Source organism: Chloroflexota bacterium, assembly GCA_034717495.1.
Classification (GTDB): Bacteria; Chloroflexota; Anaerolineae; order JAAEKA01; family JAAEKA01; genus JAYELL01.
The window spans coordinates 7,596-65,266 of sequence record JAYELL010000068.1; the positions used below are offsets into that span (position 1 = coordinate 7,596).

50 protein-coding genes (1 of these 50 only partly in view) are annotated in these 57,671 nt (G+C 57.4%); 33 read left to right on the forward strand and 17 right to left on the reverse strand.

The genetic code is table 11. The features are described from left to right. Positions 1-320: 320 nt before the first annotated feature. The 7 genes from U9R25_12930 to U9R25_12960 form a co-directional block, all read right to left on the reverse strand. On the reverse strand, positions 321-1,796 hold the full coding sequence (locus tag U9R25_12930; protein MEA3336810.1) for a pyridoxal-phosphate dependent enzyme: 1,476 nt from the start codon (positions 1,794-1,796) through the stop codon (positions 321-323). Positions 1,797-1,848: 52 nt separating this feature from the next. After that, on the reverse strand, positions 1,849-3,216 hold the full coding sequence (gene thrC, locus U9R25_12935; GenBank protein MEA3336811.1) for a threonine synthase: 1,368 nt from the start codon (positions 3,214-3,216) through the stop codon (positions 1,849-1,851). A gap of 3 nt (positions 3,217-3,219) precedes the next feature. Continuing rightward, complete coding sequence (gene arcC / locus U9R25_12940; protein MEA3336812.1) at positions 3,220-4,173, reverse strand: carbamate kinase; 954 nt, start codon at positions 4,171-4,173, stop codon at positions 3,220-3,222. Between the two features lie 67 nt (positions 4,174-4,240). Next, entirely contained in the window at positions 4,241-4,717 is a 477-nt protein-coding gene (locus tag U9R25_12945; protein ID MEA3336813.1) for a four helix bundle protein, read from the reverse strand. A 166-nt stretch (positions 4,718-4,883) separates the two neighbouring features. Next, entirely contained in the window at positions 4,884-5,864 is a 981-nt protein-coding gene (locus U9R25_12950; GenBank protein MEA3336814.1) for an ornithine carbamoyltransferase, read from the reverse strand. 79 nt (positions 5,865-5,943) lie between these two features. Next, a complete protein-coding gene (pyrB, locus tag U9R25_12955; GenBank protein MEA3336815.1) occupies positions 5,944-6,897 on the reverse strand; it encodes an aspartate carbamoyltransferase in 954 nt (317 codons plus the stop codon). Positions 6,898-6,951: 54 nt separating this feature from the next. Beyond that, positions 6,952-7,683, reverse strand: coding sequence for a GntR family transcriptional regulator (locus U9R25_12960; GenBank protein ID MEA3336816.1), 732 nt, complete (start codon positions 7,681-7,683; stop codon positions 6,952-6,954). A 242-nt stretch (positions 7,684-7,925) separates the two neighbouring features. Here U9R25_12960 and U9R25_12965 point away from each other — a divergent pair, with 242 nt between their 5' ends. From U9R25_12965 to U9R25_12985, 5 genes are all read left to right on the forward strand, one after another. After that, positions 7,926-8,576: an ArsR family transcriptional regulator gene (locus tag U9R25_12965; protein ID MEA3336817.1), complete on the forward strand. Its 651-nt coding sequence runs from the start codon at positions 7,926-7,928 to the stop codon at positions 8,574-8,576. Positions 8,577-8,601: 25 nt separating this feature from the next. After that, positions 8,602-9,672, forward strand: coding sequence for a GTP 3',8-cyclase MoaA (moaA, locus tag U9R25_12970; GenBank protein MEA3336818.1), 1,071 nt, complete (start codon positions 8,602-8,604; stop codon positions 9,670-9,672). 31 nt (positions 9,673-9,703) lie between these two features. Beyond that, complete coding sequence (locus tag U9R25_12975; GenBank protein MEA3336819.1) at positions 9,704-10,126, forward strand: iron-sulfur cluster assembly accessory protein; 423 nt, start codon at positions 9,704-9,706, stop codon at positions 10,124-10,126. After that, entirely contained in the window at positions 10,126-10,509 is a 384-nt protein-coding gene (locus tag U9R25_12980) for a DUF2203 domain-containing protein (GenBank protein MEA3336820.1), read from the forward strand. The genes U9R25_12975 and U9R25_12980 overlap by 1 nt, the downstream gene beginning before the upstream one ends. A gap of 498 nt (positions 10,510-11,007) precedes the next feature. Further along, on the forward strand, positions 11,008-12,462 hold the full coding sequence (locus U9R25_12985; protein ID MEA3336821.1) for an RtcB family protein: 1,455 nt from the start codon (positions 11,008-11,010) through the stop codon (positions 12,460-12,462). A gap of 60 nt (positions 12,463-12,522) precedes the next feature. Here the strand turns inward: U9R25_12985 and U9R25_12990 are convergent, their stop codons facing one another. Together U9R25_12990 and U9R25_12995 are read right to left on the reverse strand one after the other, a co-directional pair. Then, entirely contained in the window at positions 12,523-12,942 is a 420-nt protein-coding gene (locus U9R25_12990; protein ID MEA3336822.1) for a type II toxin-antitoxin system VapC family toxin, read from the reverse strand. After that, entirely contained in the window at positions 12,943-13,182 is a 240-nt protein-coding gene (locus U9R25_12995; protein MEA3336823.1) for a type II toxin-antitoxin system prevent-host-death family antitoxin, read from the reverse strand. A gap of 820 nt (positions 13,183-14,002) precedes the next feature. On the opposite strand from U9R25_12995, the gene U9R25_13000 reads away from it, so the two are divergent. From U9R25_13000 to U9R25_13055, 12 genes are all read left to right on the forward strand, one after another. Next, positions 14,003-15,451, forward strand: a complete 1,449-nt coding sequence (locus U9R25_13000) for a radical SAM protein (protein ID MEA3336824.1) — start codon at positions 14,003-14,005, stop codon at positions 15,449-15,451. A gap of 109 nt (positions 15,452-15,560) precedes the next feature. Continuing rightward, the gene (locus tag U9R25_13005) at positions 15,561-16,001 is read left to right on the forward strand and encodes an SHOCT domain-containing protein (protein MEA3336825.1); all 441 of its coding nucleotides are present in this window, start codon (positions 15,561-15,563) and stop codon (positions 15,999-16,001) included. A 91-nt stretch (positions 16,002-16,092) separates the two neighbouring features. After that, a complete protein-coding gene (locus tag U9R25_13010; GenBank protein MEA3336826.1) occupies positions 16,093-16,980 on the forward strand; it encodes a methyltransferase domain-containing protein in 888 nt (295 codons plus the stop codon). Positions 16,981-17,017: 37 nt separating this feature from the next. After that, positions 17,018-18,520, forward strand: a complete 1,503-nt coding sequence (locus tag U9R25_13015; GenBank protein ID MEA3336827.1) for a radical SAM protein — start codon at positions 17,018-17,020, stop codon at positions 18,518-18,520. Positions 18,521-18,556: 36 nt separating this feature from the next. Beyond that, the gene (locus U9R25_13020; GenBank protein MEA3336828.1) at positions 18,557-20,026 is read left to right on the forward strand and encodes a radical SAM protein; all 1,470 of its coding nucleotides are present in this window, start codon (positions 18,557-18,559) and stop codon (positions 20,024-20,026) included. 11 nt (positions 20,027-20,037) lie between these two features. Next, entirely contained in the window at positions 20,038-21,249 is a 1,212-nt protein-coding gene (locus U9R25_13025; protein MEA3336829.1) for a radical SAM protein, read from the forward strand. Positions 21,250-21,273: 24 nt separating this feature from the next. Next, entirely contained in the window at positions 21,274-22,686 is a 1,413-nt protein-coding gene (locus tag U9R25_13030) for a radical SAM protein (GenBank protein ID MEA3336830.1), read from the forward strand. A gap of 15 nt (positions 22,687-22,701) precedes the next feature. Continuing rightward, positions 22,702-24,153, forward strand: a complete 1,452-nt coding sequence (locus tag U9R25_13035; GenBank protein MEA3336831.1) for a radical SAM protein — start codon at positions 22,702-22,704, stop codon at positions 24,151-24,153. Positions 24,154-24,175: 22 nt separating this feature from the next. Next, the gene (locus U9R25_13040) at positions 24,176-25,576 is read left to right on the forward strand and encodes a radical SAM protein (GenBank protein MEA3336832.1); all 1,401 of its coding nucleotides are present in this window, start codon (positions 24,176-24,178) and stop codon (positions 25,574-25,576) included. Beyond that, positions 25,573-25,779 (forward strand): hypothetical protein, encoded by a 207-nt coding sequence (locus U9R25_13045; GenBank protein ID MEA3336833.1) that lies wholly within the window; start codon positions 25,573-25,575, stop codon positions 25,777-25,779. The genes U9R25_13040 and U9R25_13045 overlap by 4 nt, the downstream gene beginning before the upstream one ends. 15 nt (positions 25,780-25,794) lie before the next feature. After that, positions 25,795-26,871: a radical SAM protein gene (locus tag U9R25_13050; GenBank protein MEA3336834.1), complete on the forward strand. Its 1,077-nt coding sequence runs from the start codon at positions 25,795-25,797 to the stop codon at positions 26,869-26,871. A gap of 313 nt (positions 26,872-27,184) precedes the next feature. Next, positions 27,185-27,748: a hypothetical protein gene (locus tag U9R25_13055; GenBank protein ID MEA3336835.1), complete on the forward strand. Its 564-nt coding sequence runs from the start codon at positions 27,185-27,187 to the stop codon at positions 27,746-27,748. 108 nt (positions 27,749-27,856) lie between these two features. Here the strand turns inward: U9R25_13055 and U9R25_13060 are convergent, their stop codons facing one another. From U9R25_13060 to U9R25_13075, 4 genes are all read right to left on the reverse strand, one after another. After that, positions 27,857-29,368 (reverse strand): hypothetical protein, encoded by a 1,512-nt coding sequence (locus U9R25_13060; GenBank protein ID MEA3336836.1) that lies wholly within the window; start codon positions 29,366-29,368, stop codon positions 27,857-27,859. A 312-nt stretch (positions 29,369-29,680) separates the two neighbouring features. Further along, positions 29,681-30,841, reverse strand: a complete 1,161-nt coding sequence (locus U9R25_13065) for a carboxypeptidase-like regulatory domain-containing protein (protein ID MEA3336837.1) — start codon at positions 30,839-30,841, stop codon at positions 29,681-29,683. Then, positions 30,838-33,930: a carboxypeptidase regulatory-like domain-containing protein gene (locus tag U9R25_13070; protein ID MEA3336838.1), complete on the reverse strand. Its 3,093-nt coding sequence runs from the start codon at positions 33,928-33,930 to the stop codon at positions 30,838-30,840. Before U9R25_13070 ends, U9R25_13065 begins: the two co-directional genes overlap by 4 nt. A 143-nt stretch (positions 33,931-34,073) precedes the next feature. Next, entirely contained in the window at positions 34,074-34,775 is a 702-nt protein-coding gene (locus U9R25_13075; GenBank protein ID MEA3336839.1) for a DUF4956 domain-containing protein, read from the reverse strand. Between the two features lie 715 nt (positions 34,776-35,490). Here U9R25_13075 and U9R25_13080 point away from each other — a divergent pair. The 13 genes from U9R25_13080 to U9R25_13140 all read left to right on the forward strand — a co-directional run bounded on the left by U9R25_13080 (position 35,491) and on the right by U9R25_13140 (position 50,115). Further along, on the forward strand, positions 35,491-36,201 hold the full coding sequence (locus U9R25_13080) for a glycosyltransferase family 2 protein (protein MEA3336840.1): 711 nt from the start codon (positions 35,491-35,493) through the stop codon (positions 36,199-36,201). Between the two features lie 82 nt (positions 36,202-36,283). Then, positions 36,284-37,567, forward strand: a complete 1,284-nt coding sequence (locus tag U9R25_13085) for a glycosyltransferase family 4 protein (protein MEA3336841.1) — start codon at positions 36,284-36,286, stop codon at positions 37,565-37,567. 76 nt (positions 37,568-37,643) lie between these two features. Continuing rightward, positions 37,644-38,864, forward strand: a complete 1,221-nt coding sequence (locus tag U9R25_13090; GenBank protein MEA3336842.1) for a Wzz/FepE/Etk N-terminal domain-containing protein — start codon at positions 37,644-37,646, stop codon at positions 38,862-38,864. Positions 38,865-38,879: 15 nt separating this feature from the next. Then, positions 38,880-40,718, forward strand: coding sequence for a DUF2142 domain-containing protein (locus tag U9R25_13095; protein ID MEA3336843.1), 1,839 nt, complete (start codon positions 38,880-38,882; stop codon positions 40,716-40,718). Between the two features lie 121 nt (positions 40,719-40,839). Next, positions 40,840-41,019, forward strand: a complete 180-nt coding sequence (locus U9R25_13100) for a hypothetical protein (GenBank protein MEA3336844.1) — start codon at positions 40,840-40,842, stop codon at positions 41,017-41,019. After that, complete coding sequence (locus U9R25_13105) at positions 41,016-42,716, forward strand: flippase (GenBank protein ID MEA3336845.1); 1,701 nt, start codon at positions 41,016-41,018, stop codon at positions 42,714-42,716. The genes U9R25_13100 and U9R25_13105 overlap by 4 nt, the downstream gene beginning before the upstream one ends. Beyond that, on the forward strand, positions 42,713-44,365 hold the full coding sequence (locus U9R25_13110) for an alkaline phosphatase family protein (protein ID MEA3336846.1): 1,653 nt from the start codon (positions 42,713-42,715) through the stop codon (positions 44,363-44,365). The genes U9R25_13105 and U9R25_13110 overlap by 4 nt, the downstream gene beginning before the upstream one ends. A gap of 97 nt (positions 44,366-44,462) precedes the next feature. Continuing rightward, the gene (locus U9R25_13115) at positions 44,463-44,918 is read left to right on the forward strand and encodes a GNAT family N-acetyltransferase (GenBank protein MEA3336847.1); all 456 of its coding nucleotides are present in this window, start codon (positions 44,463-44,465) and stop codon (positions 44,916-44,918) included. Further along, on the forward strand, positions 44,899-45,762 hold the full coding sequence (locus U9R25_13120; protein MEA3336848.1) for a class I SAM-dependent methyltransferase: 864 nt from the start codon (positions 44,899-44,901) through the stop codon (positions 45,760-45,762). Before U9R25_13115 ends, U9R25_13120 begins: the two co-directional genes overlap by 20 nt. 14 nt (positions 45,763-45,776) lie before the next feature. Beyond that, complete coding sequence (locus U9R25_13125; protein MEA3336849.1) at positions 45,777-47,492, forward strand: alkaline phosphatase family protein; 1,716 nt, start codon at positions 45,777-45,779, stop codon at positions 47,490-47,492. 12 nt (positions 47,493-47,504) lie between these two features. Next, entirely contained in the window at positions 47,505-47,810 is a 306-nt protein-coding gene (locus U9R25_13130; GenBank protein ID MEA3336850.1) for a hypothetical protein, read from the forward strand. Then, positions 47,807-49,261, forward strand: a complete 1,455-nt coding sequence (locus U9R25_13135; protein MEA3336851.1) for a bifunctional UDP-sugar hydrolase/5'-nucleotidase — start codon at positions 47,807-47,809, stop codon at positions 49,259-49,261. The genes U9R25_13130 and U9R25_13135 overlap by 4 nt, the downstream gene beginning before the upstream one ends. Continuing rightward, positions 49,258-50,115 carry a hypothetical protein gene (locus tag U9R25_13140; protein ID MEA3336852.1) on the forward strand — a complete coding sequence of 286 codons (858 nt, stop codon included), beginning with the start codon at positions 49,258-49,260 and terminating at the stop codon, positions 50,113-50,115. The genes U9R25_13135 and U9R25_13140 overlap by 4 nt, the downstream gene beginning before the upstream one ends. A 42-nt stretch (positions 50,116-50,157) precedes the next feature. Here U9R25_13140 and U9R25_13145 read toward each other — a convergent pair whose 3' ends face one another. Both U9R25_13145 and U9R25_13150 read right to left on the reverse strand, forming a co-directional pair. After that, positions 50,158-51,285, reverse strand: coding sequence for a glycosyltransferase (locus U9R25_13145; protein ID MEA3336853.1), 1,128 nt, complete (start codon positions 51,283-51,285; stop codon positions 50,158-50,160). Positions 51,286-51,394: 109 nt separating this feature from the next. Further along, positions 51,395-52,582 carry an ArsA family ATPase gene (locus U9R25_13150; GenBank protein MEA3336854.1) on the reverse strand — a complete coding sequence of 396 codons (1,188 nt, stop codon included), beginning with the start codon at positions 52,580-52,582 and terminating at the stop codon, positions 51,395-51,397. Between the two features lie 263 nt (positions 52,583-52,845). On the opposite strand from U9R25_13150, the gene U9R25_13155 reads away from it, so the two are divergent. Both U9R25_13155 and rimO read left to right on the forward strand, forming a co-directional pair. Continuing rightward, complete coding sequence (locus U9R25_13155; protein ID MEA3336855.1) at positions 52,846-53,856, forward strand: DUF4115 domain-containing protein; 1,011 nt, start codon at positions 52,846-52,848, stop codon at positions 53,854-53,856. A gap of 137 nt (positions 53,857-53,993) precedes the next feature. After that, positions 53,994-55,454, forward strand: coding sequence for a 30S ribosomal protein S12 methylthiotransferase RimO (rimO, locus tag U9R25_13160; GenBank protein ID MEA3336856.1), 1,461 nt, complete (start codon positions 53,994-53,996; stop codon positions 55,452-55,454). A gap of 31 nt (positions 55,455-55,485) precedes the next feature. Here rimO and U9R25_13165 read toward each other — a convergent pair whose 3' ends face one another. Beyond that, entirely contained in the window at positions 55,486-56,337 is an 852-nt protein-coding gene (locus U9R25_13165) for a MerR family transcriptional regulator (protein ID MEA3336857.1), read from the reverse strand. A gap of 7 nt (positions 56,338-56,344) precedes the next feature. Next, the gene (locus U9R25_13170) at positions 56,345-56,728 is read right to left on the reverse strand and encodes a DUF1232 domain-containing protein (protein MEA3336858.1); all 384 of its coding nucleotides are present in this window, start codon (positions 56,726-56,728) and stop codon (positions 56,345-56,347) included. A 183-nt stretch (positions 56,729-56,911) separates the two neighbouring features. On the opposite strand from U9R25_13170, the gene U9R25_13175 reads away from it, so the two are divergent. Next, positions 56,912-57,671, forward strand: the start of a protein-coding gene (locus U9R25_13175) for a hypothetical protein (protein MEA3336859.1). It continues 839 nt past the right edge of the window; only the first 760 of its 1,599 coding nucleotides appear in the window; it begins with the start codon at positions 56,912-56,914; the stop codon falls past the right edge of the window.

Sequence of the window (57,671 nt, forward strand, 5' to 3'; positions counted from 1 at the left end):
TTCCTTGTCTACTTGTTTCCTTGTCTACTTGTTTCCTTGTCTACTTGTTTCCTTGTCTACTTGTTTCCTTGTCTACTTGTTTCCTTGTCTACTTGTTTCCTTGTCTACTTGTTTCCTTGTCTACTTGTTTCCTTGTCTACTTGCTTCCTTGTCTACTTGTTTCCTTGTCTACTTGTTTCCTTGTCTACTTGTTTCCTTGTTTCCTTGTCTACTTGTTTCCTTGTCTACTTGTTTCCTTGTCTACTTGTCTACTTGTTTCCTTGTCTACTTGTTTCCTTGTCTACTTGTCTACTTGCTTCCTTGTCTACTTCCCCACTCCCCTACTGATTCCCATTCAACAACCCCGTGCGTGCATTGAACGCCTCGATCAGCTCATCGATCTGGTCCACAGAGCCAGGGATGCTGGTCCAGTAATCGTCGTCGTACCACTGAGCCTGAATCTCCTCGTAGGTTTTGCCCTGTTGCTCAACCCAGGTGAAGTACTTGAGATTGTGGATGCGCCTGCGGTCTACGTAGGACAGTTCCTGGAGATGATCGACCTCCGCACCCAGCACGTAGCGATGCCAGCGAGCCGCTGCATCCAGTTCGGAGAACTGGCCCTCGCTCTCCCGATACTCGTCGATACGGCTTTCATACATCTCCATGGAGTCGGTAGCGACGGTCAGGATCACGTCGTTCGGCCCCATCTCGTAGTACTTGGCCATCTTGATTGCAGCCTGCATGTTGGCAATGCTGGAGATGCCCAAGAGGGGCAGTTGTTCGACAACATCGGCCGGCACACCCTGGTCCACCAGGTACTCCTGTCCCGTTGGCTCATTGAACAGACGCATAATGCCGATGCTGGCGGCGTCATCGATGCCTACAACCATATCGGTGTTTTTGACATTGTGGATCCAGGGCACGTGCTTATCACCAATGCCCTCGATGCGATGCGCACCAAAGCCGTTGTAAAGCAAGGTGGGGCACTGAAGGGCTTCGCTGGCAGCGACCTTGCTGGTGGGGAACTGGGCCTTCATGTAGTCGCCACAGGCCAGTGTGCCGCCGGAGCCGGTGTTCAGAGCAACACCCCGGTAGCGGTCGTCGGGTCCCAGTTGCTGCTCAAGCACCTCGACCATGGCCGGTCCGGTGATCTCATAGTGCCACAGGTAATTCCCGAACTCGTCGAACTGGTTGAAAATGACCACATCTTCGCCCGACTGGCGCAGCTCCCAGCACTTGTCGAAGATCTCTTTGACGTTGCTCTCCGAACCCGGCGTTTTGATGGTCTCACCAGCCACGCTGGCCAGCCAGTCGAAGCGCTCCTGGCTCATCTCTTCGGGCAGGATGGCGATCGATTCACAGGCCAGCAGGTTCGAGTCATAGGCCCCGCCCCGACAATAGTTGCCGGTGGAGGGCCAGACAGCCTTCTGGCTCGTCGGATCGAACTGTCCCGTCACCAGGCGGGGCACCAGACAGCCAAAGGCAGCACCGACTTTGTGGGCACCGGTTGGGAACCATTTGCCGATCAGCGCGATGATGCGGGCGTCGACGCCGGTCAGTTCCGGGGGAAACTCCAGAAAGTTGACGCCGCCAAAGCCGCCGCCGCTGGGCTCGGGCTCATTGTGCCAGGTGATGCGAAAGAGGTTAAGCGGATTCAGGTCCCACAGTCCAACATCGGACAGCTGCTTCTGAATAGTCGCCGGCACAGATTGCGGGTTACGCATCTGCTTGAAAGTGGGGATGATGATGTTGCGCTCGCGGGCGCGCTCAACCGCTCTCGCCAGGGCTTCTTCGTTACGTGTTGCTAGATCAATCATGGTATTTGTCCGTTCATAGCTTAGGTGACTTTCAGAAGACCGCAGACGGCGGTCAACGACACGGCGACTCGGCGGTCGGCGGTCCGTGGTCCGCGGTCACAAGTACCGCCTTTACTGCGTCCATGGTAGCCTCAACGCGATGCGGCTCTGTACCGACCATTTCCACCGACTTCATAGCGCTCTTGATATCCTTCAGCCCATTTCCTGTATTGACGACAACAATGCGGTCATTGGGTTGGACCATATCCTGGCCAACAGCCTTGACCAAACCCGCGTACGCTGCAGCTCCGGCCGGCTCGGCGAAGACGCCAACGCCCCGTGCCAGGGTGGGAATGGCAGTCAGGATCTCATCGTCGCTTACAGTGATGTAGGCGCCACCGGTCTCGCACACAGCGGCCATGGCCTTGATGCGGTCGCGGGGCAAGCCGGCGCTGATGCTGTCGGCCACGGTGTGGGCGTCGATGGGCGGTTTGGTCAGCACATCTTCGTCGTTTTCCCACGCTTCAGCCAGGTAGTTGCTGCCGGCAGCCTGCACCCCGTAGATCCTGGGCATATGCGAGATCCAACCAAGGGCCAGTAGATCCTTCAGGCCTTTGTGAACGCCTCCGATGATACAGCCGTCGCCTACGCTGACGAAGATTGCATCAGGCGCTTCCCAGTGTAGCGGCGAGGCATTGCCCGACGCATCTTCCATCGTTAACTGCTCGCAGATTTCGTAGCTGACCGTCTTTTTTCCTTCGGTCATATACGGGTTGAAAGCAGTATTTCTGTTGTACCATCCGTAGGCATCGGCGGCCTGCAAACAGAGCTCGAAGGCATCGTCATAGGTGCCATCGACCAGCATAACCGTGGAGCCGAAGGCCAGCAATTGGGCGATCTTGGCCGGCGGTGCACTCTCAGGCACAAAGATGACGTTCGCCTGCGCGACACTGGCGCAAAGACCACTGAGCGCAGCAGCCGCGTTGCCTGTGCTGGCCGTAGTGATGATCTCGGCGCCCTTTTCCTGCGCCTTGACGACAGCGACCGCGCTGGCCCGGTCCTTGAACGAGGCTGTGGGCTGGCGACCATCGTCCTTGATCCAGAGGTGCCGCAAGCCCAGCGAGTCGGCCAGCCGGGGAGCAGTATACAGGGGAGTCCAGCCAACCGCCAGGGGTGGCACCGGCGCATCTGGCTGAACCGGCAGCAGTGGCTTGTACCGCCAGATGGTGGTATCAGGATTCTGGCCCAGGGTTTCAGGGCCAATGCGTGTCGCGATCAGGCCATAATCGTAACAGACGTCGACGATACCCTCGTTTCCGTGATCGGGACAAACGTAGTCGACCTCATCTGGCGCGTATTGTTTTGCGCAGATGAGGCATTGCAGGTGTTTGATGTGGTCCATATTCGGTGGTCCGTGGTCGGCCGTCAGCGGGTCAGCCACTGTTCACTCCAGGGTAATAACCGTCCCCGTCTCGCCGGCCAGGGCGCGGGCGATGTTCGATGGATCGGTAACGATGGCCTTCTGACCGCCATTCTCCAGGTAGTGAATGATGGCCTCGACCTTGGGCTTCATACTGCCGGGGGCAAAATGCCCTTCCGCCAGGTACTGTTTAACCTCCGCCACCGTCATGTGGTCAAGCCACTGCTCATCGGGTGTATTGAAGTTAATAGCCACCTTTTCCACACCGGTTGAGATCACGAACAGCTCCGCTCCGGCCTCGATGGCCAGCAGCGCGCTGGCATGGTCCTTGTCGATGACCGAGGGGGGGGCGGCTCTTAACTCACCCTTGGAATTGGAAACCACCGGGATTCCACCACCACCGACAGCGATCACGATCCAGCCGATGTCCGCCATCTGTTTTATGGCATCGACCTCGATGATCTCCAATGGTTTCGGACTGGCAATCACGCGGCGATAACCGCGGCCGGCATCCTCGACCACCTGCCAGCCCATATCCTCAAACCCGGCGGCCTCCTCCTGGGTCATGAAACCGCCAATGGGCTTGCTGGCATTCTGAAAGGCAGGATCATCGGCATCCACCAGCACCTGGGTAACGATTGTGATTGCCCGGCGGTAGAGGCCGCGACGATGGAACTCGTTGTCCAGGGCCTGTTGGATCATGTACCCGATGGAGCCCTGAGTGTCGGCGCCAATAATATCCAATGTCACCGGGTGCACTTCCGGCAGCGCCAGCTCGACCCGACGAAGGATGAAGCCTACCTGAGGGCCGTTGCCGTGCGTAACGATTGTATTCCAGCCATGTTCGGCCAGCTCGGCGATATGGCTGCAGGTCTCGCGAACCGCGTCCCACTGATGTTCCATCTGGGGATGGGTCTTATCGGGGATCAGTGAGTTGCCGCCGACAGCGACGACCGCTGTTGGAGATTTCTTTATCATTGCAGTGCTTCCTTTGAGTGCTTGTTAAGAGTAGACAGGTACACAAGTAGACAAGTAAACAAGGGCTTCAGGAGGTTATCTCGTCCTCTGACAGGGATTCGGCGAGGATGGCATGGTCATTGACCTGTCGATTTCCGTATTCCGATCGTCCTCGCTGCTGTCTGCGAACGTAACGGATGTAGCCGTTGAGGGTTTGCTCAGCCTCGCGGCCCAGGACGTTCAACTCCTGAAATCGGGACTCGGTGATATATTGCAGGTCATGCGCAGTGATGATGTGGTTGATGGTCTCGCAAATCGACCCGCGTGCAACGTAGTAGAAGCGCAGACAATCGAGGTAATGATAGCGGCCATAACCTTCACTGATATTCGCCATGCTACTCTTTGACGATCTGCGAACCTGTGACGCCAGGTCATAGCGCTCAATCTGGGGCAGTGTCCTGGCCATCTTATGGCACTCGATCATCAACCGCCGCGCCAATTGCCAACACTTCAAATCCTCAAAGCCTCTTCCAACTCGCTGGCCACCCACGGACTGCTTCTTCACCGATCACCTGCCATGCCTTCCTGTTCCCTTCTTCCCTTGTGTACTTGTTTCCTTCTTCCCTTGTTTCCTTGTTTCCCTGTTTCCCTTGTTTCCCTGTTTCCCTGTGTACTTGTGTACTTGTTTCCTTCTTCCCTTCTTCCCTTCTTCCCTTCTTCCCTTGCCCACTTCAATTCATCGTCAGCGCCATGACCGCCTTTTGGGCGTGCAAACGATTCTCTGCCTCGTCGAAGACCACACTATGTGGCCCGTCCATGACAGAACTAGTGACTTCGACATCCCGATCGGCCGGCAGAGGGTGCATGTAGATAACATCATCCTTGCCCAGCGCCATTTTGGCGTCGTCGGCAATCCAGTCCTTGTACCGATCCTGAATGCGCTTGCCCTCGTCCGGATCATGGGTCGTCAGGAGAGGGCCCCACGATTTGGCATAGATGATATCGGCATCTTTACAGGCCTCATCCATGTCATGAACAACCTCGAAACCGGTCTGGAATCTGCGGGCCTGGTCCCGGGCCTGGTCCATGATATCGGGCATGAGCTGAAACTCCGGCGGATGGGCCAGTACGACGTCGAGGCCGAAGCGGGGCATCTGCAGAATCAATGACTGGGGCACCGAGATCGGCTTGAGATAAGACGAGGCGTAAGCCCACGAGACAACCATCTTTTTGCCCCGCAGATCGCGGCCCTTCTTCTCGATGATGGTCATCAGATCCGCCAGGCACTGATGGGGATGGTAGATCTCGCACTGCATGTTGAGAACAGGTACCCGCGAGGCCTCTGCCACCAGGTTGAGATAGCGATTGCCGACTCCCCAGTCGACATGGCGGATCGCAATGCCGTCGAAGTAGCGACCGAAGATCTCGCCCATCTCCCGCTCCGTATCGCCGTGGGAGATCTGGGTCGTGCGGCTTTCAATGAAAGCCGCGTGGCCGCCCAACTGCGCCATGCCAGCTTCAAAACTACCGCGGGTCCGGGTGCTGGAGAAGAAGAAAAGCATCGCCAGGACCTTGTCCCGAAGAAGGGCATGAGGTTGCCCCAGGGCGCGCTTGCGCTTCAGGTCCCATGCCACGTCCAGAATCGTTTCGACCTCTTCCTTGCTGAAGTCCAGGTCGCCAATGAAATCTCGCCCGCGCAATCCAGTTTGCATTGTGAATTCTCCTGTGAGCGTAACGAACTAAATCTTTACCCTTGTTTACTTTCTACTTGTTTCCGTGTCTACTTCCTCATTATTCCATCGCGCCCAGTACGAGGGCAATCAGGGCCATACGCATAACCACGCCGTAGAAGGCTTCCTGCCAGTAACGGGACCAGCGGGTGCCGTCGACGTCGGGCGGGATCTCGTCCATGCGCGGCAGGGAATGCAGCAGGATTGCATCTGACTTGGCCTTGGTCTCCAAAAGCTCGCGGGTGATCTTGTAGTTGGCAGGGGTGAGTCCCACGTCACCGGAGCGTTCGTCGCGTGACTTGGTGTAATCGGGCTGCACCACCGGCTCAACCAGAATCACGTCTGCCTCCCCGATCACGTCGGCCACATGGTCAGCTTCCTTGAAATCGAGGCTGCGCTGTTTCCAGGCTTCCTTGTACTCCTCGGGCAGAGCCATGTTGGGCGGTGAAACAAAGGTGATCGGGCAATCGAATTGGGTCAGAGCATCGCCCAGCGAGTGCATCGTGCGCATGCGCATATCACCAACGGCAACCCAGCGCAGCCCGTCGATGCGACCCTTTTCCCGAACCACCGTCAACAGGTCGGTCAGAATCTGCGTCGGGTGCTGGCCCCAGCCATCGCCACCATTGATGATGGGAATGGATGCCCACTTGGCAGCCTCCTGGGGCGCGCCCTGCTGAAAATGGCGCATAACAATCACGTCGCCGTAGTATTCGAGCATCTTTACGGTGTCCTTGATGGACTCCTGGTAGAAGTCGCCCGCTCTTGTCATTTTGGCGTCAGAGAAACCGGTCACATGACCGCCAAGGCGGTGCATCGCTGCCTCGTGCGCAAGACGAGTACGAGTGGACGGCTGGTAGAAGGCGGTAACCAGGGTCTTGTGGGCCAGCATATCGCTGTTGCGGCGGCTGCGAGCAATCGGCTCTAACTGTCGAGCCACATCAAACACCTGCTCAAATTCGTTGCGCTCGAAATCTGCCAGCGACAGGATGTCGCGTCCGGCGAAACTTTTCATGGGGATACTCCTTGAGATGTGGGGTAAAGCATTGGGTTTTTGTGCAAATTGAAATTATTCCCACGCCTGCACCAGGCGCAGGGGAATTAATCTGTCTTGAAAGTGGCCCAGTGAATGGAAAACTGGTTGGCCGGTCTTGTCGAAAAACACCTGGGCCAAACGAAGTACGGGGGTCGTCCTATCGATATCCAGGATGGTTGAAACCTTCTCATCTGGCATGGTGGCTTCGATATCGAAAATGGTATAGGAAATCTCCCGGGTAAGGTAGTTAGGAACAAAATCGCCGAGCGGCAATTCAGCATTGCACTGCTCGGCAGGTTCTCTCAGTAAGGTTAACGGCACAGCGCTGCGTGCGAGAATAACCGGGTTACCATCCGCACAGAACTCGCGCTCCAGGGAAAGGACCTCTTCGCCCGCTGCCAGGCGCAAGGCCTCGGCTTCCCGGGCAGAAGCTGGCCTCACCGACTGATCAAGGACCTGGATCGACGCCTGGTAGCCACTATTGCTAATCAGGCGCAGGAAGTCCCAGAATCCCCCGAGGCGAGTTGGAATGTCGTCGATGTGGGCATTGACGTAGGTGCCATCCCCCTGTTTGCGGATCACCAGGCCATCCCCCGCCAGGCGCCCCAGGGCGCTGCGAACAGTAGCCCGACTGACTCCCAGTTCCGAAGCAAGTTCGCTTTCCGAGGGAAGCCGGCTCCCGGACGCATACTGCTCGCTCATGATGCGCTCCGAAAGAATGCTGTTTACCTGGCTGACAATCGACTTGCGACGTTCAATGCGCATGGCAGGCCTGGGAATGGATAGCGGATACTCGAACCAAGGGTTAAGGTAGGACGGCAATCGTCTGACCTTTCATAGTTTAGCACAGATTTTCACGATTGTCAATCCCAAAATAAGCGGCCGTTCCTCTGAATTTCTATGAATTCGATCATAAGAATTGACACACGGCGGATGGATATGCTAGAATACCCGGCAACGGCCTTTTTGGGGCTTTTGTATCATTAAGTATTCGTTGAGGTCAGATCGTGCAACCTACCCGCTATCGCATCCTGGAGATAATCAAAGAAAACGGCGATGTTACCGTTGCCGAGCTTGCCCGCCAATTGGGCATGGCGCCAGTATCAGTGCGCCACCACCTGGACGTCCTGCAGGGGGAAAATCTGATCTGGACGCCCCGGGTGCGACGTCCTGGAACGGTTGGGCGCCCCCGGCAGGTGTATGCCCTGACTGAAGCTGCAAACAGTCATTTTCCCAACAACCACGGCCTGCTTGCGGATTCCATGCTTGTTGAACTGAAACAGCTTCTGACCCACGAACAGTTGACTGCCATGCTTGAACGCATGGCAGATACCATGGTCGACGCCGGCGGCGTTCCAGCGAAAGATGCCGATATCGGGATTCGCATCGACCAGGCTGTCGATTACCTGAACGATCGAGGGTATCTGGCTCGACGGGAGGAACGGGAAGGGGAGATTTACATCAACACGCTCAACTGCCCGTATAGCGAGGTAGCCAAAAACCACCCCGAGCTTTGCCTTATGGATCTGCGTTTGGTGGAAAACCTGATTGGTGGTAAACTCACCGCCGTCACGCGGCTGTCACAGGGTGATTGCCGCTGCGCATACAGGATCGATTGCACTGCGGCCCAAACCATCCAGGCGGATCCGCTGAAATGACTCAACGTGCGGCATGGATACTGGCATGAGCGGTCAAATCCAACACCTTGTCCCATCCGAGGAGCCGGGAAAGGGCGCAAACGGGCTGTCGCCGCAAGCATCCGGGGGCCAGGAACGGTTGTATGATAGCTTCGGCCGGGGAATCGACTATCTCAGAATCTCGCTGACCGACGCGTGTAACCTGCGCTGCGTTTACTGCATGCCTGAGGATATGCGTTTCAGGCATCGCTGCGAGCTCCTGCAGGACGACGAGATCCTCACGATCGTTCAAACCGCTGCCGCCCTTGGAGTTCGAAAGATCCGGCTCACCGGTGGTGAACCTACGGTCAGGCCGGGCGTTATCGATTTGGTGCAGGCCATTTCCTCGGTGCCGGGCATCCAGCAGGTGGCGATGACCACCAACGGTGTGCTCCTGGCCGAATTGGCTGAGCCACTGGCCAGGGCAGGCCTGCGCGGTCTCAATGTCAGTATCGATACCCTGGATCCAGCCAGGTTTCGTCGCATCACCCGGTGGGGTGAGTTGCCCCGCGTGTGGGATGGCATTGCCGCGGCAGAGGCTGCCCGGCTGGCTCCCATCAAGCTCAACTGCGTGGTCACCCGTGGTTTCAACGACGACGAGGTTGTCTCGCTGGCGCGGCTTAGCATTCGAAAAAACTGGCATATCCGTTTTATTGAACTGATGCCGATGGGTAGCGTGGCTGAGTTTCAACAGGAAGCGGTCGTTCCCAGCAGCGAAAGCCGAGCCAGGATCGAGGCGGAGCTGGGTCCATTGCACCCTGCCTCCGCTGGCGACAGCCGAGACCCTGCCCGCACATTCCGGCTGCCAGGCGCCAGCGGATTGATTGGCTTTATCAGCACTGTAACAGAACCCTTCTGCGCAGGCTGTAATCGGATTCGTTTGACGGCGGACGGCAAGCTGCGATTATGCCTTCTGCGAGATCGGGAAGTGGACTTACTAACACCGATGCGAGAAGGGTGTACAGTAGAGGAACTGACGGAATTGATACGCACGGCGGTTTGGCACAAACCCTGGGGACATGGCCTTCCCGAAGGTGAAGTGCCCCAAATCAGGGTGATGTCCCAAATCGGCGGGTAATTATCGCAATAGATTTTCAGGAGATTGACACATGTCAACAGCAACGCAGACGGCGGAACAGGAAACTACTACGGTTGAGGGCGTGTTCATTAGCGAGAACGCCGCCGTCAAATTGGGCGACATTCTGACTGAGAAGGGCCTGGCCGAAACCCATGGACTGCGCGTCTTTGTTCAGGGTGGTGGTTGTGGCGGCATGCAATACGGCATGAGCTTTGAGGACACCCAGCGATCTGGCGATCAGGTTTTTGATCAAAACGGCCTGAAGGTCTATATCGACCCCACCAGCCTTTTCTATATGAACGGCGCCCGCATCGATTATGTCGACAGTCTGATGGGCGGCGGATTCCATATCGACAACCCCCAGGCAACATCTTCGTGCGGTTGTGGAAGCTCCTTCCGCACCGAGAAAAGCCACACCGGACAGGAGATGCCCGACAGCTGCGGCTACAACTAATGGCTGCCAGGTTCTTCACCGTAGAACAAGCCAACAATCTACTGCCCCGGGTCATCGAACTGGTCGAGGAGATCAGGCAGGCCCGGCGGGTGATCTCAGCGGCCCGACCCGACATGATGCCGGTGTTGGAAAAATCCATCGGCAATGGTGGAAGTCGCAAGGCTGGAGAACTCCTGCCTGAGTTCGAAAGAATACAGGCTGCGACACAGTCTCTGGAAGAGCTGGGCGTTTTTCTCAAAGACCCAGACCTTGGTCTGGTTGACTTTCTCCACCGGCGTCCCGATGGTCGGGAGGTATTTCTCTGCTGGCAATACGGTGAAGACTCTGTTTTATTCTGGCATGACATCCACGCAGGCTTCGCAAGGCGCGAACGCCTGAGTTGATAACTGGAGTTAGGCAGATCGCGTATCGAGAGTGGCTCAAGGGAATTTCACTCGGGCCATCGCTCACTCAGGGTGATTTTCGACGGATGGGTTGCGAAGGAAATGCGAACAGGATTGGCGCATCCTGAGCAGATCGAAGGGTGCGGCCTGATACGAATTGCCAGGTGAGTATGACCAGGACTTGGGTATTCATCCTTCGATGTTCGGACAGTTCCTACTACACAGGCCGCACGAACAACCTGGAACGCCGTTTAGCGAAACGCCATGCTGGTGACGCAAGTGAATGGACACATTCCGCCGCCGACTACCAGTTGAACTCCTATTCGCACAGGAGTTTTCTGACAGCTTGAGTGCCTATCACGCTGAACATCAGATCAAGGGATCGTCTTCTCCCGGTCGTACCTGGGTACGACCGGGAGTTTTTTGTGAAACGGCGACAGGTTGGCGTTTCTTGTGATATAATGAGGGAAACCGGTCGGTGCTCATGGAGACACAGCGATGATTGAAGCAAGTGCCATCAGAAAGGTCGGCCCCTATCTCTTTGAAATCCCCAAGTCCTACCGGGAGGATATGCGGGTTCCGGCGCGGATTTACGCCGACGACCGCTTGCTGCAGCAGATCCTCCAGGACCGATCGCTGGAACAGTTGGTCAACACGGCTACCTTGCCGGGAATCGTAAGATATGCCCTGGCCATGCCTGATATCCACCAGGGATATGGCTTCAGCATTGGTGGCGTCGTCGCTACCGACCCCCGGCGCGGCGGCGTGGTTTCGCCGGGCGGCGTTGGCTACGATATCAACTGTGGCGTGCGTCTTCTGGCATCGGAGCTGGAGGAGGGAGAAGTGCGCCCCTATGTCGATGCCCTGGCATCGGCCATGTACCACTTTGTGCCCAGCGGGGTAGGCCAGAGTGGCTTTCTCAGGCTGCCAAATCAGGATATGAATGAGGTGCTGAGAACAGGTGCCCGCTGGGCGCTCAAGCGTAGCAAGGCCCGTCGCGAGGATCTGCAGCACACCGAGGAAGGGGGATCGATGCCCGGCGCCGACCCGGGCAAGGTCAGCAAGAAGGCCAAACTGCGAGGCAGTTCCCAGATTGGCACGCTGGGATCCGGCAATCATTTCGCCGAGTTGGATGTAGTCGACGCCATTTTCGACCACGAGGCTGCCGATGCCATGGGATTGTTCGAGAAGCAGGTGGTCGTGCAGATCCACTGTGGCAGTCGCGGCCTGGGCCACCAGGTCTGCACCGATTATGTGCAGATGTTCCAGCGCGTGCTCAAAAAATATGGTATCATATTGCCAGACCGGCAGTTAGTATGCGCGCCCGTTGACTCCCCCGAAGGCAAGAGCTACATCGGTGCCATGAATGCCGCGGCCAACTACGCCTGGTGCAATCGACAGGTGCTGGCCCACCAGATCCGTCAGGCCTTCGAGGAGGTCCTGGCCGGCAAGCTCAAGTCGTGGGATCTTCGGCAGGTATACGATATTGCCCACAACATGGCCAAACTCGAATTGCACGATGTGGATGGACATCAACTGCGCGTCTGCGTTCACCGCAAGGGGGCGACCAGAGCATTTGGGCCGGGCAGCGAAGTTCTGCCGGAAGACTATAGGGAAATCGGCCAGCCCGTATTCGTGCCAGGCAGCATGGGCACCGCTTCCTGGATTCTGGTCGGTACCGAGGGCTCCATGAGCCAGACCTTCGGCTCTACCTGCCACGGCGCAGGACGGATGATGAGCCGCAAAAAAGCCAAAAAGATGGTCTGGGGCGGCGATTTGAAGGACCGACTGGAAAGGCAGGGCATCGCCGTGCGTGCGGGCAGCATGGCAGGATTGGCAGAAGAGGCACCCATCGCCTACAAAGATGTCGACAACGTGGTCGATGTGGTGGATGGGGCGGGGATTGCGCGGAAAGTAGCTCGCCTCCGCCCGATCGCCGTCGTGAAAGGTTGATAATTGCAGGAATGCATATGGAGGGCGATAGAACCCCTGGCTCGCCTCACAGGTGATTGGCTAAACCTTAAGAATAGGAACACCGATTCTTCTGGCAGCTGCCACCAGTTTTCGATCTAGCGTTGCTATTGGAAGTCCCTGCCTCATAGCAAGATCAAGATAGGAAGCGTCGTAGCTAGACAGATCATTTGCCCTGCCTGAAGCCAACAGATCTTTCATTGATCTTTCGGGCCACGTTTGTTCAACATCTATGGGGAGTTGGGACAACAGGGAGAGGAAACGAACACTATCTAACTCGCGCATTCTCTTGCGCCGTTCTGCCACCAACAATACATTGACGACCTCGAGCGGCCAGATAGTGGGCACGACAGCTTTAGCTTGCGATAAGTTTTCTAATACTGCGTCAGCATACTGATTGGCCTCATCTATGAAGCACCAGGTCATCACAATCGAATTGTCGATCACAAAACGCTCGGCCATTTAGCTCCTGCCTTCCTCCACCATTTCACGAATCGATAACCCCGCAAGCGTATTGTTTTCCCGGAAATCGCGTAGTTGAGCAATGACATTGCCAACATCAACACCTTTCCCGGGATCATAGGGCTGTAAAACAGCCACGGGAACGCCGTGTTTTGTAATGGCTACGCGGTGTCCTTGAGCTACATGCTCAAGCAACTTCGATAGATGTGTCTTCGCCTCATAGGCGCCAACGCTTTCCATGCTGCTTTTCCTTTCGCAAGTGGAGAAGATGACATCAGGTCCAAATCATCACTTGTTAGACTGGTATAAGACTAGTCTAACAAGTGAACAGAATTTTGTCAAATATCGTCGCCACGATGGCTCCGGCACCCCACAACCCAACATGATCCCTCTTGCCCGGGCCCAAGCCAGCTTAGGCCTCTCCTCTCATCGGATCATCAGTTCAAGACAGGTGTTGCAGACTTGGAATCACCGGCAAGGCACTTTGCCGTTTTGCCTTGGCGGGCACAATCTGTTACAATGACGTGCCAAGGGTCTGTTTGAAAAGCCTTGTTCATTGGCTTTCGAAGCTTTCAAGGCACGCTTCAGGGCGTCGGAACAACGGTTTTCAGGCCGATTGCGCAGTTTCCAGGAATCCTGCGGGCTTCCCATACCTTTTCAAACAGCTACATGGTTTCGATCCGTGGTGTGAGCAATGCAGGTATCGCACCACGGATTACGCGTCATGAGTTAATTTTTATGAGAACTGTCATATAAATTTGACAAACCCATTCCCGTGGCTATAATCGAACCATGGGTGAGGTTCACAAGGTCGGCGGAATGTCGGATTTGGGGGCCTCATCTCTTGTTCCGGTGGCAGATGCCCGGAACAGTTGCGTCTTAGAACCACGGACGGCAGACCACGATCTGTGGTCGCTTACAGGCGGTCAGCGGTCCGCGGTCATCGGTCTTCCGACGGCAGACCGCTTCCAAAAAAAGGTGATCGGCGGTCGCTGGTCGGTAGAACTGCGCAATATCAGTTTTTGATTGGAAATAAAGGTAGCGGAGGCGAAACCTCAGCATGCGTGTTCTGTTTATTGAAAAGCAGATTGATTACGAACCCCAGGGAATCATGCAGCTTTCTGCTGTATTGAAGGAGGCCGGGCATGAGACCCACCTGGCGATTGGGGCCCAGGAAAATCCCGCCGATGTTGCCAAATTGATCGAGCCGGATGTTGTGGCCTACAGTGTAATGACTGGCTCTCACCAATGGTACTTCGACATGAATCGAAAAGTCAAGGCTGCCCTGGGTGACAAACAGCCATTTTCCATTTTTGGAGGCCCCCATCCAACTTTCTTCCCCGAGATGATCTCCGAACCAGGTATCGATGGTATCTGTGTGGGTGAAGGGGAAAAAGCCATCGTTGAATTGACCGACTCGCTGGCCAACGGCGGTCTGAAACCCGACTTGCCCAACTGGTGGCTTAAGCTGGAGGATGAGATCATCCGCAATCCGGTTGGCCCGTTGATCAAGGACCTTGGGGAATTGCCAAGGCCCGATCGGGACCTGGTCTATGATAAACACGAGTATAGCCGCATCACCCCCATCAAACACTTCATGGGGTCGCGGGGATGCCCTTACAATTGCACCTACTGCTTCAATCACGCCTACTACCAGATCTACAGCCGCGAGCGACGAGGCAACCAGCGCCCAGTGGACGCCATCATCGACGAGGCAAACTGGGTGCGTTCCCGCTGGCCTCTGCAGCAGGTCGTTTTCATCGATGATCTGTTCATCATCTACGACGACTGGCTGGAAGAATTCGCCGACAAGTGGCCAAAACAGGTCGGCTTACCCTTCTTCTGCAATGTGCGGGCAAACCTGATCGTCAAGGGTTCCCGCAAGGCCGACCTGCTGAAAAAGGCTGGCTGTGGCACCGTCAGCATGGGTATTGAAACTGCCAACGATCGAATCCGCTTGCAATTGCTTAAGCGTCGCATGACCCAGGAAGACATGGTCCAGGCCGGCAACATCATCCGTGACGCCGACATCCACATTACCAGCACCAACATCCTCGGCTTGCCCAGCAGTACCCTGGAAGATGATCTGAACACCATGCGACTAAACGCCGCTGCCAGGATCAGCTACGCCCATGCCTTTCTCTTCCAACCCTACCCGGGCACCGAACTTGGCCAGTTTGCCCAGGAGGAGAACTACATGGTCGGCTCCTTTGACGATATCAGCGAAATCGCCTGGGAACGCTCGATCATGGTTTATGAGGACGAAGATGAAAAACGGCAGGTTGAACATCTTCAGCGATTGTTCGCATTTGGCGTAGAATGGCCCTGGCTTGAACCGGCCATTCTACGGCTGATCAAAGCACCCCACAACTGGCTAATCGATTCAGTCTATTGGTGGGCACATAAACTGTTCAAGGGCTGGATGATCAAACGACGAATCCATCCCGTGAAGATGAGTGTCCAGGAGCTATTCACGGCAGCCCGGCAGCTGATGTCCATTCGGTCATAACGGACCCGTCTGCCTCGCAGCCACATCACAACCCATTTATGACGCAGGTCTACAGCCCGCGGCTCCGGCAACAGCAAGCCCGCAGCCTGGCAAATAAGGAGAAAAACACATGGTGCGAAGAACAGCTCGTCGGGGAGTTCGCCGAACAACCCGCCGAAGGACAGTGCGGCGTCGCAGGCGACGACGAAGACGAATATTGGTCGGCGGTGCCGTGCTGATCGGCGGCGGTGCCCTGGCCTATAAACTGACCAAAAAGGATGCCGACAAGATCGAGCAATCCACCGGCGTTCCACCGGAGGAACTCGAGGACGAAGACCTGACAAAAGCCATGCAGGAGCTGGGCATTCAAGCCCAGCCATTGACGGAGGAAGACAAGGCCGCTCTCGCCAAAGCTGACGCCACCGAGGCAGCACAGCCGGCGTCCCAGGCGTCACCAGCTGATGCGCCAGATTACATGGAACAGCTCGAACAGCTGGGCGCGTTGCATGAGCAGGGAATCATCACGGACGAGGAATTCGAGGCCAAGAAAAAGCAACTACTGGGCCTTTAGGCTCAGTCATCGACCAACCCTCCCGCCGGTGTTACCGTGTGGCTGCGGCAGTCACCGATCCGCTGGCGGGTTTGTAGCGAGTTGGACTCCTGTGAAAACCTGGACGCCTGCGGATATCCGGCAACGGGTTGCCGAGGTCCCATATTGGCACTATGCATTTGATCTGGGCGATGGCATCGTCACCGTGCCCCGGCATGGCGACGCCCGCCGCCAGTTTCAACGCCTGGACCACATCATGCCTCCCTTGCTGCATCTTTGCGGCGGCAGCTTGCACGGCCTTAGCGTACTCGATGTAGGCTGTAACCAGGGTTTCTGGAGCATGGAAGCTGCCAGGGCAGGCGCCGATGCTGTTCTTGGCATCGAGGGACGCCGCGAGCATGTGGCGACCGCTCGATTCGTCGCCGATGTGCGAAAGTTTGACAACGTCAGATTTGAAACGCAAGATGCCCTTGACGGGTCCCTTGCCCGGCACGAGCCCTTTGATGTCGTGTTGTGCCTGGGCTTGCTATACCATGTAGACCGCCCGCTGGAATTATTGGATCAGCTTTTCAGATTGACCAGGCGCTATCTGGTGGTGGATACATCGGTCATCGATGTGGCAGCACCAGTCCTGCAGCTGTTGTTCGAGGACCCTGAGGATCCCCGCAACGCCGTGGGAGATGGCCTGGTAGCGGTTCCAAGCAGGTCAGCGGTGGAGCGTATGCTCTGGCACGTGGGCTTCCCACAAGTGTGGTCCCTGCCGCAGCGGACCAATGAGTTACCACCGGCCTATCTGCAGGGACGGCGGGCGACCTGGATCGCAAGCCGGACCCAAAACGATAAGCCATCCATAGTCGATTCGTCGCTGCTGGTGGCCGTACCCGACAACGACCAGATCCGTTCCGCACCAGAGCTGTTGAATCCCCTTTCAGCAGAACCGGTCGGACGTTTCCTATATGAAAAACTTCGGCAGTTCAAGTTCAGAAATAGACAGAAGTAAAAAGCAGCCTTAACCAACTGTTGTCTGGAGATTTTCCATGCGCGTTGCCCTGATCAATCCGCTTTTTCGCCTACCAATCGATACCCGGACCACGCCTCACCTGGGATTGGCCTATCTGGGCTCAGTCTCCCAGCAACGTGGCGATACAGTTCGCATATTCGATTCCGATGTCGAGGATCAATCAATCACAGAGTTCGTTCGGGAGTTTCAGCCAGATCTGGTTGGAATCACAGCAAACACGCCTCAGGTCAAACAAGCGTGGCGAACGGCAAAGGCGATCAAAGCAGTCACCGATGTGCCCATTGTACTGGGTGGCCCTCACCCCAGCGTGACGGTCGAGGACCTTGACTTCGAGTCGGTCGAGAGACCCTATGTGGACATGGTCGTGCGAGGTGAAGGCGAAGCGACCTGGATTGCAATCTCTGAGCGTATCGAGGAATTCAAGCGCGATCAGGAAGACACTTCCTGTGCCAACCTCTTCGCGCCGGGAAAACAACTGTGGACCGACCTGCCGGGCATTTCTTACCAGACGACCGACGGCGAAATGTACCGTAACATGGATGCGACTACCATCGCCGATCTGGACAGCTTGCCCTGGCCGGCCTATGATCTCTTCAAGATGGAGAACTATACCAACCTGCAGCCCGCGACCGATGATGTCGATGGCGCGCGCAGTTTCAGTATCCTGACCAGTCGCGGTTGTCCCTACCGCTGCACATTCTGCTCCCAATCGATCATGCCCATCAAGTGGCGAGCCAGAACCCCGGAAAACGTGATCGAGGAATGGCGCCACCTGGTCCGCGACCTGGGCGCCGAGGAAATCGGCGTCCTGGACGACAGCGCCAACATTCGTCGCGATCGTCTTTACACCATCGCAGAAATGCTGATCGAGGACGAATTGAACCACGTACCATGGATCTTCGTCAACGGAATCCGCGCCAATATGGCAGAAAAACCTTTGATGGCAAAGCTCAAGCAAGCCGGCCTCAAACGCACAGCTTTCGGGGTCGAAACCGGCAACGCCGACATTCTCAAGACTATCGATAAGCGCGTCGACCACGATACAATCCGGCAAGCCTTCAAGAATTGCAAGGAAGTGGGTCTGGAGACCATCGGTTTTTTCATTATCGGTCTACCGGGAGATACCCGGGAAACCATGCAGGATACCATCGATTTTGCCATCGAACTGGACCCGCTGATCGCCAACTTCAGCATGATGACCCCCTATCCGGGCACGGTGGTCTACGAAACCGTGAAGCAGCAGGGAAACCTGCTGGTCACCGATTGGGAGGACTACGTCTTTTTCGAGCAGAAGGCCCGCTTTGAGATGGGTGATATGACGGCAGAACTGGTGGAGGAAATGTACCGCAAGGCCTACCGCCAGTACTACCTGCGCCCGGGCCCAATCTCGCGTCGGATGAAAAGCAAGGATTTCTGGGTAAACCTGCCGCGCAACCTGCGTATCGCCCGCCGAACGTTCCTGAAGAAAGACGAGAAAACGGAACTCCGTCGGGCCATCGAAGCGCAGGGATCTGTCTGATTTCACCAACTGCACCCTTTATACCGGAGAATATCGATGAGAATCTCCCTCATTGGTCCAAAATGGAATGAGATGATCAATAGCTACCCGCCGCTGGGTCTGGGCTACCTGGCAGCGGTTGCCGAGCAGGAAGGCCACGAGGTTCGGATTCACGATTTTGGGCTTTTTCCCTTTCGCCCTATCGAACAGGATGCCCAGGAGGTAATTGATTTCAGGCCCGATCTGATCGCCCTGACTTCGATGACAACCTCGTTTCATTATGTCGAGCGATTGTTGGCGCAGCTCAAAAAACAGCTGGCGATCCCGGTGATTATCGGAGGACCCCACGCAACCTCCCTGCCCGACGGCACCCTGTCGAATCCCCACATCGATTACCTGATCTACGGCGAAGGCGAATATATCTGGCAGGACTTTTTGCGCGCCCTGCATTCGGGAGACGAGCGCTGGGATCAGATCCAGGGCCTCTGGTACAAGGATGGGGACAAGATCATCCCCGGCGGCGGCCGCAAGCCGATTGAAGATCTGGATGCCCTGCCCTTTCCCTCCCGCCACCTTTTCGACCTGAACAAATATCCTCTCTACGCGCCCAACGGGGAGCCCATGCTCACCATTTTGAGCAGCCGCGGTTGTCCCTACAACTGCTCCTTTTGCTTCAAGGGTATCGTAGGCCGCTCCTACCACCAGCGAAGCCCGGAGAACATTGTGGCGGAACTGCGGGAGGTTCACGACACCTACGGAGTCCGCAACTTTTACTTCATCGACGATCTCTTCACCATCGACGTGCGCCGCCTGGAGGAAATCCTCGATCGTTTCATCGAGGAAGACCTTGATTTTCGCTGGCGCTGCCTCGCCCGGGTGGATCGGGTCAACCCTGAGCTGTTACAGAAGATGTACAGGGCTGGCTGTCGCCAGATCCACTTCGGCATCGAAAGCGGCAACGAGGATGTGCTGAAGCGGACGGCAAAACACATCAACCTGAATCAGGTGCGCGATGCCGTACGTTGGACCGAGGATGCAGGCATTCGCTCCAAAGGCTACTTCATCCTTGGCCTTCCGGGCGACAATGAAGAGACCATGCAGGAGACCATCGAGTTTGCCGCCAGCCTGGATCTGACCGAAGCCATGTTCTCCATTGCCACGCCATTCCCAGGTACCGCATTATGGAACGAGTTGGTGGAACGCAATCCGGGCACGGTCTACAACGCCGATTTCACCAAGACCTACTACTACAACAACTATACCGCCGAGATCGCGCCTTTCATGAACGTTTCGGAAGTGGGTGACATGGAACTCAGCGGACTGGCAATGCAAGCCCGCGAGCGCTTCCAGGCAGTAAAGGAACAACGAAAATTCGTCAAGTACTTTGGGCCCGATTGGGGCAAGCGAGTCTGGCGTGTTTCCAGGGTCAAGCCTGTAAACACCACGGCCAAGGTACTTCTGGATGCGGGTCTCTTCCCGCGCTTCCGAAAGCTCCAACCCAGAGAAGGATCCAAATCCTGGGCCTAGCCCGGATGCTTATGTCTTCAGAAACAAGCACCGACCAGACAGAGAGCACTGAGATCGAACTGATAGCTGATACAGAGGGCCGCAACAACGGTCGCAAACGACCGGAACAGCCACTGTTTAGTGAATCGCCGGAGCTGGATCGCTCCAACGGTGCCAGGGCGCGTCGACGCGTTCGTCACGAGATGAAACAGCTTCGGAATGCTGTTCTGGGTCCTATGAAATGGGCAGCCTATCAGACAGGCCAGACGCGCTATGTTCCTCCTCCCGACCGGATGTATATCGAGTCGACCAATTTGTGCAATCTGGGCTGCGTGATGTGTCCAACCGGGTTGAAGCAGATCACCCGACCCGGCGGCTACATGGATTTTGATCTGTTCACTGCGATCGTGGACGAGATGGCGCCCTACGTCAAGGCAACGACCCTCCATATTTGGGGTGAGCCCTTGATGCACAAACGCATCTTCGACATGATTGCCTACACCAGGAAAAAGGGGCTGCGCTCTGAGATCAGTACCAACGCCACCCTTCTCGACGAACGTCGCGCCAGGGGCCTGCTGGACGCCGGACTCAGCGGTATCTACCTGTGCCTGGATGGTTTCAGACCGGAAACCTACGAGGCAATTCGTGTCAAAGCTGACTATCAACGCACCAATGAAAACATCCTGCGTTTTCTCGACTTGAAGGCAGAGGGTGGCTACGAAAACCCATACGTGAACCTGCAGATTATCCAGATGGAACAGACCATGCCGGAAATCGAGGAATTCATAGAAGCATGGAGTCTGCCCGGCATCGACAACATCAATGTGAAGCCTTTTGACTCATGGGGCGGACAGGTTGAGGCCATCAATGATCTGCGGGCCGACGACCCTGCCCACTTCATGCCAGATGCACGCTACGCATGCCCCAACCTGTGGTATCACGTCCACATCTATTGGGATGGTCGTATCGCCATGTGTGACAGGGACTTCAACTTGAACTACGATCTGGGCAGCGTGATCAGCCCCGATGGTGAAGTCGAGGTGATGAAGAACTGGAACGGCCCCAAAATGCAGGGGTTACGCCAAATCCATGTCGACGGCGAAGCAAATTCGGTCTCACCGTGTGACTCGTGTGTCGAGTGGGCCTGGTGGCGGCCGCGTCTTTTTGGTGGGTACGGTAACTATAACGCGGTTGTCATGGAAGAGCAACAGCAACGAGACAGCGGAATCGGCAGCAGTCAGTAGCTGCCCAACACACACTCACAGTTTATGGCAATAAAAAAAGCCTATCTTGTACAACCTGGCCGCGACGGGACATTCCTGAAGCGGGGCACTATGGCACCCTACACCTTGATGCGCCTTGCCTCTCTGGTTCCCGACGAAGTTGATGTCGAGATCATCGACGAGGACCTTCGGCCCGTTCCGTTCGACCAATTAGGTCCCAACGATCTGGTTGGCATAACAGCAAAAACCCTTCAGGTCGACCGGGCTCGCTGGATCGCCGAGCGGGTTCAGGCCCGCGGCGCCAAAGTGGTCATCGGCGGTACCCACCCAACCCTGGCGCCGGACGAGGTCGCACAGTGGGCGGATAGCATCGCGGTGGGCGAAGCCTATCGCACCTGGCCCCAGATGATCACCGATTTCGACCGCGGCGATCTGAAACCTCGCTACGTTGACGAGGAGTGGGCCAACCTGGACTATCTGCCACCGTTGACCGACCGGGTCCTCCAGCAGGTGGATGAGACCCGCAATTATTGGACACCCTACCTGGAGATCACGCGGGGCTGTCCGCGCAACTGCACCTTTTGCACCGCCATCCGGGTCTCGGGGCGCGTGATGCGTTTGCGCCCGGTGGAGCAGGTGGTCGAGGAGATCCAGCGGCGCAAGATCAAACGGTTTTTCCTGACAGACGACAACTTTGGCCTCAATTTCAGGCTGCACCCGGAATATATGGAAGAGCTGTTCAAGGCGTTGCGCAAGCTTCCGCTGCAGGGATGGACCAGCCAGGCGGAGCAGTTGGTTGCCGATTATCCCGACCTGCTCAAGCTGGCCAGGGAAGCCCATCTTGACAAGTTCTTCATCGGCTTTGAGAGCACCAATCCGGACAATCGCGGGGAGTTGGGCGGCAAGGCCAAGGGCAACATCGAACGTTACCGCCAGGTCATCGACCGAATCCACCAGGCCGGTATCGGCGTCGTCGGGCTTTTCGTATTCGGATTCGATGGCGATCCGCCGGCCATTTTCCAGGATACCTACGATTTCATGCGCACCAGCGAGCTGGACGGTATCAGCATCACGATCCTGACACCCTATGTGGGCACACCTCAGAGGGACACCTGGATCGAGGAAAATCGTTTGATCCCTGGCGTCCCCTGGTCGTTATATGATACCAACCATGTTACCTATTACCCCGCCCAGATGGGCCCGGAGCAGCTTGCCCAGGGCTACGACTGGTTGGCAGCCAGGCTCTACGGCTGGCGTGGTATCGCATCGAGAGGGACACACCAGCTGTTGCGCCAACCGCTGCGTGACTGGCCCCGTCGGGCATTCAGCAGCTTCAGCACCGACTTCGGATACCGGTTGGAATGCAGCCACCGCAACTGGGTACATTCCGATGACGGCATCGGCTACCCGGTGCGGGACGCGGCACGACGCGGTATTGTGCCCGCCCTGCAATACTGAGAGAAGGAACTACCCATGCGAGTCATTCTTGCCAGCCCAGAGGCAAAAACCTGGTCCTCCAGGAAACACATCCCGTTGGGATTGGGCTATCTGGCGGCCACGCTGCGGGAAGGCGGTCACGAACCGCTGATCTACGATGCTGCCATCGAGCAGTTCCCGGTTGAGCACTACATAGAACGGGCGGAATCGCAGGGCCGGCCCTTTAAGGCCATCGGCATTAGCGCCACAACGCCCCTGATTGCCGACGCCTGGGAGATGGCCAGGACCACCAAAAAGCTCGGCCTGACCACCATACTGGGCGGCCCGCATTTGACCATCATGCCCAGGGAAAGCCTGACGGACGAGCATCCCTGCGTTGATTATGTCTTCAAAGGGGAGGCAGAACATTCCTTCCTGGAACTGATCGATACCCTGGATGCCGGACGGCAGCCCGACTTACTGCCGGGCATGCATACGCGGCGCAACGGTGAAATCGTATCCGACTTCAGCTCGCCCATGATCGAAGATCTGGATGGCCTGCCCTTTCCGGCCCATGATCTGTTCAAGATCGACCAATATACGAACCTTCAGCCGCTGACCGATGGGCTTGATCCCGATGCCCGCTCCTTTACCATCCTGACCAGCCGGGGTTGTCCTTACAAGTGCACCTTCTGCTCCAAACCGGTGACGGGCGATACCTGGCGCGGCCGCAGCGTGGAGAACGTCGTCTCGGAATGGCGCTGGCTGGTCAAAGACCTGGGCGCAACGGAGATCGGCGTCACAGATGATATCTGGAACCTCAAGCTGCCCCGGGCAAAAGAGCTGTGCAGGCGATTGGTCGAGGAAGGATTGAACACAGTGCCATGGACTACCGTTCACGGCATGAAGGTCAACCATGTGGACCTGGAGCTCTTCCAGTTGATGAAGGCAGCAGGCGCCAGGCGGGTTGGCTTCGGCGTGGAGAATGGTGACCCATACATGCTGCGCAACGTCATTCGCAAGGGACAGACCCTGGACCAGGTACGCGATGCCTTCAAATATTCGAAGCAAGCCAGGCTTCAGACCATGGGCTTCTTCATTTTTGGCATGCCTTATGAGACCGAAGAAACCATGGAAGCAACGATCCAGCTTGCACTGGAATTGGATCCAGACCTGGCCAATTTCATGTTGGCAGCGCCCTTCCCTGGCACCAGGATGTGGGACATGATCCAGGAGGGTGGCGAGGTGTTTGCCAATGAATGGCCTGACTTCGCTATTCACGACCAGAAGGCACGTTTCACCATGAACGATGGCCAATACGATCCTGACCTGGTAGTGCGCAAGTGGCGAGAGGCCTATCGCCGCTTTTATCTCTACCGCCCCAAACGTGTTTGGGAAAAGGTATCACAAAAGAGCTTTTGGACACAGTTGCCTGCAACGGTCGACAACGCACGTCGCTTTTTCGTGGGAGGCAACGATCGACTGGCGCCAGGCAAAAAAGCAGCCTGAAAAACAACCGGAGGCGATTGAAGTGGCAACTTCATGGCCTTGGCAGAAAAAAGAAAAGTCGAATATCCTTTGGGTTGATCTGGGTGATCTGGGTGATCTGGTCCATCCTGGCGGACCTCACGAGCAATGGCAGGATCATGGCCTGGGTCTGCTGCGAACGATCCTACACCAGAATGGCATCCAGACCGATCTGGCCTCCACCCGGGCGGTAACTTCCTGGGATCAACTCAAACCCCAGCTTGCCGGCTACGACATCCTATTGATGAACGTTCGTAGCTACACCTACCCTGTTGCCTTGAAAACGGCCCGGCTCTTCAAGGAGTTGAACCCCACCGGCCTGGTCCTGACTGGTGGCATGCACGCGACCGTAGCGCCCGATGAAATGGAGGCTGTCGAAGCCTTCGATAAGATATGCATGGGCCCGGGCGAGAAAACCATCGTCGATCTCGTCAGGGATCCAGAGGCCTTTCCCCGGGTCTTTCCTGGCGAAGGAGCTCGCTCCATGGGTGACTGGCCCATGATCGACCGCACCCTATGGCCCAGGCCGGTCGGCTGGCGTACAAAGCGCAGGTGGAAGTGGCGCTGGCCCCTGGAACCTGAATGTGGTTGGGGGCCAGGTCCGGTAGCGACAATCCTGACCAGCCGGGTATGCCCCTGGCAGTGTGTCTTCTGCAACGAAAACTCCTTTATCCCGAATATGGGCCGCAAACCGGTCGATCAGGTCATCGACGAACTTAACTATCTGGACCGCACCTACGGCGTGGGCTCGGTGGTGATCCACGATTCGATGTTTTTCCAGAATCCTCGCTGGCTTCAGGAATGGATCGAAAAATACCCGCGCCAGACCAAGGGCTGGACCTATTGGGCAGCTGGCCGGGCAGATACAGTCAGGCAATGGCCAGATCTGTTTGAGGCGCTGGTCAAGGAAACCAACTGGCGGACCATTTCCATCGGCTTCGAATCGGGCAGCGATCGCATTCTCAAGCTGCTCAACAAGGAGTGCACCGAAGAGGACAATTATTTCACCATCGAGCTTGTGAACCGGATTGGAGACGAGTTGCAGGCCAGGGGTGAACAGCCCCCGGTGTTCTGGTCCAACATTATGCTGGGCATTCCAGGCGAGGAGCCGGAGGATGCCTTCAAGACCATGCGTATGTTAAAGGGCATGAAACGAGTCATGCCCTCGATCGCCTTCTACGCACCCTACCCTGGCTCAGCCCTGGGGTTCCAGCTGATCGCCGAGGGCAAAAGCCTGATGTCCGAGGACAACTACCACCGTTTTCCCGATGATGAAAAAGTCAAGGGAATCGATTACCAATTCTACCGTGACCTGTTGGCGGGTCAATACGACGACGAGATCAATCGCGGCTTGATCGGGGCTGGCAGATCCGATCTTTATCAGGACGCGCTGGTGAAAGCATGAGTAGTTTCAGCAATCCCCACTACATGTATCTCTTCGATATGTCCAGTGGAAAAAAGAAGCTTGCCTACGGCGAGTCGCCCGAAGACGCGCTGGAAATCCTCGCTATTCGACTCTCCGACAAGGAAATGGCCCGGATCGATCGCGACAGTTTCATCAAGATCAACCAGCGCGAGCTGCAGCAGTACGTCAAGGATCTCGGCTGAAATCGCGACTCCCTCATGCTTGAACTGATCCCCAAACTTCCCCTTTACCAATCCTTCAGACGTTTCGGTTGGCCTCGCATGTACCCATTTAGCGTGGTCATCAGCATTAGCTACCGCTGTAATTCTCGCTGCCGGACTTGCGACGTGTGGCAAAAGCCCAACGACGACCTGACTCTGGAGGAATGGGACCAGGTTTTTCGCAAGCTGGGTCGCTCGCCTGTCTATCTGACCTTCACCGGCGGCGAACCCTTTTTGCGCCAGGATCTGGACCAGATGGTGATCAGCGGCTACCTGCACACCAGGCCCGGATATATCACCATCCCCACCAATGGCTTGCTTACCGATCGGATCCTGGCCCAGACGGAAAACATCTGCCGGCAGTGCAGCAATGCCCAGATCGGTCTCAACCTTAGCCTCGATGCCATCGGCGATATGCACGATGACATCCGCGGCGTACCCGGCAACTGGCAGCGGTCCATGGAGACCTGGCAGCGATTAAAGGCGCTTCAGGAACGATTCTCCAATCTGGTGTTGACGGTGCACACCGTGGTCAGCCGCTTCAACATCCATCTGTTCGAGGAGATCTACGACGGGTTGCAGAAACTTGACCCGGATAGTTATATCACCGAGGTTGCCGAGGAACGGGTAGAATTGGATACGGTGGGTTGGGGCATTACCCCCATGGCGCAACAATACGCGCCCGTCGCCGACTTCCTGAGTGAAAAGGCGCGCCAGGCGCCGGCCCGCGGAATCGCTCGATTTACCCAGGCCTTCCGGGCCCAGTACTACCAGCTGGCAAAACAGACGCTGTTGCAGCAAACCCAGGTCATCGACTGTTACGCCGGCTGGGCCTCCTGCCAGATTGCGCCCGACGGCGATGTGTGGTCCTGCTGCATCCGGGCCGAGGGGGTCGGCAATCTGAGGGAGACCGAGTACGATATCGCTCCCATCTGGTTCGGTGAGGAAATGGCTGCCATGCGCCGCTCTATTGCCAACAAGGAATGCTCATGTCCCATGGCCAACGCCAGCTATGCCAACATGCTGTTGCACCCACCGACCCTGGCCCAGATAGCGCTGGATGTTGCGCGTTGATTAGCCCTGGTTGCCACCCACTTCAGACCGGGATGTTCCTCGAGGAACATCCCGTCTTTTGTGGATGAATTGGGCATCTCCCCCACTTCCGTCATACAACCGTATCGATCAAGGCATTTCCTGGCACGCGCTTCTCAGTATGCTTCATTTCAATTCATCAGGAATTATCGCCATTATTTCATATTGCCTATTGACATTGCACGTTAATCGTGATAGAGTCGTAGTGTGATTGCATTCTATTCGCTCAGTGATGCAATTGCGGGAGATCTCCAAATTACAACCCCCTATTCTATTGCTCAAAGGAGGCAATAAAGTGACGTACAAGTTTGCGAAGCGAAGTCGGATTGTATTGTTTGCTGTTCTGGTTGGAGTGTTGGTCCTCGCAAGCGCCCTTCCTGCATTCGCCAGCGATCGCGGTCCGCTGAACGGTGTCAATGGTGTCGAGGGTATCACCAAGGCTTCTGTTGATCAGCGCATGCCCTCCGGGGCCGATATCGAAAGACGAATCAGTGAAGTCGTCCCGGCGTTCGACGAACGTGCCCCCAGCGCGGTTAGCTGTGACGTCAGAGACTCGACCGGCACCTCTGTCACTACCATTCCCGTATCACACGTTGGCGACCCCTCCAACTGGTTTTACTACGGCTCCGGTGGCGCTGCCTCCAACACGGTGAACTTCTATGCGTTCCCCTACTCTCCCCCCGGCGTCCTGACGACCCTGTTTCAGGCTTTTGATGTATCGGCCACTCCAACCACCTCTATCGTAACACCCTTTGGTATCCCCTTCTGGGGCGGCGATCTGACCAGTGGTGTCTGGATACTGGTGACCTACAACGATGTCGGCGGCGGCAACTACTGCGTATTCAACGTGGTTCCGTAGACCTCAGCAGTAACAGACCGAGAATCTGAACGAGGCAGGGTCAAGTGATTGGCTCTGCCTCGCTGTGATTCTGCAAGCCCTCCCGCGTTTCTACTTCGTTCCAGAGGTTCAAATTTCAATGATCTCCCCGGGAGGCACCAGGTTATCGTCGCCCGATGGGGTCGGGTTGGAGCGCACGTAATACCCATACGGCGCCTGAACCCCATGATGACCCGGAATCTCCAGAATGCCACTCTTCAGCAGGCGTCCTGCCTCCCCTGCCGACAGCCGGTGTCCCGTGTCCAGATTCAGGAAACCCACCGATTTACCGCGCGCACCCGGGATCGTGAAGCTGTCGTGCTCCACCGATACGATCTGTGCCCTGTTGTACCCGGCAAGGGCAATAAAGGTGTAGGCATAGTGACCATTGAGGATCCAGGCGTCGTGCCCGAACAGCATCATGGGTGCTTCGTCGCTATCGGCCAGCCCGCCAACATTCTCCAGCATGGCCTCGAAGGCGTCCTGCACATCGCTGCTGAAGGCGTCCTGCACCAGATCGGGCGCCTCATCCACGCCGTCCAACTGCGGCTCCAGCACCAGGCTGTCCAACAACCATCCGATGGGTCCCAGGAAGAAAAATAGCACCCGCAGCAAGGTTACATACCAGGGCAAATCGACGTCCACATCGATGCCGCTGGCGAAGATGTCAACGAACCCCCCATAGCTGCGTACGGCGCCCGTCCTTACGCTGACAAAGAACTTGCGGAAGAAGAGCAGCAAGACCCCGTCCCAGTTGATATCAGCGCCCGACTTTTCCGCATTGCCGTGGATATCGATGCCCAGATCGTGCATCTGCATGGTCAGAGATTGAATGGTCGCTCCTTCGATATCCGTGCCGATTTTCGCTTGAGCACTGGCCGCCAGCAACGTATCGAGCGCCGTGCGCGAGATCAGGATCTGCATGCCTGTGATCGCGGGAACGATGGAGGGATTGCCCGGAATATCCGGGTTCTCGCTTGGCAGTGCCAGTGTGGCCACCAGAGCAGGTTCCGTTTCCTGAGAATCGACACTATTCACATGAGGCTGGTCCGGCTGACCGGGCGGAAAGCCGACGTGAACCCGATCGATCTGGCTGCTTTCTCCGAGCCTGAACGCCGTCGCCCATTGGTCGCGTGGTGGTGGCGTCGCGCCGAAGTTAGCTATCTCCAGGGCACCGATCAGACCATCGAACAGGGGAATCTCCAGCTCAGCAAGAAAACCGGTTAGTAATTCGTCGGTGATCTGGTCGAAAAAGGGTGCAATGATCGGTGGACTCAGATCTTCTGCTGCATCAACCTCCAGAGCAGCCACCGGCGCTTTCCCTGGTTCACTTCGGGTCACAGGCCGCAGGCGAACCCAGGCGTCAAAGGGCGTATCGGCACCGCCGGATGCAGAGAATGAGCCCTGCAAATGCAGGCCGATTCGGGGATTCGTGTCGGGATCCCGGATTTCGATCCGGGGTTCAGCTAATTCAACGTCGATTGAGCCAGCGGCTGCCGCAAAACTTGGCGGAATCGTACCGTTGCGATAGAGAAAGCGAATGATGCCATCAAACAAGCGCGGGTCCAATCCGATGGCGATCTGTACCTGTCCAAGATTCATGGTTTTTGTCTCCTTGTAACTAGCAGTCTGAAAAACAGCATTGATCGACGGGGCTGGCGTCGGAGAACCAGCGCCTGATCTGTCTATACCTCGATAAACGAGAGGAGGACCGGCTTTTCAAGCAGTATTGGGATATCGGGCGAGCAGCGAAGAAGTCAGATGAGACAATTGTGGAAGGGTTGAGATGGGTGGGGAACTGAGAGAGGGAAGGGAGGCCGGGTCTGTTGACAAGTTTGTTTTGTTGGTGCTACCCGGCCCGCCCCTTGTATCATAGTAAACGCCAATGGCGGCGTTTTTCAATCACTTCACCGTTTAGCCTTGGCCAAGATCGGCAAGCGCCGCCAGGATCTCTTCCGCTGACCCCTCGATTCTGTGCACCTGACAACCGGCTGCCAGCAAGCCCTCTTCGACAGTCAGGGCAATGTCCCTTTCGTCCCCAATCAGCACAACCTCCTGCGCACGTTGGGCTTCCTCCGGCAGGAAACCAAAGCAGGCCCGGTTTTGGATCAGGGAATTGCGGGCAATCGCCAGGTATACCGGTGTGCGGGGAGACGCCATAGAACCGAACAGGTAATAGCGCTCGATCACCTTGCCGGCAAGATCCTCCGGCACCTCCAGATCGACGGTCGCCACATCGGTTCCATCGACATCGATTGGATTGGAATAGATACCAGTTCCGGACACTGCCAGCACGTAGCTGCCTTCGCCGAGATCGGCGAAGCGAAACCTTGCTTCCGATCCCAGTACGGTACTTGCCACCACCTGCCCGTCGAGAGTCAGCAGCAGCGTGTAACCGGCGCCGTTTTTCACCTGCCCCTCAATGACGCTGCTGAGGGACACAAGAGGTTCTCCTTTGATCGTACGACGGAAATCGATATGAAAGGAATGGTGGAACAGGGTATTGCCAAGACCGGGTGGTTCATCAGGGTGAGCCGTGTGGAGGTGAAAAACCCGGTCGCCAGGCAGATCCACCATGCTTACGTCGCAAATTTGCCACTTCCACATGGGAAAATTGGTCCCCGCTTCGTTCAGGGGCTTATCGATGACAACGGTTTTCACGCCACCAACCCACGACACTTCGGCCTGTGCACCATAAACACGAGCGCCACCTTCATCCAGCGCATCGAGATAGATATGGTGATTGCCATGGTTTTCGGCTGGCGTCAGGTGATGGACGCGAACCGCCTGCCAGTATTCAGTACCAGGTGTCACATCTGCCCTCTCTACGGTTACACCATACCTGACAGCATCGTTGATCGGTTCACTGCTATTCTCAGGCTGGGCGCGGGGCTCTGCCGGCGGGCTATCGGTCGGCTGCAACGGGAGTTCATCGTCCGGCGTCTCCTGCACGGGAGGGCGGGACGAGTCGATCTGAGTTATCCTGGCTGTTTCTTCGCCGGGATCATTCGCGTCTGCGGGAGCGCCACTTATCCAAACCAGAAAGCGTTTCACATTGTCTGACACGTCGTTCATCGGTCAAGCACCTCCACCAGTGCAAAGGGATCATTGGGCAGCCGCCGCACCTGACAGCCGGCATCCACGAGCATCTGCTGCTCAGTTTCGCTCACCACCTCTTCACCACCGACGATGACCACGGTCCTCGCCTGGATGGCTTCATCGATGCGGAAGCCTGCATTCAGGTCGTTAGCTCCAAGATGGATCTGCATGAGTTCCAACAGCAACACAGCGTCGTCGCGGTCACCAAACAGCACGTAGGTCGCCAACGGCCTTTCCTGGGAAACTACAGGCGAGAGATCATCATAAGTGACCGTAACGTCGGTCTCGCCATCCAACGCCAGCGAGTCCTCGAGCACTACGGTGCCTTCCTGCGGGTGGTCGACCGTCAGTTGATAGCTACCAGCCTCCACACCGTTGAAGGTGAAACTTCCATCGTCCTCCGTTTGGGTTGCCCGATTGCTTCCCTGCGAAGTACTCAGCGATACAAGAAGCCCCGCGGCTGGCTGCCCATCAGCGTACAGCAGCATGCCGGCGAGGGTGCCGCCGGTGGCTACAGGTGGCAACGTCAGGGTCAGTGTCACCGTCTCGCCGGACGGAACCATGATATTTTCGGCGATCGTACCCACATCCCCGACGTCGACCCGATAGCTTCCTGGCACCAGGTCCTCAAAATAAAACTGACCGGTGCCATCCACCGTGTGTTCGGTTACGTAAACACCCTGACGATAGATCAATATGCGCTGGCCCACGGCCGGGTCGCCATCATGGGTGGACAAGGTGCCTGTAAGACTTCCCGCTTCTGGTCCCACAGGCTCGACTTCGTAGTTCACAGTTTCCGAAGCTCCCTCCGCCAGTTCGACCTCTTCGAGGACACCCTGCCCCTCCAACTCAATCGTATAGATACCGACCGGCAGATTTGAGAAGGCATAGCTGCCGTCCCCGGGAAGAATGACCGCCCAACTCCTGCGCGTGCTGCGACCGCCTGCCTGCAGCCAAAGGGTTAACCCAAGGCCGGCCCCATTGGTGATGACGCCGGAGATGGCCCCGGATCCAAATTCGCCACCCACCGGCATTATTTGGAAGTTGATTTCGTAACTTATCGGATCCCCTTCCCGCCCGGGCACGTTGGCCGTTTCCAGCCCAGTCGCTTCGTCACTGGGCCAATCCCCTTCAACCACACGTACCAGAAACAGACCCGGACTATGCAGAAAGTCGAAATTACCGGCGGGTTTCAGTCGATCCCGGGGAGTGATCTGGCGAGGAAAGTCGGTGCCGGCCGAAGCACTCCAGGCCATCTCAACTTCAATGCCATTGACACCCTCGCCCTGCTCATTCAACACTCGACCAAAAAACACCCGGTTGTTGCCAGTCTCTTCGGGCGAGAGCAATCGTTTGGTGATCACCCTATATCGATAGCCTTCAGCCTGCGGCACGGTGAGGTTGACGGTCTCAGTGTTCCAGCCACCGAGCTTAATGCCTGCAACCGCCGCGCTGGCATCATCGGTCGTGACCCAATAGGAGCCAGGAGAAAGCCCCTCGAAGCGATACCGTCCATCGCTGGTAGTGCGCCTCGTTTCCAGTTGATCTGGACCCATACCAACGATCACCATCATACCTCGCTGGGGATCGCCGGCTGCGTCCATGACGACTCCTTCGATGATGCTCTGCTCTCCTTGAGCCACGGTGATGTCCACCTGCTTCTCAGCGCCGTCGGTCAGGTTGATATTGTCTGCCAGTACAATATCTCGCGTGAGGATCTCATAGCTGCCTCCCGCCAGTCCATCAAAGCGAAACTCGCCGAACTCATCTGTGGTCCTTGGAATATCACGATCGGCGCCCACTAACCTTAGCGCCAGGCCTCTCACCTGATCTCCGCCTGTTCCTCGAACAACGCCATGCACCAAACCGTCGCCCATCTTCAAATCGGAACGAATGATCGACGGCTCATCCTTCAACGCCTGCACGATAGGCAACTCACCGCTCAGGCCAAACTGCTGATCCCAGGAATGGGTATACCAGGACATCTGCTCCCAGGTGGGATCGATGACGCTGAGGGGCCGGGATGCCAACAACCAGGTACAGCACGAGAAGTACCAGGCGGCCGCCCGACTCTGCATAAAGCGAACGATGTCAAGCTGCCAATCCAGCTGCATGGCCGGATTTGCCTTGGCGTAGCGGTTGTCATCCCCCCAACCCACCACTGGCCCCCCTTCGGTGCTGATCACCGGCACATAAAAACCCAGCGCATCGTAGATCATCTTGCCGGCCGCTTCCCATCCCCGGAAACAGTTAGGATCGTCGAGAACCGTGTCGCCCGGATTCTTGTTGGCCGCTCGAAGCTCATTCAACATCTCCTTGGTGCGACCATCCCAGGCCCATCGTTGATACTTGTCGTAGTCGCTCCGGGTTAGCGAAATCCCCTGGGCCACAATTTCATCATAGCTCAGATCGCTGTATTGCCAACGGGCGTAATAGTCATACTCCTCCTGAGTGAGAGGCCTGCCATGCTGGTTGACCTCATCGTCCGGATAGTCGAGAGGATGGTTGAGCGTATAATTGTGAATCGCCACCCAACAGCCCCGCTCGAAGAGATCCTTGCGTCCCTTCTCCACAACGATCTCGATTGGATTGATCTTGGAACCGGGCCCCATGGCAGGCAGTGCGAGATAACCGCCCCGATCGATGACCCGCTCCGCGTCACGAATGAAATTGTCAATGACCACCTCCTTCCAGTTGGGCGGTCGGGGACGACTCCATTCTGCCGGCAGATCAGGTTCGTTGTTGCTCTCGAAGTAGAAAACCCCCTCGTCCACAAGGCGTGAAACGGTTTCAAGCTCGCGCAGGCCCAGCGTGCTGGGATTGAGCTCGTCCAGGTAGATACGGACGATCGGCATCATATCTGCCGCAACCAGCTTGCGACAGAGCTGCAAAGCCGACCCTCCCCCATCGTCCAGCACCTTTACCCATTTGATCTTCATGGCCTGGAGCTGGTCAATCCAGTAGTCCAGGCTGGGCGTCACTGCGTGGTGATAAAGGTTTGTTGACCAGTGGACCCCGCGGCCGTTGTCGCTTTTAGGTCGAGGATAGTCTGCGATGTTCATCATTGGCGCTCCTCTGTTGTGTGATTACTCGGTTATCGTCAGCCGGGAATGACTGTCATCTCTTAAAGATTGATGTCACGCAGTTCTGTGGACCGCCGTCTGCGGTCCGCCATCCTCTGAGCACATTGTTATCTGCGCAACATCAGTTAAAGATCCACCTCGTACATCCCGGAAATAAGGGTAACCTTATTGTTGTCGTTCAATTGTCGAAGTTCACTGATAAACGCCTGTTGATCAGCCTTTTTTTTCATTTCTACGCCAAACACCAACTCGTGTAAAGTACCTGCCTTCACCGTCTCCACTGCAATCAGGTTATGGTGATCCACGTATTTGTTGAAGGTATCTTCAAAGAGATTGTCGTAGGGAATATCGGCCGGGAGCCGTATCTTCAGGATCTGTTCGCTGGCATCCTTGGAAAACATATCCAGGAGAACCATTACCCAGATCAAGGCACAGATGATCAAGGTGGAAATGATGGCCAGCCCGTAAGACCGAGTGCCGCAAGCCATGCCGATAGCCATCGCGAAAAAGATAAATCCTACATCCCGTGTCTCCTTGACCGCGTTGCGGAAACGAATGATCGAGAGCGCGCCGAGCAGGGTGAAGGCCCGGGCAATGTTCGAACCGACGATGAGCATGACGATTCCTACCACCATCGACACAATAACCAGGGTTTGAACAAAAGTTTGGCTGTAGGAGGTACCGTGGTGGGTACCCCGATAGGTCCAGGCAATAATCAGGGAAAGCACGAAGCTCAGAATGATGGTAAAGACAACATCCTTGGCGGTGAACGTCTGTGTAACATCCTGAAATGCGTTGATGAACTGTTCTATCGCAGTTGTATCCATCACAGACCTTGTCGCATCACACGACAATCTTTCGCTGACAAAGCAGCCCCTTCACACCGGTATCGAAAGTGACCCACAGTCCCGGATCGCAATCTGTTCCGGGTAACGCCAGACGGCTATAGTTTACCACAGCCGCGGGCTGAAGTTGAAGTGCACTGTAACTGCCTGCGCCTGGTCATGACCCAGCACCTGCTTCAGTTCGAAACGGATCGTCGTTTTTACCCTTAGCGACATTCGATTCGCCCTTCAGACTACCACCATGCTAACATCATATTATATCCTCTGCCAGGCATCGACCCAAATCAAGCGCGTTCGGTAACTGCTCAGGCACGATCTCTGGATCACGAAACAGCCAAGTCGCACGATGGCGCGAAGCACGAAGACCACCAACAAGCTGTCCCCTTTTCGCTCTCTTCGCGCTTCGTGGTCTTCGCGGGCCTTCGTGCCTTCATGGTCCAAACGCCGCACACTTCGCAAAGCTAACAGCTTGAGCAGTAACCGCGTTCGAAAGTGCTTTTACCAGAGACCCATCGAACCTAATTCGTGTAACCGGTGTAATAATTGCTGCATCGACACATCTTAGTGAACAGGTAATCCGTTTCACTCTGCCTTCGCCAGAAAGCGCGAATCCGACATAGCCATCGACATCCAGAGAAAAGCTGTGATAAACCAAATAGACCAATCCGAAAAATCCCAGGTGAGCATATCGATCTGTATGCCGGCCTACAACGAAGAAGAGAATCTGCCCGGCATGATTGCGGATGTGGTTGCCGTAATGTCGCCCCGCTTCGATGACTTTGAGATTGTCGTCACCAACGATGGCAGCAAGGACAAAACCTGGCAGGTCCTTCAGGAACTGGCCCTGCAATACCCGCAGTTGAAGCCGGTCAATCATGAGGTCAATCAAGGTTACGGCGCTGCCGTGTTTACCGCCCTTAGCGGCGCCGGCAAAGACGTTATCTTTTTCACCGACTCCGATCGGCAGTTCAAGCTCGAAGAGATCGACCGTCTGTTGCCCCACCTGGCCGAAGCCGATATGATCGTCGGCTACCGGGCGCCCCGCCGCGACCCATTCCACCGGGTGCTCTTCGGACACGGCTGGAGTTCCCTCGTGACGCTGCTTTTCGGCTACACGGCCCGGGATATCGATTGTGCCTTCAAACTCTTTCGGCGCCCCTCTTTCGAACAAGTCGCTCCCCATATCCTCTCCCGGGGCGCTACCTTCAGTGCCGAATGGCTCGTGCTCTCCAAACGGGCGGGCAGCCGCTTTTTCGAGGTACCCGTTAGCCACCTGCCACGTCCAGCCGGCGCCCAGACCGGTGCGCGTAGCGATGTCATTCTGCGGGCCTTCGGCGAACTCTGGCGCTTCAGGGTGCGCATGTGGAAAGACTCACCCAGCCTGACGGCGCCTGCGTTGCAGCCATAGACAGCGGGAGAACGCCAGGGATGCTGGGGACTTCTTCTCGTCAGGGGCGGGCCCGGCCTGCTCTCTGCTGGGCCTGGTAGTAATGGATCAGGGGAGCGTTTCATGGCGCCTCGATAGGCCCCTGCGAATTCTTGTCATTGCACCAACAGGCTTCTTCGCCGATTACGGTTGTCACGTTCGGATTCGGGGGCAGATGGCCGCCCTGGCTGATCTTGGGCACACGATTCGGATCGTCACTTACCCCAGCGGGCGGGAGGTTGATGGCTTGAAAACCATCCGACCGCCGCTGTGGCCTCAGGCCCGCACCATGCCGGTCGGTTCATCCTATCGCAAGCTGTTTTTCGATGCACTTCTATTGCCGACTGCCTTGGCAGCCGCTCAACGCTTCCCAGGCGGAAAGCCTGACATCATCCATGCCTATCTGCACGAAGGCGCTCTGATTGGCTCGATCCTTGCCAGGCATCTCCGGCGCCCCCTGGTTTTTGATTTTCAAGGCAGCCTGACGGCAGAGATGTTGGACCATCGCTTCATTTCCCCGACCTCCTCCCTGCTTCCCCCCTTGTGCCGCCTCGAAGGGTGGATCGACCACCAGCCGCAGCGCATCATGGCCAGCTCTTCCCACGCGGCCGGTCTGTTGGTAGACCGCTACCGGGTCGCACCTGGCAGAGTGGTGGGGCTTCCCGACAGCGTCGAACCCAGGGATTTCCGTCCATCCCACCAGTTTCCTGCCGCGCTACTGGATGGGCTGCGCCGTCGATTGGGACTGTCCCCGAACCGGCCGGTGATCGTATATCTCGGGCTGCTGGCAACCTATCAAGGTATCGACAGACTGCTCGATGCCTTGAGCCGTCTGCGGGACCAACAGCACCGCCCCTTCTGCCTGATCATGGGATTTCCAAACGTGCAGCACTATCAACGCCAGGCTGAACAGCTGGGGCTTGCCGATCATGTCCTGTTTACCGGCGCTATCCCCTACGAAACGGCGCCAACCTACCTTGCCCTGGGCGATCTGGCAGTTGCACCCAAGCTGTCAGACACGGAAGGCAGCGGCAAGTTGTTGACCTACATGGCCGCCGCTCTGCCTGTCGTCGCCTTTGACACCCCCGTACAGCGAGAGTACCTGGGGGACCTTGGGTTCTATGCCGCTGCTGGCGACTCCGGTGCGCTGGCGACGGCCATTGTACAGGCTATCAAGGACCCGAATACAGCGAATCGGCGCGCCAGTCTACTGCGCGCCAAAACGATTCAGCAGTACACCTGGCACCATGCAGCCCGGCAGATCGAACATGTGTACCGGCAGCTCCTGAATCGATGGCAGATGGAACCAATGGGCCGATCGGAGAGTCACAGAAATAAGGGGAGATGATTGGCTCAGCCAGTCCCCGTGTGCTATAATGCCGGGCACGTCGAGACACGATATACCCCACCCTGGATACCGACTTATGTCTGATGAGATCGATCTGCAACTGTATATCAACGCTGTTCTGAAACGATGGTGGCTGGTTCTCCTCTCGGTGATCATCGCTCTGGTCATCGCCTTTCTCCTGGGCCGGATGCAGCCGAAAACCTACGTCACGGACGCCCGGCTGACCGTCGAGACACCTCGTTACCAGTGGCGATTCGACCCGAGCATTCAGAACCAGACCGGCGTGCGCAGGGAATTGCAGACCAGGTTCATGGACATCGGCAACAACGAGGAAACAGCCGATCGGGCAGGTGAGATTCTGTCAGCGTCGTGGCAGTCGGTGCCACCGGCAGAGGAGTTGCTGGACTCGGTGCGGGTCACCACAGGGGACGCCGGCAAGGTTATCGTCGTAGCGACATCGGACTCGCCGGAAAAGGCAGCTGAACTGACCAATGCGTGGGCCGCCGGCCTGATCGAGATCGTACAGGAGCGCTTCGGGCCGGCTGCTGATCTGGCCAGCTTCCAATCGGAAATGGCATCGGCCCGGGAGCAAGTCTCGCAAACCGAGGACATAGTGCTCCAGGTGCGCGGGGAAACTGGCCTGTTCGCGGCTGGCGAATCGCCCGACGAGCGCGAGGATTTTAATATTCATCAGCGTCAGGCAGCTTTGAAAAACCAGCGGCTGGCCGAATATCTCAACGACCTTGACAGCCTGCGCTATCTATCCAGCCTGCTGGCAGCAAGTAGCTCCGGCGAGGACATCTCGGCGCTGCCCTGGGAATTGCTCTCCGGACCGGTATTGAGCGAGCGGGGAATCATTACGCCGGAGATAACAAAAACCCTGGTGGCAGATCCGGAAGCACTGGCGGCGCTGCTTGGCCGGGAAGAGGCTTCTCTGAAGGCTACGGCGGACCAGCTTGCCGCGGAAGCCCGGGCAGCCCAGCTGCAACTCGCCGAGGACTGGCGAGCCTATGCCAACGCGTTGCGACCCTATAACGTGGCTCGCAACACCTTTTTCCACCTTGCCAACAAGGCCGACGAGGCTGACGTTCAGGCGCGATTGGATCCCGGGCAGTTGGTCCTTACCCAGGCGGCTATTGCACCCGAAACGGCCACCGCAACCCGCCAGCTGGCGCAATATGCCCTGGCTGCCGTTTTGGGCTTCATTGTGGGTGTGTTGCTGGCCCTCTGGCTGGAATTCCGCGGCAGCGCCAGGAAATCCACCGAACAACGAGATCAACCGGCTGCCACTGCCTAGATCACTGACCAACCCATGGGGTGGTCCATCGACAGACTCCGTCACCATTGGCTGCTATTTGTCTTCACCATAGGCCTCCTCCACGCCAGTGCCTACGCGTTGCTGGTGCCCGTATGGCAGGCACCAGACGAGCCGGGCCACATCGAGTATGCCTGCCTCCTTGCCTCCCAAAATCGCCCGCCAACCGCACAGGAACGAACTCTGGCTCTGGAAACAGCCATCCTCCAGAGCCTGGATCGCCAGCACTTCTGGCAGCACGTCGGGGCAACGACCCCTGATCCCTTGCCGGAACACCTGCAGGACGATCCCTTTCTCTTCCGCTCCGGCCGTCAGGTTGGCGATGAACCGCCGCTCTACTACGTAGTTCCAGCACTGATCTGCCGGACCAGGCTTTCACTGGAAGCCCAGGTTCGGCTGATTCGGCTTTGGAGCGCCTCTCTTTTTGGTCTGACCGGTGCAATCGCGGCCTGGGGCTTCGCCGCAATTACCGCGTGGCCGGGAACCCGCCAACGTCTGGGGTCTCTGCTGCTGGTACTGCTGCCCATGCCTGCCTTTATGGCTGGATCGGTTAATAACGATGTCCTTGCTACCCTGACAGCCACTGCAGTATTCGCGGCATCCCTGCAAATCCTCTGGCTCGGCTGGCGTCCGCTGCGTGGCCTTGGCCTGTTAATCTTGTTGGCCCTTGCTGTCGCCAGTAAAAAAACCAACAGCTATCTGGTGGTGTGGCTGGCGATCCTCGGCCTTGCTGCACTCTCAAAGGAGATACGCTGTCGATTGGCAGCCGAATCCCGGTCAAGACGCCGGGCATTGTCACTGGCGATCGTTGCTGTTCTCAGCCTCTCGATCATAGCCCTTCTTTTGCCATCAAAGGCGCCCGCCGCCTGGCGCGGCAGGAACCAGCCTGTTGGCACCGGACAGGTCAGTATTTCCGATGACGACAAGGATGGCTGGGCAGTCCAGGTAGTTGATCGATCGCCTGGCAAATTCGGGCGGCTCTTTCAAAGCGTGACCGGTCCACCGGCTGAATCCCTGCGTGGCAGGGTCGTTGTTGCCCGAGCGCTGGTACGCAGCCCGGGCAACGGACTCCAGCCCGGTCGATTGACCGTGCGGGATGCCGCCGGCTATTCCCAGGTCACCTTTACTGCCACCGAAGCCTGGCAAGCAGTGGCACTCAGCCATACCGTTTCCCTGGCGGCGACTTATGTCAAGGTGGCGTTGGCACCGGGTGAAGGAAAATCGATTACAGAGACTGGCCAACTCCTGGCCGACTATGTAACTTTGCATCCTGTTGGTCATGATAACACGGGTTCCTCTGATAGCCTTTTACCTAACGGTGATTTTGGCCGCACCGCCCGGTGGGGCGAACTATTACTCTTGACTCCATTTGCGCCCAGGCTGGCTGGTGGCAAAGCCTTGACGGCCGATGCTCTGCAGCGTTATGGACTATACGGTGCCCTGACATTCGCCGGATTCTGGGGTAATTTCGGTTGGCTGCAACGGCCATTCCCTATCTGGCTCTACGGCCTCCTGGCCCTGGTTTGCCTGATTGCAGCAGCAGGCGTGTTCAGGGCACTCGGGCGAGGGGATTCTGGAGAACGATGGACTGTTGCCATCTGGGTGCTGGCCCTGATACTGCTCGCCGTTCAAACCTTCGCGCCCATGATTGGACGCGACTGGCAACCCCAGGGGCGCTATCTTTTTTCCGCACTGCTGCCATTCACAGGCCTGCTGATCCTCGGCCTGGACAGCTGGTTCCGTTTTTCCGAGGATCAACACCGGATCTGGATTCTGGTCGGATTGCTTCTGGCGTTGGATCTTTTCAGTCTTCTTCTGGCTTCCCAGAGGATCTGATGCAACAGGAGTTAAGCAGTTCACCGAATGCTCAGAAGACGACAGACCGCGGACGGCAGACGGCGATCGGTGGTCGGCAGGGGGCGTCCGGTTGGTCAGGGATGGCAATCAGGAGTATTATGTGTCTCGTCACAGCTTCGAGGTGCCAACAGACCTGCCTGATGGTCCCTGCAACCCGCTGGCGGGCGTTGCCTTCTTCGACGCTGGTCAGCCAGTCGACGTGGGAACCCTGTTGCTGGATGACTTCATAGTTGTGGCCCGCCAGATAAATCGACTCATCCTGAACCCTGCAATTCGATGACAACCCCGGCTCAAATTAGCGCAGATTCCCCGAAGAATGGCGATGGCCCGGCCGGCCGGCCGGAACGACGGATAGCCATCAACTCGGGACTTCTTTTACTGGCCTACGGCTTCCAGGCAGCGGTCAGCCTGGTCATCCTGGGAGTAATCGCGCGCTACCTGGGCCAGGCCGGGTTGGGCCGCTATGCCCTCGTCATTAGTTTCATAGAGCTGTTCATTGCCTTCATCGACCTGGGCATGAACCGCATCCTGGTGCGCGAGATTTCCAAAGATCTGGAGCACGCCGATCGTTATACCAGTGTCATCTGGACCATGCGGTTGTTGCTGTCGGCGGCAATGTTGGTGATCGTTGCCATCGCCGCCTCCAGCACCGGCGACAACCAACTCTGGCTGGCGATCATGGTGTATTACATCGCCCAAACCCTCTTCCTCCTGGGCGATGTCTTCAATTCGGTCTTCCATGGCTTCCAGCGGATGGAATACCAGTTCTGGGGCGTGCTATTGAGCCAGGCGGCGTTGCTCGTTTTCACCGTCGCGGTCGTCCTGTTGGACCTGGGATTGGTTGCCCTCTTCGGCGCCCGACTGCTTGCCAATGGCCTGAAACTGATAATCGTTTGGATCATCAGTAACCGCCGCTTTGCGCAGGCTCACCTGCTGTGGGGCATTATCCCGGGATTCTGGGTAACGATAACGAACTTGCCCGGCACCCTCAGAAGATGGCGTTTAGAGGGGCGCGAAGAGGCGCGCGCCTGGCTGGACAGCCAGGGTCAGGCCCTGGGGCAGCACTGGCAGGATACGACCCTGGCATGGCGAATGCTGGTGGAATCGCTGCCGGTTGGCATTAGCCTGATTCTACGCAGCTACATCTGGCGCGGGGGAATTGTGCTGACAGTCTTGTGGCTGGGACAACAGCAGGGAGATCTGGTAAACGGTCTTCTTTATGGTCCGTTACGCGTCGTGCAGCAGATGCGAATCATCCCTGCCGCCTTCGCCGCAGCCATGCTGCCGGTGTTCAGCAACCGTGCTGAGGGGCGTATGGAAGAGTTCGATTCTGCCTTCGCCAAAAGCATCAAACTCTTCGCCGCCATCAGCCTGCTCATCGCCCTTGCCTTTACCTTTCTGGCCGATCCTATTGTGACCTTTCTGTTGGGCAGCGATATTGATCTGGCCGGCGCAGCCCAGGTGTTAGCTTTCCTCGGTTGGGTTGTAGTGCTCTACTTCCCCAGCTGGCTCTATGGCGTTGCCCTGGTTGCCCTGGGACGCCAGCATCTTGAAACCATTGGCCTTGCATTGGGTCTCCTGGTTGGGTTTCTCATCGCAAATTGGACGATTCCGGCCTACGGCGCCCTGGGCGTCAGCCTGTCGATCATCGCCGCCGAAGCAGTACTGTTCGCGGTTGGAACCGCCGCCATGTGGCAACATTTTCACTGGCGGGAATTGGCGCCCGGTCTTGCCAGAATCATCGCCGCCTGCGTTGCTACCGGCCTGGTCTTCGCCCTGGGAGATCGTTTTTGGCAGCAGCAGATTGCGCCGGCATTACCTTTAGGCGATACGCTCACCGCCCTGCTCGAATTGCTCCTGCTGGGAGGACTTGGATTGGCGGTTTTCGTCGGTGGGCTGTGGCTCTTGCGCGCCTTCGATGAGGACGAACAGGATGCCGTCCGCGCCATGCTTCGCCTCCCCAGAGGTGGATCATGAGCGGGCCAGATCGATCTCTCAAGGCGCTGGTTATCGGGCTGGATGGTGCCACCTTCGATCTTTTACAACCCATGGTAGCCTTGGGATGGCTACCAAACATTGAACGGGTATTGGGAGATGGCGCCCATGGCATCCTGAAGTCTACCATTCCACCGCTGACGGCCCCAGCCTGGTCCAGCTTCCTGACCGGCGTGACTCCGGGAGAGCACGGTGTGTTCTCATTTCAGCGCCGCCTGGACCACTCACTGGAACGCGCCTTCGTCGACAGCACTGCCATTCGGGCGCCGCAACTCTGGCACTGGCTGGCACAACAGGGACTGACCATAGGCGCGATAAACGTGCCCATGACCTGGCCGCCCCCGCCCATGCCCCCGGGCAGCTACCTGGTTAGCGGCATGCTGACGCCCGGCACGGAGCATCATTTCACTAACCCAGCTTCACTGGCGGAGCCTTTACGCAGCATGGGCTATGTCTGCGACCTCCGCGTAAAACTGAATGAGCTGGACTATCAATCGACCGCGGGAGTCACATCTATCACCCGGCAACTGCTGCAGGTGTTGAAAACCCGCGAACAGGCTATCTTCTGGCTTCTTGGCGAACATCCCACCGACCTGCTCGCCGCGGTTTTTGAAACGCCCGATCGTTTGCAGCACTGGGCCTGGCAATCCATTGAAGAACAGTTGACCAACGACGGGGGTCTGTCGCGCACGGCTCTGCACGACGGTGTTGAACGTTGCTATCGCGAGCTGGACCGGGTCGTAGGACGCCTCCTGGAAGAAGCCGCAACCCCGGACACACGCGTCTATTTCCTCTCAGACCACGGCTTCGGTCCCCTGCAACGGCGCCTGCATGTCGATCAGTGGCTGGCAGAAAAGGGTTGGCTGTCCTACGCAGGCAGCAAAGCCATCCTGCGCCGTCGTCTGAGGATGCCCATTCGTCATCTGCGAAGGATGCTGCCAAAAAACTGGGTTCGTCGGGGACGAAAGGCTCTGGCAGTCAGCCGCATTGTCGATTGGCAGCATACCGTGGCCTATTCGGGCCGCACCATGGAACATGCCATCTATATCAACCTGCAGGGCCGCGAGCCCTACGGCATCGTGCCCGCCAGCCAGTTCGATTCCCTTCGCCAGGAAATCGCCGCGGCGTTGCGGGAGTTGCGCGATCCGACGACCGGTGCGCCAACTGTCCAGGAGGTGGCGCTACGGGAGGAACTCTATCGTGGCCCATATGTCGACCAGGCGCCCGATATCCTGTTCACCCTGGCGCCGGGATACGAACCGACCTCTGAGCTGGGACCTCGGGGAATCACCAGCAATGCGCTGGCTGAAGGAGCCGGAATTCACCAATCCGGCGGAGTTTTCATGGCTGTCGGGCCAGGCATCAGAACGGGCACCGAGATCACAGCCCACAATATCGAGGATGTCCTGCCCACCATTCTCTATGGGCTGGAACTGCCAATCCCAACGGCGTTACAGGGTCAAGTCATCGAGAACGTTTTTGAAGAGAACTTTCTCCAGGAGCATCCCATCAGGGTTTCCAATCTCCCGCTGGATAGCGAGTTGGCCAGAGAGGCAGCGTTCGCAGCCCGTTCGCCCGAAGATACCGAGGAATTGAAGCGGCGTCTCGAAGCTCTCGGATACCTCCGATAAACTGGCTTCTGTCGTTGGCTATTTCATCATTGGCACATTCGCACCAACCTTTGGCAAAATAACCGCCATCGTGTATAGTTTAGCAGTTGTGAACATCGTGCGAGCCACACCTGACATTGCATCAATCCTGAGCGACGTGGCTCTGGCGGCAAAGGCTTTCTGGGGTTATCCTCGACGCTGGCTCATTCACTGGCGAGATGATCTGACGCTAACGCCCGATTTCATACGCAAGCATCCGGTATATGCCGCCATGACTTCAGGTGAAGTCGCCGGTTTCTATGCCATCGCCGGGCAAGATACCCGCTGGGCGCTGGAACATTTTTGGGTACGGCCACAGTCTATGGGTCAGGGTATTGGACCGGCCCTGTTCGACCACGCAGTCTGGCAACTCCGTACCATGCAGGCAGAGTTGCTTTTGATCGAGTCGGATCCCAACGCGGAAGGCTTCTACCGTCATATGGGTGCCAGGCAGATCGGGTTGGTGATTCACCGGCTGGAAGGACAGCCCAGGATGCTGCCGCTGCTGATCTTTGATGTCCAGCAAAGCGAATAGGCCAGGAGAGAGCTTGCTGGCGGTCGACCGAGGCCAGCAGCTCAGCCGCCCTCTTCCGGCGCCGCTTCGGGCCATCGCACTGCGTTATTCCGATTGGAACTGGAGTTGGCGAGCCGATATTGCGCTGCGTTACGTGCCTGTGGAGGCAGCATTGCAGGACGCCGGTTTCCTGCGCGGCACGGTTGGTGACACAACAACAGGCCTCTCAGCCTCCCGGGTGCCCCGCATCCTGGATGTGGGCTGTGGCAGCAAGGGAGGTGTGACCTCCTACCTGCCGGTGCAAACCATAGGCGTGGACCTGGCTTTCAATATCGGACGCATTCGACGGCATACCGAGGTCACACCGATAGTCGGCAACGGGTTGGCGTTGCCACTCAGGGATGGCAGCTTCGACGTCGTACTTTGCATGGACACGCTGGAACATCTCTCGGCAACGGAGCGAATCGGCCTCACGACCGAGCTGTTCAGAGTCGCGGCAGACGATAGCCTGCTAATCGTCGGAGCACCTGCAGGCGCCGGGACCAGAGCCGCTGAACAAAGCGTGAACGATCTGTTCCGAGAGCGCACGGGAGAGGATCATCCCTGGTTAGCCGAACATCTGGCGGCCGAACCGCTGGAGACCGAAACCCTGCGAGAGCTCATGGCATCCGCTGCCTCTCGCAGATTCAAAGAATTCGATCTGAAGCTGGTACCCAACACGACTCTCGCGCTTTGGCAATCACTTCAGCAGGAAGGCCGATTACGGCACGTCCACCGCTTGCTGTACCAACCGCTTTGGACGTTGTTTCGAGACCGCCACGACCCACCTGTCTACCGGCAGGTTTGCGTGGTGAACGGCCGTTGAATAGTGTTTGATCTATGACAGCAAAAACCAATCGTCTGGTCATCATCGGCCTGGACGGCGCCACGTTCGACTTGATTGAACCCTGGGTGGCAGCCGGCGAGTTGCCCTACCTGAAAAAACTCATGCAGGAGGGAGCCTGGGGTCCGCTTCGCTCGGTGATCCACCCCTTCACTGCACAGGCCTGGACCTCCATGGTCACCGGAACCCAACAGGGTAAGCACCGGGTGTTCGACTTCTGGGAGCGCGATTTCAGCACCTATGGCTTTCGCCTGCTCAACGCCAGCCATCGTGCTATGCCGGCCCTCTGGGATTATCTCGGCAGGGACGGCAAGAACGTCATCATTGTCAATCTGCCACAGACCTTTCCACCGGAACCGGTGCGCGGTGTCATGGTCAGCGGCCGGGACACGCCAGGCCTGGGAGCAACCTACACCTATCCGCCGGATTTGAAGGACGAGCTGGATGACGCCGCAGGTCAACCCTATGTGATCGTACCTGATGATTGGCTGTGGATGCAACGAAAGCGCCCCGACCGTGCCCGTGCCGAGCTGTTGCGCGAGATCGACGTCCGCTTCGACGCCGTGACCCATCTCATGGAAACCCGGCCCTGGGACATGACATTTTTCGTCGTGAGTGCCACAGATGGCGCAGCCCACTTCTTCTGGAAGTACCACGATCGCTCTCATCCCTTGCACGACCCGCAAGAGGCTGCCCGTTATGGTGATACCCTGCTGGAGGTTCACCGGCAATGTGACCGGCGAATCGGTCAAATGATCGAGAGCCTGGATGACGATACCAATGTGCTGGTCGTTTCCGACCATGGACAGGGTCCGCTCGGTCCCCAGGCCATTCATCTGAACATCTGGCTGGAGGAGCAGGAACTCCTCCAGTTCAGGAGCCAGGAAAGCAGGCGTGGTGTGCGAGAGTACACTACAGTCTGGGCTTCCCGAGCCGTCCAGCGGGGCAAACGTTCCCTCTATGGCCGTATTCGTTTTCAAACCCTTACCAAGCTCCGCCGCCTGTGGCCCGACAGCCTGCGGATCCGCCTGGGCGCGGAAGCCTTCTTTCCAGATGTCGATTGGAGCAAAACCCTGGCCTACAGCGAGGAACTGCGGGGAAATATCTGGATCAACCTGCGCGGCCGCGATCCCCAGGGAATCGTGGAGCCAGGCCAGGCGTATGAAGCCCTGCGGGATAACATTATCTCCACATTGCCTCAGTTGACCGATCCCCAATCCGGAGCTCGCCTGATCCGCCATGTCTGGCGCAGGGAAGAACTTTATGACGGTCCATACCTGGAGCATCTTCCCGATCTGATCGTGGAGGCAGACTATCCAGATATGTTCAAGCCGCACGCGGCCTATCGGGGTTGGGCGGCGGCTCGCCAGCTCTCGCCGGAAGAGATGGCTCAACGGGCCATCACCGGCTGCCATCGGATGAATGGCGTCTTCATTGCCTGGGGACCCGACGTTCAATCCGCCAGCCAGTTAGGGCAGGCATCGCTGATCGACATTGCCCCAACAGCGCTTCACCTCCTGGGCCAGCCAGTGCCGGTCGAGATGGACGGCCGCGTGTTGAGCGAAGTCCTCGCAGATGCCGACAGCGCAAGAGTCTCTACCGCAACCCTGGAGGAATTAGGCTTGGATGGCACTGGAATCGAACGGGGCTATAGCGACGAGGAAGCGGACTATGTGCGCGAACGACTGGCCGGTCTGGGCTATCTTGGTTGAGCCAGGTGAAACATGATCGATTGGTACAGCGTATTGACTAATGGACTGTGGATCCTGGGCCTGGCAGTGATACTGGCCGCTTTCAGCTACACCGATTGGCGCCGCGGCCTGAATTCGCCCAAAACCAGCTTGCGTCAGGCTCTGGCATCCTCCCGATTTCTGGCAGTTTTCAGCCTGGGCATGGTGCTTTTCTGCGCCGGTCTCGCCCTCACCAGCGGTCGATGGTGGGAAATCGCTGCCTGGGCCCTGCTGTCCGTCGTGTTTGCCTGGCAGGGAATTTCCTCGTGGCAAGCCTGGAAAAAGACCGACGACGCATGAAACTCACCCTCTTACATACTAACGACATCCACGGTCACTTCGATGAACTGGCGCGCCTGGTTACCATGGCGCGGCGAATTAGAGCCGAGGTCGAGTCAGAGGGCGGCCACTGCCTCCTGATCGATTGCGGCGATGCGGAGGACCGTACCGTTCTCGAGGTCGCGGTGACCAGAGGCAACGCAGCTATGGCCTACCTGCGAGCCGCGGGCTACGACCTGGCAGCCGTGGGAAATGGTGCGGCTCTTTCCTTTGGGCCCCAGGTCATCCCAGCCATGGCAGAGGCGGCTGGCTTTCCCTTCATGGCAGCAAATCTTCTGGACGAGTCGGGGAACCTCACCACCGGTTGCACAGCCTCGGTGATCAGAGAAATCGGCGGTATCCGCCTTGGCTTCATCGGCATGGCACCCCGCTGGCATTTCTGGCGGCTTTTTGGCATTGAGACCCCGGAGTCGGCCCCGATCGTCATCGAGGAGATCGAGAAACTCAGAGCTGACGGGGCCCAGCAGATCGTGTTGTTGTCTCACCTCGGTTTGGCAGCAGACCTTCAGATGATCCTGTCAATTCGGGATATCGCGCTGATCCTTGGCGGGCATAGCCACACCACCATATTCAACGGCCTGATTCAGTTCGATACTCTGATCGCCCAGGCTGGAGATTACGGGCGGTTTCTGGGCCGGGTTGACCTGCACATGGACGATGCCACGGGCGAAATCCTGAGTCGCTCAGCCACGCTGATCCCCCTGGATCCGGCCATCGATCCCAATCCGGCTGTGATGGCAAGAATAGCCACACAAAAGGCCCACGTGGCCCAACTCTTGCAGCAACCGGTCGGTCAGCTGAGCGAGGCACTCAGCTTCGACCCCATCGAAGAAAGCCGCGCGACCAACCTGCTGGCCGATGCGATCAGAGAGCGCACCGGAGCCAACGTGGCAATCTGTTTTCCGGCAAACTTGCTGGATTCCATCGATCGGGGCACCGTGATCCTGGGCGATGTTTACCGGGCGTGCAAGTCGCCGGCCAATCCAACCTGGCGCATATTGACAGGCTCGCAACTGCTGGAAATGCTCGAAGTCGCTTGCGATCCAAAACGGGCCGAGCGTATCCCGTTCTGGACCCGGGGACGCCCCCATGGCCTCATTGCCGTCTCCGGTATGACCGCAAGATTCGACCCTGCTGCCCCGCCCGGGACACGAGTCACATCGGTGACGGTGGGAGATGAGCCGCTTGTCCCGGACCGTCATTACCGGGTCTCGGGCGGGGCAGCCGAGATGACCAATTTAGGATGGCAGGATCAGCGCCGCCGCCACGAATTGAGTTTTGAGCTGAACGACGAGGATGCAAATTACGAGGTGCCCACAACCCTGCGCGATGCCCTCGAGGAATATCTTCGCAAACACACACCGGTCACGTCGCCGGAGACAGGACGCATTGGAAGGGAGAACCGACCTTGACGCGCACTCGTACCGCCTTGCTGTGGGGACTAATTCTGCTCATCGTTGGGACCGGCTTTCTCCTGTGGAATTTCGGCGTATTTGCCGACTACCAGGAACCGGCGCTGTGGGTCATTGTTATCTTTTTCGCCCTGGTCGGTTTGGCATTCCTGATCAGTTTTTTCATGTCGCGCCAGGACTGGTGGAAAGTAATTCCCGGTTTCACCTTACTGGCCGTAGCTGCCGTCATCTTCCTGAGCAGCAGGGATGTGCGTGCCGAATGGATCGGGATTCTGCTCTTTCTCGGCTTAGCCCTGGCCTTCGCTGTCATTTTCTTCAGCAACCGCAAGGAAAACTGGTGGGCCCTTATCCCCTTTGGTTCAATGGTCGTGATGATAGCCCTTGTGTTGTTGGCCGATCTGGACCTTTCCGAACACATGTTGGGCGCCATCCTCTTCGGTGGCATGGGGCTGGTTTTTCTGGCGGTCTACCTGCTGGCCTACGATCGTTCCCAGTTCCATTGGACACTGATCCCCGCGGCCGTGTTGTTCATCATGAGTCTGGTCTCGGTAACAGCAGGCGTGGCCAAGTCCAATCCAAACCTGGCCGATCCCATTCGTCTCTGGCCGGTGCTTCTGGTCGTCGCCGGTGTCGCTCTGATCGTTTTTGCTCTTGCCCGCCGCGGAAAACCGGTCGTCGAGCCGGTGGAACTGCCGGCCGAACCCTCCCCTTCGGAAGCTCAATCAGTGCCCGGCACCTCGGTCATCGAGGTACCGGAGGACTATTCCAGACCTCAACCCGCTCCCCTCGAAGAAGAACCCCTCCCCATGGAAAGCGCGGCCACGGCCAGCAGTGTTGACCTGGAGAACAGCTAACGTTTATCGCAGCATTTCCGCTCGTCAACTGCGCTTTTTTTTTCAAAACATCAATTCACTGAGCGCCGAGGCGATATCCAGCGAAGCCCGGGGTCTCGCCAATGCTTGAGCCCGTTGTCGCATGGTCGCCAGCGACGAATTGCCGGGTGTTAGCCATCGACTAACCGTTTCGCCGATTTCCCTCGGATCCCTGCTGAAAACCCCCACCCCATTCTCCACCACGAAGTCCACGTTGCCCGTTTCCTGGCCGGGAATAAAATCACTGAGGACCATGGGAAGGCCACTGACCAGGGCCTCGGCGATTGAGCCCGGTCCAGCCTTGGTCACCAGGCAGTCGGCAGCCATCATCCATGTGGCCATGTTATCGACGAAGCCATGCACGGTCACCGTTCCAGGCCAGGAACACCCTGTCAGATGCCGGCGGAGCGACGCGTTGCGACCGCAGATGATGGCCAGTTGACCCTCACGCTCCGCCAACGACATCGACAGAGCCCTGGCCGTGTCGGCCATCTTCCCCATGCCTTCGCCGCCGCCCAGTAACAACACTGTGGGGCGATGATCCAATCCCAATACTCTGCGAGCTTTTTTGGCATCGCCAGAAGGCTCCAGAAACTCCAGGCCCACCGGTAGGCCCATAAGATGCACCTTGTCTCTCGGCACGCCGGCCGATATGGCGGCGCGCTGCACCTCCGGACAGGAAGCACACAACAAATCAACATCGGGATCGTACCAGACGGGATGGGCACTGGAGAGATCGGTAACAACGGTGGCAAAGGGAATGCCCGGAATAAAACGCCGCAGCCCTTGCCGGGGAAGCTGGTTGAAGAGCGGGTGCACGGAAACGACCAGGTCTGCCCTATGGCTGCTGAAGAAGGCCGCTATGCGCCCTCGATGGGTGAGTTGGACCAGCCGGTTGGCCAGCCGCCAGATCGTGGGCTGTTCCCCTGCCCACCACAACGTTCGCCACAGCCAGAGGTGATCTTCAACCAGCGGGCGGTAGGTACGCGGCACCTGGTTTAGGGGCCACCCACCATAATCGACCAGCAAATCAACCATCTCGCAGGACACTTGATCTCCATGCAGGTGATGCAATCCCTGACTCAGCGCATGGGCCGCCGCTCGATGGCCGCCGCCAGTATCTGACATCAGGAAAAGTACCCGTTTCGTCATTGTCTGTCACTTGATAAAGAACACTCCTGCCGAAAGCCTGGCAGGAGAGGGAATGTGTTGCGAAAACGGGCTCAGGCTGGCGTCGCCCGGTTGAACCATGATGTCATGCTCAGACATCGGCCACACCATCAGAATCTCCGAAAAAGACGACCAGGGATTTCCCTTCGTAGCGGGCACCCTTTACCGGCAGTCCCGCCAACACGCGCGGCAGCGCAATGTTGCGTTTCCAGTTTGCGATGTGAACGATCAACTCATCATGCATGGAACGGGTGAGTTTGATGTCCGACTTCTCGACAAAGGGCAGGGAGAGTTGTAGCTCGTAGATCCCATCAACCTTGCGCACCTCCTGGGAAACCCCGCTGAAAAACACCTCGGTGGGATCGACGTTGTTATAGAGCGCGGCGCCCATGTAGCGTAGCATGTCCACGCCCACTACCTCTTCGTCGAACCAAGGCACGTCGAAGATGGGCAGCGGCGTGAAGGCCTCCTCCACATACTGGTGGTACTTGGCCTGAATTTCTTTCCACCGGGAAAAATAGCCATTGCTGACCGTGTCAGGGATCATCCGATTGCACACGACCATATCGGTGGGATAGCCGTACAAACTGAGGTAAGTCAAGGCCCGTTGGGCCTCCTTGACGACCATCTTTTCTGGATTCAAGACCAGCCGCATGGAGGCAACATCGGGGTCGCTCAGCAACTCGCTCATGCCGCCTAACTGACGGATAAGCTCTTCCACGCTATCAAACAACTGCTCTTCGGGCAATGGAAAATCGGCCATGTGTTTTAACATGGGCCCGGCAACCTTCATTACGGCCCGCTCGAAGGGTAAGATCTTATCCAGATACCAGCGCGCCATATCGGGAAAGGCCAATAGCTGGAGCGTGGCGCCGGTTGGTGCGCAGTCCACCACGATAAGGTCGTACCTCCCCTCTTGAGCCAGATTGTTGATCTGCATCAGGCTCGCCAGCTCCTCCATACCAGGCAGCACGCTGGTTTCCTCGGCAATCAGATCGTCCATGCCGCGCCACATAAAGAGTGCCGATAGATACTCCTGCACCTGCCCCCAGTGTTTTTCCATCTGGTGCAACAGGTCGATCTCTTGACCCCACAGCTTCGGGGCCAGCTGGGTTGGCTCATTGCCGATCCGCATGTCAAAGGAATCGGCCAGGCTGTGGGCAATATCTGTACTCAGAACCACCGTCCGATAGCCCATGTCGGCCGCCCGCAGTGCAGTTGCTGCGGAGACGCTGGTCTTGCCAACGCCTCCCTTGCCGGTAAACATCAATACGCGCATATCGATCCCTTTCCCTGTCAAATCCTGCGCAAAGTGCACAGAGTATAGCACGGCGCAGAACGAAAAACTCCCGGAGTATGACGCCGAATTGGAATTATACCATCGGCTACAGAGCCCGCAAATCTGCAATTGCATCCCACTCCCAATTTTAGGGTAGGTTTGACAAACCTACCGCTCGCGGGTATAGTATTTGCCATGTCACAACTTAACACGACCCCCCCCCTCCTGTCGTGGATTTGTCGCGTACGGAGGATCGCATCCCAATGAACGAGCTCGGTTCATGGCTTCGCGAGACCCGTGAAGCTCAGAATTTCTCTCTCGCCGAGGTAGAGGATCGCACTCGTATCCGGCAAAAGTTCCTGGCGGCCATGGAAGCCGAGGAGTGGAGTCTGCTCCCTGGCGACGTCACGACCCGGGGGTTTTTGCGAAAATATGCCGCATTCCTGGGCATGGATCCCGACGAGGTTATCGAGCTTTACCAGCAACGAGGGTTGCCGCCTGACGAGGTTGCAGTCCTCTCCGAGCCCCTCGAGGAACGTCCATTAGACTATCGCCCCATCGAGATGGAACTGGCCGAACAGGACAGAGAACCTCTGCCGTGGCGCTGGATCGGATTGGCAGCCCTGGCAGCACTCATGGCAATCGGGGCCCTCTACGTTCTGACCTTCCAGCGGAACTGGATACCAAACGTAGCTGCCACGTTGCCCGATGGTTCCTCTGGTACCGGGATTGTGATCACGGAGGAAGAGACAGCCGAAGCTACGGCGACGCGTATCGTACTCCGGGTTACGGCGACGCCTACCGACACACCGACTGACGCACCCAAGACAACGCCAACGGACGTACCCAAGGCGACGCCGGCGCCGGAGACAGGCAACGCAGTCACCACGGGCAACAATCCGACGGCAGAGCCTGAAGAAACCGTTGCCGGGGAAACACCGACGCCCCCTGGTGAGGCGATCGAATTGTCTGGAGATGGCCTGACCCTGGCGGTTGAGGCAACGCAGCGCTCCTGGATACGGGTAATTACAGACGGCACGATTCGCTATGAAGGCATCCTGGAAAAGGGTGACCAGAACTCGTGGCAAGGACAGGAGACTATTGTCCTGCGGACCGGAAACGCTGCAGGCTTAATGGCGACCCTGAATGAACGACTATTGGACCGGTTGGGCGGTCGCGGCGAAGTTGTACAGATGCAATGGAGTATCGACGGCAAACAAATCGCCGAAACAACGCCGACTCCGACCGCCACGCAGCCTGCTGAGACAGGTTAGCCCGGCAATTAGGAAACCTCGCCGGGAGCTTGACGGGCTGCGCCAATGTGGCTGAGCAGCCGCTCGTCTGCTAATGGCTATCATGGCGCGGAGAGGTGCTATCCAAAAGCCCTTTCCGCCCATTTTTTTTGTGATCCATGACAAAAAAGAGTAAACCGAAACCGCAATCGACCTATTATCTTTTGACCCTGGGCTGTCCCAAGAACACGGTTGACAGTGAGGCAATGGCCATGCTGCTGCAGCGCGATGGCTACGACGCCACTGCTGATCCATCAGCCGCAGATGTTTTGATCGTCAACACCTGCGGCTTCCTGGAGATAGCCAAAGAGGAGTCCATTGCGACTCTTCAGGAACTCGCCAACGGCAAGAGTCGCCGGCAGAAATTGATCGCCGCCGGTTGTCTGGCCCAACGCAACGGCGAGGAGATCGTGGCCCGGGTGCCCGAGGTTGACGCACTGTTGGGCACCCGTCGCTGGATGGAAATCGTGCCGCTGGCGGAAATACTGCGCCGTGAGCGCCACGGCCAGCGTTACGCGCTGTTGGGTGACCCCGAGCAGAAGCCCGATGGGTCTGTCCTTCGCCCCTCAGTGCCCACAGGCAGTGCCTATCTCAAGATCAGCGACGGGTGCAACGCGCCCTGCGCGTTCTGTTCCATTCCTTCCATCAAGGGAAAGCTACGCAGCCGGCCCTTGCCTGCCATCATCGACGAAGCCGCAGCGCTGGTGGCCGGTGGCGCTCAAGAACTGGTCGTCGTTGCCCAGGACAGCACCGATTACGGCCGCGATTTCGGTGAGCCAGACTCGATCCCCCGACTTCTCTCAGCCATCTGCCACCGCCTGCCGGAGTTGCGGTGGCTGCGGCTGATGTACGCTTATCCGGGCCACGTCAGTGATCGCCTCATCGAGGTTATGGCTTCTGAGGAACAGATTGTCCACTATCTCGATATCCCACTCCAGCATGGACATCCCGACACATTGCGTCGCATGCACCGGCCCAGCAACATCCAGTGGGTGTACAATACGGTTGAACAGTTGCGGACTGCCATGCCTGATATCGCGCTGAGAAGCACCTTCATCGTCGGTTTCCCCGGCGAAACAGAACAGGAATTTGCCGGGCTGCTTGATTTCATCCAAGCCATTCAGTTTGACAAGGTTGGAGCCTTTCCCTTCAGCACAGAACCGGGCACGCCCGCGGCCGATCACCCCAATCAGATAGCTGAATCGGTCAAAGAAGATCGCTGGAATCAAATCATGGCGCTGCAACAATCGATTTCCCTGGCACGGAACCAGGCACAGATCGGCAGAACGCTGGACCTGCTTGTTGAGGGGCTGGGAGAGATTGACGCTGTCAATGGCGAAGGCAGTGACGGCCTGATGCTGAGCAACGGCGCGATCGTCAACCTCGCTCGCTCCTATCGGGAGGCACCTGAGGTCGATGGGCTGGTGTTGGTTCCGGGAGAGGCGCTGCCACCGGGCCAGATGTTAACCGCTCGTATTGAAGGAGCCATGGCTTACGATCTGATCGCCGAACCTGTGCTGGACGCGCAAGCAGCCAGTGTATCGTTCACACCGGCTGCTGATCTGACGCTGTTTCAATAGGTCTGGCGGTTGTATGAAGCTCTTCCTCCCGCTAGCCACCGATCAGCCGGGACCAGAAACTACGTTTCTCTCCAGGCTGCTGGTAGGGTGATTGCTGGCCATACCCGGTCGATTGCTCATAGGGCGACGACTGGGACGGCGGAGTCTGAGGGGACTGTACCGCCGTCGGAGCTTGACGGGCCATCAAATTGGCAACGGCATCTTCCAGGACCCTGACGCGGGTTTCCATACGTTCCCGATAATCTGCGTGGTGCCGGCGAACTTCCGCCAGGTCACGCTCCAGGCTTAACATGCGCTCCCGCACACTGGTATTCTCGTCCTTAAGATTCAGATTATCCTGAATCATCACACCCAACATGTCCCGGCTGGCCAGCTGGCTATTCAAAATGATCTGCTGCGTATCATGAATCGATGAGACCGCATCGCGCAGGAATTGGGCTGCCGGCACCATGGGCTCACTGGGCAACAGGGGACCGCCATCGTCATCTGATGTTATCGCCGGCCCTTCGCCGTTCGCCGATGGCGCCTCCGATACCGACGGTGTGGACTCTTCGTCCAGCTCATCCGGCTCTGTTTCGACAGAATCGAACCCGGCTTCCGCTGGAGACACCGGGCCCTCAGCCAGGCGCTCAGCCACCTGCTCGTAGGTCCAGCCCTGGTTCAGATAGGCCTTGACCTGGCGTAGAATCGCGACATCTTCGCCGGTGTAACGACGATGGCTGCGCTCATCCTGGCCAGCATTGCCCAGGTGAAGATAGTCTTCAAAACGCCGTGACCAGCGACGAAGGGTGGCCGCGCTGACGCCAAGCATTCCCGCAACCTGGGAAGGGCGATAGAGCTCGGTCGGTGAAGGCCCAGATTCAGTGGTGTTGGCAGCAGGCATAGGCAATCTAATCCTCGTCTACGACACGGAAGTCGGCGTCCACGAAATCATCCTGGTTCGACCCGGCACTGCCGGTCGATCCTGTTGACTGATAACTGTCGGCGGAGGGTTCAGCACCCGCAGTTTTTTTGGAGCCCGAGCGGTATTCGTCGACAACCGCCTGCGGGGCCATGTTGATCAAGAGTCGGGTCAAAAGTATCAGTACGGCAACATCGTCGAGCTGGCCGAGCACCGGAATCACGTCGGGTACTAAATCGATCGGGAATAGAAAGTAACCGATTCCCAGAATCGGCACCAGCGCCTTTAGCATGGTCGAAACGCGTGGGTCCAGCATCAAACGCCAGCTAAGCTGGAAGCCTTCCAACAACTCTTCGATTACATTTGTTTTCATTAGTCTGATCTCCGTTGAGCGATGAAATATCCGCTTCTTGATAAAGCTCCCGGGACACACCGGTGACGGTTTGCCTCACCTCTCTGTCCGTTGTGAGCGATTCCATTATTGTGGCCCAGCCATGAACGGTTTTCATCGCGTGAGCGTATTATACAATCCCATGATCGATTCCGCAAACCGCTCATGGCAAACCGTAACGCATTCGATACCAGCCAGGGATCGTCACCAATGTACTCTTTGAGCCAGAGCCTGAACAACCATTCCCTCTCCCTGTTGCGCGCTATCGCCGAGCTCAACGGCCTGACGCTGCGCAGCAACAAGGTCCGAACTGCCGTGGCGCAGATTGAAAAAGCCCTGCTGAACGGCGATCACCTGGCGATCCTTCTCGCGTCGTGCCCGGTTTCGGCGATAGCTGCCCTCGCATCCCTTCAAAGTTCAGAGGGACGGTCGCCCTCTGCTCCGTTTGAGCGCGAGTTCGGAAGAATCCGAACCTTTGGCCCTGGCAGGCTCGAGCGGGAGAAACCTTATCGAGAACCACTGAGTGCTGCGGAGGAACTCTGGTACCGGGGGCTTATCCACCGCGCATTCGCGCAGGGGCCGAATGGCATGGTAGAGTTCCTTTACGTGCCCGACGACCTGCTGGCTCTGCTGCCGTCGCCACGATCGATAGACATGCAGTTTAACCTCGCGGCTTCCCTTGCGCCTCGGACACCTATCCCCGCCACCAATGCGCTTCTGCAGGATGCCTGCACACTTCTCTGCCTGGTCAACCAGGGCGATGTGCGCCTGACCCGGACCAATGATCCACTGGCATGGCGTGCCACTAGTCTATACGATCTAAACCGCCAGATGTTGCAGCCTCTGGACGAGCCCGCTCAGGCAATCGACCCTGAAGCTCCCGGCTCACCCCTGGCGCTCTTATTGTCCCTGGCGGCCCACCTCG

What these genes read in the sequence shown, in the direction of transcription:
- U9R25_13050 (MEA3336834.1), top strand. Translation starts at nt 25,795, where the DNA reads ATGCTTGAACTGATCCCCAAACTTCCCCTTTACCAATCCTTCAGACGT.
- U9R25_13035 (MEA3336831.1), top strand. Translation starts at nt 22,702, where the DNA reads ATGCGAGTCATTCTTGCCAGCCCAGAGGCAAAAACCTGGTCCTCCAGG.
- U9R25_13080 (MEA3336840.1), top strand. Translation starts at nt 35,491, where the DNA reads ATGCCGGCCTACAACGAAGAAGAGAATCTGCCCGGCATGATTGCGGAT.
- arcC (MEA3336812.1), bottom strand. Translation starts at nt 4,173, where the DNA reads ATGATAAAGAAATCTCCAACAGCGGTCGTCGCTGTCGGCGGCAACTCA.
- U9R25_13075 (MEA3336839.1), bottom strand. Translation starts at nt 34,775, where the DNA reads ATGGATACAACTGCGATAGAACAGTTCATCAACGCATTTCAGGATGTT.
- U9R25_13065 (MEA3336837.1), bottom strand. Translation starts at nt 30,841, where the DNA reads ATGAACGACGTGTCAGACAATGTGAAACGCTTTCTGGTTTGGATAAGT.
- U9R25_13125 (MEA3336849.1), top strand. Translation starts at nt 45,777, where the DNA reads ATGACAGCAAAAACCAATCGTCTGGTCATCATCGGCCTGGACGGCGCC.
- rimO (MEA3336856.1), top strand. Translation starts at nt 53,994, where the DNA reads ATGACAAAAAAGAGTAAACCGAAACCGCAATCGACCTATTATCTTTTG.
- U9R25_13045 (MEA3336833.1), top strand. Translation starts at nt 25,573, where the DNA reads ATGAGTAGTTTCAGCAATCCCCACTACATGTATCTCTTCGATATGTCC.
- U9R25_13000 (MEA3336824.1), top strand. Translation starts at nt 14,003, where the DNA reads ATGCGTGTTCTGTTTATTGAAAAGCAGATTGATTACGAACCCCAGGGA.
- U9R25_13155 (MEA3336855.1), top strand. Translation starts at nt 52,846, where the DNA reads ATGAACGAGCTCGGTTCATGGCTTCGCGAGACCCGTGAAGCTCAGAAT.
- U9R25_13070 (MEA3336838.1), bottom strand. Translation starts at nt 33,930, where the DNA reads ATGATGAACATCGCAGACTATCCTCGACCTAAAAGCGACAACGGCCGC.
- U9R25_13060 (MEA3336836.1), bottom strand. Translation starts at nt 29,368, where the DNA reads ATGAATCTTGGACAGGTACAGATCGCCATCGGATTGGACCCGCGCTTG.
- U9R25_13105 (MEA3336845.1), top strand. Translation starts at nt 41,016, where the DNA reads ATGACAACCCCGGCTCAAATTAGCGCAGATTCCCCGAAGAATGGCGAT.
- U9R25_12975 (MEA3336819.1), top strand. Translation starts at nt 9,704, where the DNA reads ATGTCAACAGCAACGCAGACGGCGGAACAGGAAACTACTACGGTTGAG.
- U9R25_13015 (MEA3336827.1), top strand. Translation starts at nt 17,018, where the DNA reads ATGCGCGTTGCCCTGATCAATCCGCTTTTTCGCCTACCAATCGATACC.
- U9R25_12930 (MEA3336810.1), bottom strand. Translation starts at nt 1,796, where the DNA reads ATGATTGATCTAGCAACACGTAACGAAGAAGCCCTGGCGAGAGCGGTT.
- U9R25_13030 (MEA3336830.1), top strand. Translation starts at nt 21,274, where the DNA reads ATGGCAATAAAAAAAGCCTATCTTGTACAACCTGGCCGCGACGGGACA.
- U9R25_13150 (MEA3336854.1), bottom strand. Translation starts at nt 52,582, where the DNA reads ATGCGCGTATTGATGTTTACCGGCAAGGGAGGCGTTGGCAAGACCAGC.
- U9R25_13135 (MEA3336851.1), top strand. Translation starts at nt 47,807, where the DNA reads ATGAAACTCACCCTCTTACATACTAACGACATCCACGGTCACTTCGAT.
- U9R25_13120 (MEA3336848.1), top strand. Translation starts at nt 44,899, where the DNA reads ATGTCCAGCAAAGCGAATAGGCCAGGAGAGAGCTTGCTGGCGGTCGAC.
- U9R25_13085 (MEA3336841.1), top strand. Translation starts at nt 36,284, where the DNA reads ATGGATCAGGGGAGCGTTTCATGGCGCCTCGATAGGCCCCTGCGAATT.
- U9R25_13090 (MEA3336842.1), top strand. Translation starts at nt 37,644, where the DNA reads ATGTCTGATGAGATCGATCTGCAACTGTATATCAACGCTGTTCTGAAA.
- U9R25_13025 (MEA3336829.1), top strand. Translation starts at nt 20,038, where the DNA reads ATGTCTTCAGAAACAAGCACCGACCAGACAGAGAGCACTGAGATCGAA.
- U9R25_13110 (MEA3336846.1), top strand. Translation starts at nt 42,713, where the DNA reads ATGAGCGGGCCAGATCGATCTCTCAAGGCGCTGGTTATCGGGCTGGAT.
- U9R25_13170 (MEA3336858.1), bottom strand. Translation starts at nt 56,728, where the DNA reads ATGAAAACAAATGTAATCGAAGAGTTGTTGGAAGGCTTCCAGCTTAGC.
- U9R25_12960 (MEA3336816.1), bottom strand. Translation starts at nt 7,683, where the DNA reads ATGCGCATTGAACGTCGCAAGTCGATTGTCAGCCAGGTAAACAGCATT.
- U9R25_13130 (MEA3336850.1), top strand. Translation starts at nt 47,505, where the DNA reads ATGATCGATTGGTACAGCGTATTGACTAATGGACTGTGGATCCTGGGC.
- moaA (MEA3336818.1), top strand. Translation starts at nt 8,602, where the DNA reads ATGAGCGGTCAAATCCAACACCTTGTCCCATCCGAGGAGCCGGGAAAG.
- U9R25_13005 (MEA3336825.1), top strand. Translation starts at nt 15,561, where the DNA reads ATGGTGCGAAGAACAGCTCGTCGGGGAGTTCGCCGAACAACCCGCCGA.
- U9R25_13095 (MEA3336843.1), top strand. Translation starts at nt 38,880, where the DNA reads ATGGGGTGGTCCATCGACAGACTCCGTCACCATTGGCTGCTATTTGTC.
- U9R25_12985 (MEA3336821.1), top strand. Translation starts at nt 11,008, where the DNA reads ATGATTGAAGCAAGTGCCATCAGAAAGGTCGGCCCCTATCTCTTTGAA.
- U9R25_12950 (MEA3336814.1), bottom strand. Translation starts at nt 5,864, where the DNA reads ATGCAAACTGGATTGCGCGGGCGAGATTTCATTGGCGACCTGGACTTC.
- U9R25_13020 (MEA3336828.1), top strand. Translation starts at nt 18,557, where the DNA reads ATGAGAATCTCCCTCATTGGTCCAAAATGGAATGAGATGATCAATAGC.
- U9R25_12995 (MEA3336823.1), bottom strand. Translation starts at nt 13,182, where the DNA reads ATGGAAAGCGTTGGCGCCTATGAGGCGAAGACACATCTATCGAAGTTG.
- U9R25_12990 (MEA3336822.1), bottom strand. Translation starts at nt 12,942, where the DNA reads ATGGCCGAGCGTTTTGTGATCGACAATTCGATTGTGATGACCTGGTGC.
- pyrB (MEA3336815.1), bottom strand. Translation starts at nt 6,897, where the DNA reads ATGAAAAGTTTCGCCGGACGCGACATCCTGTCGCTGGCAGATTTCGAG.
- U9R25_12980 (MEA3336820.1), top strand. Translation starts at nt 10,126, where the DNA reads ATGGCTGCCAGGTTCTTCACCGTAGAACAAGCCAACAATCTACTGCCC.
- U9R25_13145 (MEA3336853.1), bottom strand. Translation starts at nt 51,285, where the DNA reads ATGACGAAACGGGTACTTTTCCTGATGTCAGATACTGGCGGCGGCCAT.
- U9R25_13165 (MEA3336857.1), bottom strand. Translation starts at nt 56,337, where the DNA reads ATGCCTGCTGCCAACACCACTGAATCTGGGCCTTCACCGACCGAGCTC.